The organism is Cryobacterium sp. TMT2-17-1 (genome assembly GCF_004402765.1).
Taxonomy (GTDB): domain Bacteria; phylum Actinomycetota; class Actinomycetes; order Actinomycetales; family Microbacteriaceae; genus Cryobacterium; species Cryobacterium sandaracinum.
The window spans coordinates 1-55570 of the sequence record NZ_SOGC01000044.1 but is presented as its reverse complement, the minus strand read 5'-3'; the positions used below and the strand labels follow the sequence as shown (position 1 = coordinate 55570).

The 55570-nt window shown below is 67.8% G+C and carries 57 protein-coding genes, 1 tRNA gene and 3 pseudogenes; 37 read left to right on the top strand and 24 right to left on the bottom strand.

From position 1 onward, the window contains the following. The first annotated feature begins 767 nt into the window (after positions 1 to 767). The 9 genes from E3O47_RS13180 to E3O47_RS13140 all read left to right on the top strand — a co-directional run bounded on the left by E3O47_RS13180 (position 768) and on the right by E3O47_RS13140 (position 7973). Positions 768 to 1925 (top strand): NAD(P) transhydrogenase subunit alpha, encoded by a 1158-nt coding sequence (locus tag E3O47_RS13180; RefSeq protein WP_104099785.1) that lies wholly within the window; start codon positions 768 to 770, stop codon positions 1923 to 1925. Continuing rightward, complete coding sequence (locus E3O47_RS13175; RefSeq protein ID WP_104099771.1) at positions 1925 to 2248, top strand: NAD(P) transhydrogenase subunit alpha; 324 nt, start codon at positions 1925 to 1927, stop codon at positions 2246 to 2248. Before E3O47_RS13180 ends, E3O47_RS13175 begins: the two co-directional genes overlap by 1 nt. After that, entirely contained in the window at positions 2245 to 3618 is a 1374-nt protein-coding gene (locus E3O47_RS13170; protein ID WP_104099770.1) for an NAD(P)(+) transhydrogenase (Re/Si-specific) subunit beta, read from the top strand. Before E3O47_RS13175 ends, E3O47_RS13170 begins: the two co-directional genes overlap by 4 nt. Positions 3619 to 3721: 103 nt before the next feature. Continuing rightward, complete coding sequence (locus tag E3O47_RS13165; RefSeq protein ID WP_104099769.1) at positions 3722 to 4333, top strand: hypothetical protein; 612 nt, start codon at positions 3722 to 3724, stop codon at positions 4331 to 4333. A 215-nt stretch (positions 4334 to 4548) separates the two neighbouring features. Next, positions 4549 to 5142 carry a copper resistance protein CopC gene (locus tag E3O47_RS13160; protein WP_134420808.1) on the top strand — a complete coding sequence of 198 codons (594 nt, stop codon included), beginning with the start codon at positions 4549 to 4551 and terminating at the stop codon, positions 5140 to 5142. 88 nt (positions 5143 to 5230) lie between these two features. Beyond that, positions 5231 to 5776 carry a copper chaperone PCu(A)C gene (locus E3O47_RS13155; protein ID WP_104099767.1) on the top strand — a complete coding sequence of 182 codons (546 nt, stop codon included), beginning with the start codon at positions 5231 to 5233 and terminating at the stop codon, positions 5774 to 5776. Then, on the top strand, positions 5773 to 7035 hold the full coding sequence (locus E3O47_RS13150; RefSeq protein ID WP_241986204.1) for a Dyp-type peroxidase: 1263 nt from the start codon (positions 5773 to 5775) through the stop codon (positions 7033 to 7035). Before E3O47_RS13155 ends, E3O47_RS13150 begins: the two co-directional genes overlap by 4 nt. Positions 7036 to 7122: 87 nt before the next feature. Continuing rightward, entirely contained in the window at positions 7123 to 7722 is a 600-nt protein-coding gene (locus E3O47_RS13145) for a DUF308 domain-containing protein (protein WP_104099766.1), read from the top strand. After that, positions 7719 to 7973, top strand: a complete 255-nt coding sequence (locus tag E3O47_RS13140) for a hypothetical protein (protein WP_104099765.1) — start codon at positions 7719 to 7721, stop codon at positions 7971 to 7973. Before E3O47_RS13145 ends, E3O47_RS13140 begins: the two co-directional genes overlap by 4 nt. A gap of 112 nt (positions 7974 to 8085) precedes the next feature. On the opposite strand, the gene purB is transcribed toward E3O47_RS13140, so the two are convergent. Both purB and E3O47_RS13130 read right to left on the bottom strand, forming a co-directional pair. Continuing rightward, positions 8086 to 9468: an adenylosuccinate lyase gene (gene purB, locus E3O47_RS13135; RefSeq protein ID WP_134420806.1), complete on the bottom strand. Its 1383-nt coding sequence runs from the start codon at positions 9466 to 9468 to the stop codon at positions 8086 to 8088. Beyond that, a complete protein-coding gene (locus E3O47_RS13130) occupies positions 9465 to 9992 on the bottom strand; it encodes a low molecular weight protein-tyrosine-phosphatase (RefSeq protein ID WP_104099783.1) in 528 nt (175 codons plus the stop codon). The genes purB and E3O47_RS13130 overlap by 4 nt, the downstream gene beginning before the upstream one ends. A 180-nt stretch (positions 9993 to 10172) precedes the next feature. On the opposite strand from E3O47_RS13130, the gene E3O47_RS13125 reads away from it, so the two are divergent. Together E3O47_RS13125 and E3O47_RS13120 are read left to right on the top strand one after the other, a co-directional pair. After that, positions 10173 to 10499: a hypothetical protein gene (locus E3O47_RS13125; protein WP_134342717.1), complete on the top strand. Its 327-nt coding sequence runs from the start codon at positions 10173 to 10175 to the stop codon at positions 10497 to 10499. Then, positions 10496 to 11998: a hypothetical protein gene (locus E3O47_RS13120; RefSeq protein ID WP_134420802.1), complete on the top strand. Its 1503-nt coding sequence runs from the start codon at positions 10496 to 10498 to the stop codon at positions 11996 to 11998. The genes E3O47_RS13125 and E3O47_RS13120 overlap by 4 nt, the downstream gene beginning before the upstream one ends. Before the next feature lie 18 nt (positions 11999 to 12016). Here the strand turns inward: E3O47_RS13120 and E3O47_RS13115 are convergent, their stop codons facing one another. Beyond that, a complete protein-coding gene (locus E3O47_RS13115; protein WP_104099761.1) occupies positions 12017 to 12409 on the bottom strand; it encodes a phage holin family protein in 393 nt (130 codons plus the stop codon). A 99-nt stretch (positions 12410 to 12508) separates the two neighbouring features. Between E3O47_RS13115 and E3O47_RS13110 the strand changes: the two genes are divergently transcribed. The 14 genes from E3O47_RS13110 to E3O47_RS13045 all read left to right on the top strand — a co-directional run bounded on the left by E3O47_RS13110 (position 12509) and on the right by E3O47_RS13045 (position 24996). Next, a complete protein-coding gene (locus E3O47_RS13110; RefSeq protein WP_134342716.1) occupies positions 12509 to 13612 on the top strand; it encodes a histidinol-phosphate transaminase in 1104 nt (367 codons plus the stop codon). A gap of 40 nt (positions 13613 to 13652) precedes the next feature. After that, complete coding sequence (locus E3O47_RS13105; protein WP_104099759.1) at positions 13653 to 14744, top strand: thiamine pyrophosphate-dependent dehydrogenase E1 component subunit alpha; 1092 nt, start codon at positions 13653 to 13655, stop codon at positions 14742 to 14744. Between the two features lie 119 nt (positions 14745 to 14863). Further along, complete coding sequence (locus E3O47_RS13100) at positions 14864 to 15823, top strand: alpha-ketoacid dehydrogenase subunit beta (RefSeq protein ID WP_233191201.1); 960 nt, start codon at positions 14864 to 14866, stop codon at positions 15821 to 15823. A gap of 51 nt (positions 15824 to 15874) precedes the next feature. Then, on the top strand, positions 15875 to 17251 hold the full coding sequence (locus E3O47_RS13095) for a dihydrolipoamide acetyltransferase family protein (protein WP_104099758.1): 1377 nt from the start codon (positions 15875 to 15877) through the stop codon (positions 17249 to 17251). 74 nt (positions 17252 to 17325) lie between these two features. Then, positions 17326 to 18345 carry a metal ABC transporter substrate-binding protein gene (locus tag E3O47_RS13090; protein WP_198418034.1) on the top strand — a complete coding sequence of 340 codons (1020 nt, stop codon included), beginning with the start codon at positions 17326 to 17328 and terminating at the stop codon, positions 18343 to 18345. 7 nt (positions 18346 to 18352) lie between these two features. Further along, a complete protein-coding gene (locus E3O47_RS13085) occupies positions 18353 to 19144 on the top strand; it encodes a metal ABC transporter ATP-binding protein (protein WP_104099757.1) in 792 nt (263 codons plus the stop codon). Position 19145: 1 nt separating this feature from the next. Further along, positions 19146 to 20120 (top strand): metal ABC transporter permease, encoded by a 975-nt coding sequence (locus tag E3O47_RS13080; protein WP_134420800.1) that lies wholly within the window; start codon positions 19146 to 19148, stop codon positions 20118 to 20120. Then, a complete protein-coding gene (locus E3O47_RS13075; RefSeq protein WP_134420820.1) occupies positions 20120 to 20926 on the top strand; it encodes a metal ABC transporter permease in 807 nt (268 codons plus the stop codon). The genes E3O47_RS13080 and E3O47_RS13075 overlap by 1 nt, the downstream gene beginning before the upstream one ends. Next, complete coding sequence (locus tag E3O47_RS13070; protein ID WP_134375333.1) at positions 20923 to 21318, top strand: transcriptional repressor; 396 nt, start codon at positions 20923 to 20925, stop codon at positions 21316 to 21318. The genes E3O47_RS13075 and E3O47_RS13070 overlap by 4 nt, the downstream gene beginning before the upstream one ends. Positions 21319 to 21599: 281 nt before the next feature. Further along, on the top strand, positions 21600 to 21836 hold the full coding sequence (gene rpmB, locus E3O47_RS13065; RefSeq protein ID WP_104099753.1) for a 50S ribosomal protein L28: 237 nt from the start codon (positions 21600 to 21602) through the stop codon (positions 21834 to 21836). Further along, positions 21836 to 22003, top strand: coding sequence for a 50S ribosomal protein L33 (rpmG, locus tag E3O47_RS13060; RefSeq protein ID WP_104099752.1), 168 nt, complete (start codon positions 21836 to 21838; stop codon positions 22001 to 22003). The genes rpmB and rpmG overlap by 1 nt, the downstream gene beginning before the upstream one ends. 2 nt (positions 22004 to 22005) lie before the next feature. Then, entirely contained in the window at positions 22006 to 22311 is a 306-nt protein-coding gene (rpsN, locus tag E3O47_RS13055; RefSeq protein ID WP_104099751.1) for a 30S ribosomal protein S14, read from the top strand. A gap of 272 nt (positions 22312 to 22583) precedes the next feature. After that, entirely contained in the window at positions 22584 to 22871 is a 288-nt protein-coding gene (locus E3O47_RS13050) for an HU family DNA-binding protein (protein ID WP_104099750.1), read from the top strand. Between the two features lie 118 nt (positions 22872 to 22989). After that, positions 22990 to 24996, top strand: coding sequence for a cytochrome c oxidase assembly protein (locus tag E3O47_RS13045; RefSeq protein WP_174721902.1), 2007 nt, complete (start codon positions 22990 to 22992; stop codon positions 24994 to 24996). Between the two features lie 33 nt (positions 24997 to 25029). On the opposite strand, the gene E3O47_RS13040 is transcribed toward E3O47_RS13045, so the two are convergent. Next, entirely contained in the window at positions 25030 to 26073 is a 1044-nt protein-coding gene (locus E3O47_RS13040; RefSeq protein ID WP_134416172.1) for a hypothetical protein, read from the bottom strand. Between the two features lie 111 nt (positions 26074 to 26184). Here E3O47_RS13040 and E3O47_RS13035 point away from each other — a divergent pair, with 111 nt between their 5' ends. Both E3O47_RS13035 and E3O47_RS13025 read left to right on the top strand, forming a co-directional pair. Continuing rightward, positions 26185 to 27498 carry an AAA family ATPase gene (locus E3O47_RS13035; protein WP_134342711.1) on the top strand — a complete coding sequence of 438 codons (1314 nt, stop codon included), beginning with the start codon at positions 26185 to 26187 and terminating at the stop codon, positions 27496 to 27498. A gap of 400 nt (positions 27499 to 27898) precedes the next feature. Beyond that, the gene (locus tag E3O47_RS13025; RefSeq protein WP_158250214.1) at positions 27899 to 29134 is read left to right on the top strand and encodes a serine hydrolase domain-containing protein; all 1236 of its coding nucleotides are present in this window, start codon (positions 27899 to 27901) and stop codon (positions 29132 to 29134) included. Between the two features lie 52 nt (positions 29135 to 29186). On the opposite strand, the gene E3O47_RS13020 is transcribed toward E3O47_RS13025, so the two are convergent. Further along, positions 29187 to 29768, bottom strand: a complete 582-nt coding sequence (locus E3O47_RS13020; RefSeq protein WP_134420798.1) for a hypothetical protein — start codon at positions 29766 to 29768, stop codon at positions 29187 to 29189. A 36-nt stretch (positions 29769 to 29804) separates the two neighbouring features. Further along, a complete protein-coding gene (locus E3O47_RS13015; protein ID WP_104099744.1) occupies positions 29805 to 30215 on the bottom strand; it encodes a DUF4383 domain-containing protein in 411 nt (136 codons plus the stop codon). A gap of 118 nt (positions 30216 to 30333) precedes the next feature. Here E3O47_RS13015 and E3O47_RS13010 point away from each other — a divergent pair, with 118 nt between their 5' ends. Continuing rightward, positions 30334 to 30855 (top strand): DinB family protein, encoded by a 522-nt coding sequence (locus E3O47_RS13010; protein WP_104099743.1) that lies wholly within the window; start codon positions 30334 to 30336, stop codon positions 30853 to 30855. Between the two features lie 129 nt (positions 30856 to 30984). On the opposite strand, the gene E3O47_RS13005 is transcribed toward E3O47_RS13010, so the two are convergent. The 9 genes and pseudogenes from E3O47_RS13005 to acsA all read right to left on the bottom strand — a co-directional run. Beyond that, positions 30985 to 31251: a GlsB/YeaQ/YmgE family stress response membrane protein gene (locus tag E3O47_RS13005; RefSeq protein WP_104099742.1), complete on the bottom strand. Its 267-nt coding sequence runs from the start codon at positions 31249 to 31251 to the stop codon at positions 30985 to 30987. A gap of 75 nt (positions 31252 to 31326) precedes the next feature. Beyond that, on the bottom strand, positions 31327 to 31767 hold the full coding sequence (locus tag E3O47_RS13000) for an Asp23/Gls24 family envelope stress response protein (RefSeq protein WP_134401307.1): 441 nt from the start codon (positions 31765 to 31767) through the stop codon (positions 31327 to 31329). A gap of 114 nt (positions 31768 to 31881) precedes the next feature. Continuing rightward, positions 31882 to 32775: a D-hexose-6-phosphate mutarotase gene (locus E3O47_RS12995; protein WP_104099740.1), complete on the bottom strand. Its 894-nt coding sequence runs from the start codon at positions 32773 to 32775 to the stop codon at positions 31882 to 31884. A gap of 196 nt (positions 32776 to 32971) precedes the next feature. Further along, positions 32972 to 33910: a sigma-70 family RNA polymerase sigma factor gene (locus tag E3O47_RS16220; protein ID WP_104194766.1), complete on the bottom strand. Its 939-nt coding sequence runs from the start codon at positions 33908 to 33910 to the stop codon at positions 32972 to 32974. A gap of 105 nt (positions 33911 to 34015) precedes the next feature. Next, positions 34016 to 34267: an acyl carrier protein gene (locus E3O47_RS12985; RefSeq protein WP_104099739.1), complete on the bottom strand. Its 252-nt coding sequence runs from the start codon at positions 34265 to 34267 to the stop codon at positions 34016 to 34018. Continuing rightward, a complete protein-coding gene (locus E3O47_RS12980) occupies positions 34264 to 35430 on the bottom strand; it encodes an E3 binding domain-containing protein (protein ID WP_134420796.1) in 1167 nt (388 codons plus the stop codon). Before E3O47_RS12980 ends, E3O47_RS12985 begins: the two co-directional genes overlap by 4 nt. Next, positions 35423 to 36220: a transketolase C-terminal domain-containing protein gene (locus E3O47_RS12975; protein WP_134420794.1), complete on the bottom strand. Its 798-nt coding sequence runs from the start codon at positions 36218 to 36220 to the stop codon at positions 35423 to 35425. Before E3O47_RS12975 ends, E3O47_RS12980 begins: the two co-directional genes overlap by 8 nt. 13 nt (positions 36221 to 36233) lie before the next feature. Next, on the bottom strand, positions 36234 to 36917 hold the full coding sequence (locus E3O47_RS12970; RefSeq protein ID WP_241986203.1) for a thiamine pyrophosphate-dependent enzyme: 684 nt from the start codon (positions 36915 to 36917) through the stop codon (positions 36234 to 36236). A 132-nt stretch (positions 36918 to 37049) separates the two neighbouring features. Further along, a pseudogene (gene acsA / locus E3O47_RS12965) lies at positions 37050 to 38612 on the bottom strand (acetate--CoA ligase); the annotation flags it as partial. Between the two features lie 46 nt (positions 38613 to 38658). On the opposite strand from acsA, the gene E3O47_RS12960 reads away from it, so the two are divergent. Further along, positions 38659 to 39207, top strand: coding sequence for a hypothetical protein (locus E3O47_RS12960; protein ID WP_104099736.1), 549 nt, complete (start codon positions 38659 to 38661; stop codon positions 39205 to 39207). A gap of 8 nt (positions 39208 to 39215) precedes the next feature. Here the strand turns inward: E3O47_RS12960 and E3O47_RS12955 are convergent. The 3 genes and pseudogenes from E3O47_RS12955 to alsS all read right to left on the bottom strand — a co-directional run. After that, positions 39216 to 39377 (bottom strand): annotated as a pseudogene (locus E3O47_RS12955) (PhnA domain-containing protein); the annotation flags it as partial. A 375-nt stretch (positions 39378 to 39752) separates the two neighbouring features. Beyond that, entirely contained in the window at positions 39753 to 40484 is a 732-nt protein-coding gene (gene budA, locus E3O47_RS12950) for an acetolactate decarboxylase (protein WP_104099735.1), read from the bottom strand. Continuing rightward, a complete protein-coding gene (alsS, locus tag E3O47_RS12945; protein WP_104099778.1) occupies positions 40481 to 42223 on the bottom strand; it encodes an acetolactate synthase AlsS in 1743 nt (580 codons plus the stop codon). Before alsS ends, budA begins: the two co-directional genes overlap by 4 nt. A 118-nt stretch (positions 42224 to 42341) precedes the next feature. On the opposite strand from alsS, the gene E3O47_RS12940 reads away from it, so the two are divergent. Then, positions 42342 to 43232 carry a LysR family transcriptional regulator gene (locus tag E3O47_RS12940; RefSeq protein ID WP_104099734.1) on the top strand — a complete coding sequence of 297 codons (891 nt, stop codon included), beginning with the start codon at positions 42342 to 42344 and terminating at the stop codon, positions 43230 to 43232. Positions 43233 to 43257: 25 nt separating this feature from the next. Here E3O47_RS12940 and E3O47_RS12935 read toward each other — a convergent pair whose 3' ends face one another. The 5 genes and pseudogenes from E3O47_RS12935 to E3O47_RS12915 form a co-directional block, all read right to left on the bottom strand. Continuing rightward, the gene (locus E3O47_RS12935; RefSeq protein WP_166785396.1) at positions 43258 to 44556 is read right to left on the bottom strand and encodes an ABC transporter permease; all 1299 of its coding nucleotides are present in this window, start codon (positions 44554 to 44556) and stop codon (positions 43258 to 43260) included. 8 nt (positions 44557 to 44564) lie between these two features. Next, positions 44565 to 45245 (bottom strand): annotated as a pseudogene (locus E3O47_RS12930) (ABC transporter ATP-binding protein). Beyond that, positions 45242 to 45925 (bottom strand): hypothetical protein, encoded by a 684-nt coding sequence (locus E3O47_RS12925; RefSeq protein WP_134420790.1) that lies wholly within the window; start codon positions 45923 to 45925, stop codon positions 45242 to 45244. The pseudogene E3O47_RS12930 and the gene E3O47_RS12925 overlap by 4 nt, the downstream one beginning before the upstream one ends. Positions 45926 to 46231: 306 nt before the next feature. Further along, a complete protein-coding gene (locus E3O47_RS12920; protein ID WP_134342701.1) occupies positions 46232 to 46996 on the bottom strand; it encodes a hypothetical protein in 765 nt (254 codons plus the stop codon). A gap of 89 nt (positions 46997 to 47085) precedes the next feature. Beyond that, positions 47086 to 47156, bottom strand: a tRNA-Gly gene (locus tag E3O47_RS12915). Between the two features lie 72 nt (positions 47157 to 47228). Between E3O47_RS12915 and dcd the strand changes: the two genes are divergently transcribed. Then, positions 47229 to 47840 carry a dCTP deaminase gene (dcd, locus tag E3O47_RS12910; protein WP_104099730.1) on the top strand — a complete coding sequence of 204 codons (612 nt, stop codon included), beginning with the start codon at positions 47229 to 47231 and terminating at the stop codon, positions 47838 to 47840. A 43-nt stretch (positions 47841 to 47883) separates the two neighbouring features. Then, on the top strand, positions 47884 to 48405 hold the full coding sequence (locus E3O47_RS12905; RefSeq protein WP_104169249.1) for a hypothetical protein: 522 nt from the start codon (positions 47884 to 47886) through the stop codon (positions 48403 to 48405). On the opposite strand, the gene E3O47_RS12900 is transcribed toward E3O47_RS12905, so the two are convergent. Further along, complete coding sequence (locus tag E3O47_RS12900; protein WP_134342699.1) at positions 48402 to 49730, bottom strand: MFS transporter; 1329 nt, start codon at positions 49728 to 49730, stop codon at positions 48402 to 48404. The two genes, E3O47_RS12905 and E3O47_RS12900, sit on opposite strands and share 4 nt — an antisense overlap. A 187-nt stretch (positions 49731 to 49917) precedes the next feature. On the opposite strand from E3O47_RS12900, the gene dnaK reads away from it, so the two are divergent. Genes dnaK through E3O47_RS12875 form a run of 5 tightly spaced genes read left to right on the top strand, consistent with a single transcriptional unit; the run spans position 49918 to position 55006 of the window. Continuing rightward, positions 49918 to 51786, top strand: a complete 1869-nt coding sequence (gene dnaK, locus E3O47_RS12895) for a molecular chaperone DnaK (protein WP_104099727.1) — start codon at positions 49918 to 49920, stop codon at positions 51784 to 51786. Continuing rightward, entirely contained in the window at positions 51786 to 52406 is a 621-nt protein-coding gene (locus E3O47_RS12890; protein ID WP_104099726.1) for a nucleotide exchange factor GrpE, read from the top strand. Before dnaK ends, E3O47_RS12890 begins: the two co-directional genes overlap by 1 nt. Next, complete coding sequence (locus E3O47_RS12885) at positions 52399 to 53406, top strand: DnaJ C-terminal domain-containing protein (RefSeq protein ID WP_104099725.1); 1008 nt, start codon at positions 52399 to 52401, stop codon at positions 53404 to 53406. The genes E3O47_RS12890 and E3O47_RS12885 overlap by 8 nt, the downstream gene beginning before the upstream one ends. A 2-nt stretch (positions 53407 to 53408) precedes the next feature. Then, entirely contained in the window at positions 53409 to 53843 is a 435-nt protein-coding gene (locus E3O47_RS12880) for a MerR family transcriptional regulator (protein WP_104099724.1), read from the top strand. Between the two features lie 26 nt (positions 53844 to 53869). Beyond that, entirely contained in the window at positions 53870 to 55006 is a 1137-nt protein-coding gene (locus E3O47_RS12875) for a methyltransferase (protein ID WP_104099723.1), read from the top strand. Positions 55007 to 55570: the final 564 nt, after the last annotated feature.

Below are 55570 nucleotides of genomic sequence, written 5' to 3'. Positions count from 1 at the left end.
ACGATGGATCGAGTTGTGTGTCCTTCCGGATCCTTCTTGGCGCGAGCTCTCCGACACAACAAGATGATTGAGTTGACAACCACCGTGCCCAGGCCAATGACATAGCCAGGGATCCACCAGGCGCTCGACCGGTCCTCCGATCCCGGTGAAGTTGACGCAGCCGCGATGAAGCTCGCGCCCAGCGAAACGAACATCAGAGTTCCACCGGCCGTTAGCACGCCAACTTGAATCCGGTCAGCAGTTAATGTCCATGAAGAAGATGCTTTGACATAGTTTCTGATCAGCTGCGATCTCACTTCGCTGAGGGCGCTTGGTCTGGACCAGAGAGCTTCTCAATCGCAGACGTGAGTCGTTCAATTCGACCTAGACCGACGTTCGGCATGAAGGCGCCACTGACTGAGACGCCTATCGCGACGGCGGCTGTGATTGAAGCCACGATGCTCGGAATTTCCTCAACTGCTGACATGCCATATGGGTATTGCCGGGTGATCTCACCCCTTGACCACCTGCAGGACAAGGTTGAGACACGGTCGAGGATAGTGACAGGAAGACGGGGATTGGCGCGGTGACAGGTGCACAGAATTCGCCGTGATTTCGGCAGTAGCCAATGACAACTGAGTCAGGAACCTACACACCCGCCGCAACGCGGTCATATTCTCCGGGCGGCACGCGAATCCCACTACGCTACGAACGGGGACGAAAGTGCCGTGCAAGCGTTCGGATCGGTCCGTTCTCGCTCGTGGCCGTTCGCCACGAAGGAGACGCGCGTGAGAGTCGGCATCGGACGAGAACGCCTGCAAGGTGAGCGCCGCGTCGCGGCGACCCCCGAGACAGTGACCCAGCTCACAACCCTTGGACTCGAGGTCCTGGTTGAGTCCGGTGCGGGCGCCCCTTCCGGTCACGGCGACGCCGCCTACACGGATGCCGGTGCCGCCGTTGTGCCGCACCTCACCCCGGGCGACCTCGATGTCTACTGCCACGTGCGCCCCCTCGCCCCGGAGTTCGCGGCTGCTCTCCGCCCCGGCACGATTACGGTCGGCCTGGCGTCGCCGGCCTCCGAGCTGGCCACCGTCGCCGCCCTGGCCGCGGCCGGCGCGACGGCCTTTGCCCTCGAGCTGGTTCCGCGCATCTCGCGCGCCCAGTCGATGGACGCGCTCACTAGCCAATCGCTGGTCTCCGGCTATCGCGTAGTGCTCGAGGCGGCCATCCGATTCCCCCGCTTCTTCCCGCTCTACATGACCGCGGCCGGTACGATTCCGCCGGCTCGAGTGCTCGTGCTCGGGGCCGGCGTGGCCGGACTGCAGGCAATCGCCACGGCCAAGCGCCTTGGTGCCCGGGTCTCGGCCTACGACGTGCGCCCGGCCTCGGCCGATGAGGTCACCTCCATGGGTGGCACCTTCGTCGACCTCGACCTGGACGCCGTCGAGGGTACGGGTGGCTACGCCCGGGAGCTGAGCGTAGACCGTGCCGTGCGCCAGCGCGAACTGCTTGCACCCTACGTGGCCGCAGCCGACGTCATGATCACCACGGCGGCCATCCCCGGTCGCGCGGCCCCGCTGCTCGTCACGCACGAGATGGTGGCCGCGATGCGTCCAGGCTCGGTCGTGATCGACCTGGCCGCCGAGACCGGCGGGAACGTCGAGGGTGTTCTCGCCGGTGTGGACACCCTGGTGCCCACCCAGGTCGGTGACGGCTCCGTCACGCTCGTGGGCATGAAGGACGCCCCCTCCACGATGCCGGCGGACGCCTCGCGGCTTTTCGCCAAGAACGTGGCCAACCTGCTCGCTTTGATGACCGTCGACGGCACGGTGACGCCCGACTTCACGGACGAGGTCGTCGCCGGGGCCTGCCTGACGCATGACGGCACCATCCGGCACGAACCCACGGCCGCCGCCGTGGCCGCCGCCGCGACAGGAGAACACTGATGGATCCAATCACCCTGCTGACCGTCGTCGTGCTGGCGGTTTTCGTCGGCTTCGAGGTCGTCTCGAAGGTCTCGAGCACCCTGCACACCCCACTGATGAGCGGGGCGAACGCCATCCACGGCATCATCCTGATCGGAGCCATCATCGTCGCCGGGCAGACCCTGGAGCCGTGGCTGCTCGCGGTCGCCCTGCTCGCCGTGGTGATGGCCACCGCGAATCTCGTCGGTGGCTTCGTCGTGACCGACCGGATGCTCAAAATGTTCGCCCCCCGCAAACCGGCCGGCGCCGGCCCGAAGACCGATCCGAAGGACGCGACGAAATGAGCCTGCTCAGCCCCGAGTGGACCAGCCTGCTCTACCTGATCGCCGCGGTCTGTTTCATCTTGGCCCTGCGCGGGCTCTCCTCGCCGAAGACCGCCCGCCGCGGCAACCTGATCGGGGCCGCCGGCGCGCTGCTGGCCGTGATCACCGTCTTCCTCTCCGCCCGGATCGAGAACATCCCGGCCATCCTCATCGCCATCGCGGTGGGGTCGGCGATCGCCGCCCCCATCTCGCGGCGCGTGGAGATGACGCAGATGCCCCAGCTCGTCGCGCTGTTCAACGGCGTCGGCGGCGGTGCCGCGGCACTGGTCGCCATGCTGGAGCTCGGCAGCACCGACAGCCCGTGGAGCAAGGTGGCCGTGGTCTTCACGATGCTCATCGGCGCCGTCTCGTTCTCCGGCTCCGCGGTCACCGTCGGCAAGCTGCAGGGTCTGATCAGCTCCAGGCCTCTCATCTTCCCGGGCCTCGCGATCGTGATGGGCGGCATCGTGCTGGCCGCCCTTGTGGCCGGAGGCTTTGTCGTCGCCACCGGTGCGGCCGGTTGGGCTATCGGTCTGCTCGTGCTGGGACTGCTCGTCGGGGCACTGCTCGTGCTCCCCGTCGGCGGGGCCGACGTGCCGATCGTGATTTCCCTGCTCAACGCCTTCACCGGACTGGCCGTCGCGGCCTCCGGCATCGTTCTCGGCAACCTGCTCCTTGTGGTGGCCGGCACCCTCGTGGGCGCCAGCGGCACGATCCTGACCCGGGCGATGGCATCCGCCATGGGTCGCGGCGTGAACGGAATCCTGTTCGGGGCGTTCAAGGGCGGTTCCACCGCCGGGTCGACCGCCCAGAGCGACCGGCCCGTGCGCAGCTCCAATGCGGAAGACGTCGCGGTGCTGCTCAACTACGCCCAGCGCGTGGTCATCGTGCCCGGCTACGGCCTCGCCGTGGCGCAGGGCCAGCACACCATCGCCGAACTCGCCACCACCCTCGAGGCGCGCGGCATCGAGGTCGTCTTCGCCATCCACCCGGTGGCCGGGCGCATGCCCGGGCACATGAACGTGCTTCTCGCCGAGGCGAATGTGCCCTATGAGGCGCTCAAGGAGATGGCCGAGGTCAACCCCGAGTTCAAGAACACGGATGTCGCCCTCGTCGTCGGCGCCAACGACGTGGTCAACCCGGCCGCGAAGACGTCGCCCGGCTCGCCGATCTACGGCATGCCGATCCTCGACGTCGGTGATGCCCGGCAGGTGGTGTTCCTCAAACGGTCGATGCGTCCCGGTTTCGCCGGCATCGAGAACGAGCTGCTCTACGACCCGAAGACGACGCTGCTGTTCGGCGACGCCAAGGACTCTCTGACGAAGGTGCTCGGCGCGGTCAACGCGCTCTGAGTTCGGTACCCGCCCGGCCCCGGCGCACAGGTCAGGGCGGTAGGGTTCAGTCAGGGATCCGACCCTGATCCCGATTGGGGCGGTTCCGGTGCGAGGGAGGGCCATGACGAGCAGGTGGGCGCGATTCGGTCGCGGATGGCTGACCGCATCCGTCGCCGTCTTCGTCGCCGCCCTCTCGCACATCGCCGGCGGCGGCAACGCTCCCGGCTGGCTCAGCGTGGGTCTGGCCCTCGCCTTCGCGGGGATAGCGTCCGTACTGTTGGCCGGCACAAGCTTGTCGCTATTGCGTCTCTCCCTCTCCGTCGGGGTCAGCCAGCTTCTGCTGCACGTTCTGTTCGGCCTCGGCGGGGCCTCGAGCACGACGATGACGAGCACCTCCCATCACGGAGCCGTCACCCTGGCGGACGCGACCCCCCACCTGATGCACGCGGTCGGCGCCCTGCCTGGTGGCTGGATGTGGGTGGCACACGCCTTGGCCGCCCTCGTCACCATCGCCGCCCTGTACCGCGGCGAGAAGACGTTCTGGGCGCTGCTCGAGGAGACGACGATCCGTCTCATCGCGGTCCTGATCGAACGCCTCGCTCCGGCGCAGATCGGAACGGATGCGGCGACGCTGCGCCCTGCTTTCCGCCGGGTCTTCGTTCCTGCCGATCTCGGCGTGCTGCTCTCCAGTGCGCTCCGCCGCGGTCCGCCCCCGCGCGCCCTGGCACCGTGAGGCTCTGACCTTCTCACTCGTGCGCTCTGATCCCGATGCGCTGCACCCTGCGCGCGACCCGCTGACCCGCTGACCCGCTGACACCTGGCCCGAGTGATTCCGTTCGACCTCGGTGAGGTCGACGGCGTCTGCGCACCCGGCCACCGGCACATCTGTGCCCGGTGAATCTGCCGTCGCACCGCCCCATCTCTTCCCTCCACGAATCGGAGATTTCAATGATTTCTGCCCAACCGCGACGCCCGGCAGCCGCCGTTTTCCTGACCCTGGCCGTGATCGCTCTGTCCATATTCAGCCCGGTGGCTCCGGCGGCCGACGCCCACGACCAGGTGGCGTTGACCGTGCCGGCCGACGGTGCGAACGTCGACCTCGCTCCCGCCGAGATCGCCATCACGTTCACGGACGACATCCTCGAGGTCGGCGCCATCGTCATGGTTGTCGATACCGAGGAGAAGAACTGGGCAGAGGGCGACATGCGGCTCGACGGGCCGCAGGCCACCCAGCCGGTGGCGGCCGACCTGCCCGACGGTGCCTACGACGTGCGCTGGCGGGTCGTGTCCGCCGACGGTCACCCGGTCTCTGGCGCCTTCGCCTTCACCGTGGGCACCGCGGCCCAGCCTCGATCACAGTCGACTGCGGGTGCAACCGCGGCGCCGGACCCGTCCGGCGACGCGACATCCGCCGCCTCGGAAGAGACCGCCGACGGAACGGGACTCTCGGTGGTCGCGGTGGGGCTCTTCGGTGCCTTCGGTGGACTGGCCGCCGTCGCCCTGTTCATTGCCTGGCGAGCCAGGCGCCGCGGCAACCCGTGAAGCACCTGAAGCACCTGAAGCACCTGAAGCACCTGACACGCCGCATCGTTTCCCGAGCACCCAACGCACCAGACCAGGAGAACCCCTCATGAAGCTCAACACCGTTCCCACCCGATTCGTCGTTGCCGCCGCCGCTCTGATGCTGGCCCTCTCGGGCTGCGCCGGCGCGACCGAGGCACCCGCGGCGACGACCGACAGCGCCACCTCGGCCGACACCCTGGCCATGACGGATGCCTGGGTCAAGGCGAGCGAGTCCGGCATGACTGGCGCCTTCGGCCTGCTCGAGAACTCCGGACCCGACGACATCACGGTCGTCTCAGCCGAGACATCCGCAGCCTCGATGATCGAACTTCACGAAACCGTGGCCAACGACGCCGGCGACATGGTCATGCAGGAGAATCCGGATGGCTTCGTGGTGCCGGCCGGCGGCTCCATCGAACTCATCCCTGGCGGCCGCCACATCATGCTGATGGGGCTCACCGGCCCGCTCGCCGCCGGCGATGCGGCCGCCTTCACCCTCGACCTCGCCGACGGGTCGAGCCTGGACTTCTCAGCCCCGGTGAAGGACTACACCGGGGCCAACGAAACATACGAGGGCGACACCGAAATGGACATGGATACCGACAGCCAGTGAGTTCCCTCACAGAGAATGAACGGAGTGGACCGCCCGAATCGTCCGTGCAGTCGGGCCGCCGGCTCAGCCGGCGCCACCTTCTTCTGGGTGGTGCCGCCGCCGGGATCGGTGCGGCCGGAGCCATGGGCATCGACCTCGTGGCCAAGGCCGGGATCGGCGGCTCTGCGGCTCCATCGGTACCGCTCTTTCGCGGCACCGACGCCGTTCCCTTCTTCGGGGTGCACCAGGCCGGGGTGGACACCGACCCGCAGGCCCGGGTCACGTTCGTGGCGCTCAACCTGCCCGCGCAGATCGACCGGGCCGCGCTGCGGCGGATGATGCGCATCCTGACCGACGATGCCGCCCGGCTCACCCAGGGCGAGGGCGCCCTGGCCGACTCGGAACCCGAGCTGGCCGTCGTGCCGGCCCGGCTGACGGTCACCTTCGGCTTCGGGCCCGGCCTCGTCGCCGTCGCCGGGGGAGAGGCTCCCGGCTGGCTGAGGCCCCTGCCCGCGTTCACGATCGACCGGCTCCAGCCGGAGTGGAACGACGGTGACCTGCTGCTGCAGATCGCCGCCGACGACCCGATGACGGTCGCCCATGCCACCCGGATGCTTCTGAAGGACCTGCGCTCCTTCGCGTCGGTGCGGTGGGTTCAGTCCGGCTTCCGCCGAGCAGCCGGTTCGGAGAAGCCCGGCACCACCATGCGCAACCTGTTCGGCCAGGTGGACGGCACCGCGAACCCGGCCGCCGGAACGGCCGACTTCAATGCCCTGGTCTGGGGCACGGCCTCCGGTCCCGGCTGGCTGGTGGGTGGAACCAGCCTCGTCCTGCGCCGGATCAGCATGAACCTCGACACGTGGGACGGGCTCGACCGCTCGGGCCGCGAGTCCGCGGTCGGACGCACTCTCGCCGTCGGGGCGCCGCTCACGGGCACGAAGGAGCGCGACGAGCCCGACTTCACGGCGACGAACGCGCTCGGGTTCCCGGTCATCCCCGAGTACTCCCACCTGCGTCGCGCCCGGTCGGAGGACCGGTCCCAGCGCATCCACCGCCGCGGCTACAATTATGACGACGTGCCTCAGGGTTCCGGCGTCTCCAACTCCGGACTGCTGTTCGCGTCTTTCCAGGCGGATGTCGACGCGCAGTTCGTGCCCATCCAGCAGCGCCTCGACACCCTCGACCTGCTCAACCAGTGGACCACCCCGATCGGTTCCGCGGTGTTCGCGATTCCGCCGGGATGCGCAACGGACGGCTACATCGGCGACACCCTGTTCTGACCGATCTGCGCACCGGGGCCCAGCGGGCGGCCAGGACCGCCCGCGTAGACTGTATTCGTCTCAACCCGCAATGAAAGAGGTCGTCGCGTGGCGAACGCCCAGGCTCCACACTCCACCACCGGCCGGTACTGGCCGGTGCCGGTGCTGCGGGCCGCCCTCACCCTTGTGCCGGCGGCCGCGATTACCTTCAACGCCGATCATTCGGCGGAATTCGGCCTTCTCGTGTTCGGCGTCTTCGCGCTTCTCAGCGGCCTCACGGTGGGTCTGCTCAGCCGGCGCACGCTGGCCGATCCGCGGGAGCGGTCCCTCTTTGTGGTGCAGGGCGCCGTTGGTGTCGCCGCCGGCCTCCTCGCGCTGCTCTTCCACGCGGGCGGGCTCGGTTTCTTCCTCCTCCTGGTCTCGGTCTGGGCGGCGGTGACCGGTTTTCTCGAGCTGTACAGCGGCATCCGTGCGCGTCGGCGCGACCCGGCCGACCGTGACTGGCTGCTGGTCGGCGCCGTCACCGCCCTGCTGGCCGTGATCTTCCTGCTGCTGCCGCCCAACGCAGTGGTGTCGGTCGGCCTGTTCGGCGCCTACCTCGTGATGCTCGGCGTCTACCTCGCCATCGCCGGGTTCTCCCTCAAGTGGTCCGGCACGGATGCCGCCCGCGCCCTCACGGCCTCACCCAACGATTCGGACACCCTGTGACCCAGAACACCCCGCGCACGCCCAGCCGTTCCGAGAAGCTCAAGCCGATCGAACTCGTCGGCTTCTCGGCCGTGATGGCCGTGTTCCTCGGCCTGGTCGTGCTGATGAGCACCCGGGACGTGGTGCTGGCGTTGATCGGCTTCGGCGGCACGTTCATCCTCGTGCTCGTCGTGATCGCGATGCTCGTGCTCGGCATGAAGCCGAACCCGGCCGAGAGGTCCGACCTCGACGAGCAGGACCGCGGCCTCTGAACGGAGGCGCCGTGCGTACTCCGACGCCACGAGCATTCTGACGCCGCGCGTGGGGTGCGCCGCTGCGCACGTGGCACGCCACCAGCGGAACGGCGCAGCACCCGCGCAGCCGCTAGGTCAGGTAGTCGAGAAGCGGGTCCGCGAGACCCACGTAGCTGCCCGGGGTCAGATCGAGCAGCCGCGCCTTGGCGGCGTCGCCGATCTCCAGTTCGGTGACGAAGGCCACCAGATCGTGCCGGTTGATCCGCTTGCCCCGGGTGAGTTCCTTGAGCAGGGCGTAGGGGTCCTCGATCGTAGAGCGCCCCGCCGACACCTCGGCGCGGATCACGGTCTGGATCGCCTCGCCGAGGATCTCCCAGTTGGCGTCGAGGTCGCGGGCGAGCATGGCGCGGTCGATGTCGATTTCGCCGAGGCCGCGCAGGATGTTGTCGAGGGCGAGCAGGGAGTGTCCGAAGCCCACGCCGATGTTGCGCTGCGTGGTGGAGTCGGTCAGGTCGCGCTGCAGCCGCGAGGTCACCAGTGTCGCCGCGAGCGAGTCGAGGATCGCGCTGGACAGCTCGAGGTTGGCCTCCGCGTTCTCGAAGCGGATGGGGTTGATCTTGTGCGGCATGGTCGATGAGCCGGTGGCCCCGACCTGCGGGATCTGGCGGAAGTAGCCGAGCGAGATGTAGGTCCAGACATCCGTCGCCAGGTTGTGCAGCACCCGGTTCGCATGGGAGACGCGCGAGTAGAGCTCGGCCTGCCAGTCGTGGGGCTCGATCTGGGTGGTCAGCGGGTTCCAGGTGAGCCCGAGGCCCTCGACGAAGCCGCGCGACACGGCCGGCCAGTCGACGGCGGGATCGGCCGCGACGTGGGCGGCGAAGGTGCCGGTGGCACCGCTGAATTTGCCCAGGTACTCGCTGTCCTCGACCTGCTGGGCCAGGCGCTCGAGCCGGTAGACGAAGACCGCGAGCTCCTTGCCCACCGTGGTGGGTGTCGCCGGCTGGCCGTGTGTGCGGGCCAGCATGGAGTCGGCGCGGTATTCGAGGGCGCGCAGGCGCAGGGCGCCGATGACGGCGCGGAATTTGGGCAGCCAGACCTCGCGCACAGCGTCGCTCACGGTCAGCGCGTAGGACAGGTTGTTTATGTCCTCGCTGGTGGCGGCGAAGTGGGTGAGCTCGCTGATGTGGTCGAGGCCCAGCGTGCTCAGGCGGCGGCGCACGAGGTACTCGACGGCTTTCACGTCGTGCCGGGTGGTGGCTTCCAGCACGGCCAACTCGTCGATCTCGGTCTGGCCGAAGTCGGTGACCAGAGCGCGCAGGCCGAGCTTCTGCTCCGCGTTCAGCGGTACGGAGCCGAACAGACTGCGGTCGGTGAGGGTGATCAGCCACTCCACCTCGACCTGCACCCGGGCCCGATTAAGGCCTGCCTCGGATAGGTACTCGCCCAGTTCGGTGACGGCGGCGCGGTAGCGGCCATCGAGTGGGCTGAGGACCTGGGGCGGTAACGGACTCATCGGACTCCCTGTCGGATTGCGGGTGCAAGTTGCGCGAAGAGCGCTTCATTTGCGCTTTCAATCATGCCAAGAACCGTGTCAAAGAAAGCATCGTCGGAATAGTAGGGGTCGGGAACGTCCAGCAGGGCAGCCTGGGCCGCATCGAAACTGAGCAGCAGGCGCACCTTGCTGCGGTCACGCTCGGTCGTGGCCCAGTTGCGCAGGATGCGTTCCTGCGCGCGGTCGAGCACCACGACGAGGTCGAGGTCGGCAAACCACTCGGGGTCGAACTGGCGGGCCCGATGATGCCTGCCGTCGTAGCCGCGGGTGGCCAGGGCGGCGATCGTGCGCTGATCCGCCTGCTCGCCGACATGCCAGTCGCCGGTGCCGGCGGAGCTGGTGGTGATCAAACGACCCAGGCCGGAGCGCGTGATCAGATCGCGAAGCATGACTTCGGCCATCGGCGAACGGCAGATGTTCCCGGTGCAGACGAAAATAATGCGGAACGGTGTCGACTCATCGGGTGTGATCGACACAATGTCCATCTCCCCATTGTGTTGCACCCGGCCCCCTCCCCAGCCGCCGTCGTGCGGCATGTTCCGTGAACTCTCGGATTCATAGCGACCACGTCTGCCGGGGGTGGCACGCTCACTGGCAGCGAATCCGCAGCGCGCAGAAGGGCGGAGATGGAGATTCCGGGCGGCACCAGCTCGACTTGCACGATCGTGACTCATTACGCGCTGGAGGCGCGCCTCGACGAACTTCGGCAGCGACGGATGCTGCTGCGCCTGCTGCGCGACGACGTCGACATGGCGGCGGGCCGGCTCACGGCCGGCGACCTGACCGGCTCGTGGCGCTCAGAGGCCCAGCGGAACTACGACCGTCAGCGCAGCGACCTCGCCGGCGAACTCCGCCGAGCCGCCGGGCTCCTCGACGCCGCCCTCACCGAGGTGGTGGCCGCGATCGATCAGGGCGGGGCTGCTCTGGCCGAGGCCCGGGCGCCGGTCCCGACCCTGGCACCCGGCCCGGCTCCAGCCCGGGCGGTGCGATGACGGGGGAGCAGCCTGGCGGCCCCGGCGACACCCTGATCGTGTCCGGCGGCGGGAGCACGCTCGTCGCCACCGACACGCTGCTGGCCGAGGCGGCGCGGCTGCGGCTGCTTCAGGGTGACGCCGAGGACTGGCTGGTGCGGGTGGCGCGCATCCAGGCACTGGATTCCGACCAGCCCCTCGGTCCGGTGATGAGCCTGCCCAACGCCGGGATGAACGTGTTCGCGGCCCGCTCCGCCCTGGAGCGAGTCGCGGAGCGCAGCCAGACCCTCGCCGACGCTCTCATCGCGGCGGCGGAGGGCTACGGCAGGGCCGAGCGCCTGCGGGACTGGGGAGCAAGCCTCTCCGGGGCCTGGCTGGGCTCCACCCTCGGGCTGCTGGCACCTCTTCTGGCCCTGGCGGCCGTGCCCGGCCTCACGGTCGGCGTGGTGGGGTTGGTGCTCGGCGGTCTGCTCACCGGCCGGCGTCCGGGAGACGCGCCCGCCGAGATCGGCGCCTGGGTCCACGCGCATCCGCGGGCCCTGACCAACCCGGTCCTGGTCGAGGCGGTGCGGGTGATCGTCTCCTCGGCCGACGACGCGGCCACCGGTCGTGCCGGGGTGCCGTTCCCGGTGTCACTGGCCCTCGGCGACGAGGGCCTCGGCCTGCTCGGTGTCACGACGACCGCGGCGGGCCTGGTCGGGCTCGCCCGCCCCCTCGGCCTGCTGCGCGAGACTCCCGTGTCGGTGGAGCGGCTCGACGGTGGGACCCGCCCCCTCGGCCCGCCGCCTGCGGGTGCCGCGCGGCCCGGCGCCGCTCTCCCCGGCCGACCCGTCGCTCCGCCGGCCGGCTTCGAGGACCTGGCTGCCCGCATCCCCTCGGTGTCGGAGGACGCCCCGCAGGTGCGCATCGAGCGTTATGGCGGTCCGGACGACGCATCCTGGGTGGTCTACATCGGCGGCACCGCGGCGTGGAGTCCGGTCGCCGGTGAACAACCGTGGGACCTCACCTCCAACCTCGTCGCCCTCGCCGACCAGGGCTCCGGCTCCTATCGGGCGGTCGTCGATGCCCTGCGGGAGGCCGGGGTGGCGCCGCGCGACCCGGTGGTTCCGGTGGGTCACTCGCAGGGCGGGTTGGTCGCGGCGCAGCTCGCGGCGTCCGGGCACTTCAACACCGTCGCGGTGGCGACCTTTGGGGGACTCACCGCCCAAGTGGCCCTGCCCGCAGACGTGGAGGCCGTCATGGTCGAGCACACCGACGACCTTGTCCCTGCCCTGGGGGGAACGGCCACCGGCGACGATGAGCGCCTGGTGGTGCGCCGCGAGGTGTTCGCTGAGACGGAGGTGCCGGTCGACCGGCCGCTGCCGGCTCACGCCCTCACCGCCTACCGGGAGACCGGGCGGCTCATGGACGGCTCCGAGGAACCACGATTACAGGAGTTCCGGGAGACCCTCGGGAAGATCCTCGGCAGGGAAGCTGGCGAGTCCTCCCGGTGGCGGGGCTTCCGCCTGGCCGACGGCTGACCCGACGGCTGGAGATCGCTACGAGCGGGGGGTGACCGGTCGGATCAGCACGCCGAGAATCCAGCTGATGATGCCCAGCACGAGTGCGCCGAGCACACCCCACCAGAAATCGTCCACCACGAGCCCGAAGCCGACCAGGCCCGAGAACCAGGCCACGATCATCAGCAGGAAACCATTCACGATCAAGGAAATCAGGCCGAGCGTGAGGATGTAGACCGGGAACGCGACAACCCGCACGAAGCCCCCGATCACACTGTTGACGAGGCCGAAGACCAGCGCGACCAACAGATAGGTGGCGATCAGGGCGGTCGTGCCCTCGGCGAACGGATCGACCCGCACCCCGCTGACGAGCAGGGTCGTGAGCCACAGGGCGACGGAGTTGAGGATCAGCTTGATCAGGAATCTGGCCATGACTCCACTATGGCATCGCCGGTGACTGGTCGCACGGATGGGCCAGCCCGGGGCCTAACCATGCGGCCACGTGAATATGCCGCGGCGTAGAATCGCCGAGTGAGCCCATCAGACCCGCCCTCGGTCCGCCTGCGCCCCGAGATTGTCGCCCTCCCGGCCTATCGGCAGGGTCAAGCTGCCGCAGCCAGTGCGTTCAAACTCTCGAGCAACGAGAACCCCTTCGATCCGCTGCCCGGCGTCATCGCCGCCGTGAACGCCGAGACCGCGTACAACCGGTACCCGGATGCCTCGGCGCTGGCCCTGCGCGAACGGCTGGCCACGCAGTTCGGCCTGAGCGTCGACGAGGTGCACATCGGTGCCGGCTCCGTGGCCCTCCTGGCCCAGCTCATCCTCGCCGCCGCGGGACCGGGTGACGAGGTGCTCTACTCGTGGCGCTCCTTCGAGGCCTACCCCGGTCTGGTCACCGTCGCCGGTGCCACGAGCGTGCAGGTTCCGAACCGGGCCGACCATCGCCACGACCTGCCCGAGATGGCCACCCGCATCACGGACCATACCCGCGTCGTCATCATCTGCAGCCCGAACAATCCGACCGGGACTGCCGTCACGGGCGACGAGTTCGAATCGTTCATGGCCGTCGTCCCGCCGGACCTCCTCGTCATCCTCGATGAGGCCTACTGCGAGTTCGTCACCGACCCCGAGGCGGTCACCGGCCTGCCACTGCTGTCCCGGTTCCCGAACCTGGTCGTGCTGCGCACTTTCTCCAAGGCCTACGGCCTGGCCGGCCTGCGCGTCGGCTACGCCCTCGGTCCCGTCGCCGTGCTCGATGCGGCGAGGTCCACCGCGATCCCGCTCTCGGTCACAGGTGTTGCCGGCGCGGCCGCGATCGCCTCTCTCGACGCCGCCGACCAGCTGCTGCGGCGGGTGCGTGCCCTGACCGAGCGGCGCGACCGGGTCTGGCGCCTGCTGAGCGAGCAGGGCTGGAACATTCCGGTGCCTCAGGGAAACTTCATCTGGCTGCCCACCGCCGAGGACACCGCCGACATCGCCGATGTCCTGTCGGCCGTCGGCCTGATCGTGCGCCCGTTCCCCGAGGGCATCCGAATTTCGATCGGTGAGGAAGAATCCGTGGAGAAGCTCCTGGGTATTTGCGCCGACATTGTTGACGATCTACCAACGGGGCACCCTGCCCGAGGGCTAGGTTAGTACGGTGTCAGCGACCCCGAGTGCCTCTCCCACGGTGCGAATGCTCTCCCCGGAGGGTGTCTTCGCCCCGAGCGATTCCGCGGCCGAGTTCCTGCCCTACCTCGATCGACTGACCGAGGCCGACCATCGGCGGTTCTACCGCGACATGGTGGTGGTGCGCCGGTTCGACACCGAGGCCGCGAACCTGCAGCGGCAGGGCCAGCTGGCCCTCTGGGTGCCCAGCCACGGCCAGGAGGCCGCCCAGGTCGGCTCCGCCTACGCAACCCGGCCGCAGGACCACGTGTTCCCGTCCTATCGCGAGCACGTCGTCGGCATGATCCGCGGACTCGACCCCGTCGATATCCTGCGGATGCTGCGCGGTGTCACCCTCGGCGGCTGGACCCCCGAGGACCACGGCAACTTCCACCTGTACACCCTTGTGCTGGCCTCGCAGACCCTGCACGCCACGGGCTACGCGATGGGCATGCAGCTCGACGGCGCGACCGCGACCGGCAATCCCGAGACCGACCAGGCCGTCATCGTGTACTACGGCGATGGAGCTTCGTCGCAGGGCGACGCCAACGAGGCGCTCGTCTTCGCCGCCAGCTACCAGACCCCGCAGGTCTTCTTCCTGCAGAACAACCACTGGGCCATCTCAGTGCCCGTGACCCGGCAGTCCCGCACTCCGCTCTACCTGCGTGCCGCCGGCTTCGGCATGCCCGGCACCCAGATCGACGGCAACGACGTGCTCGCCAGTTTCGCGGTGACGGCCAAGCACCTCGACGACGCCCGCGCCGGCCACGGCCCCGCCCTGATCGAGGCCCTGACCTACCGAGTCGGTGCCCACACCACGGCCGACGACCCCACCAAGTACCGCGACCCGGAACAGCTGGCCTACTGGGTGGCCCGCGACCCGATCGTGCGCTTCCGCAGCTACCTGCAGGGCCTGGGGGTCGAGCCGGAGTTCCTCGACGCCGTCGACGAGGAGGCCGACGACTACGCCGCGGATGTGCGCCGCCGGGCCCTCGACATCCACTCCCCGGAGAAGGCTGTCATCTTCGACAACGTCTACGCCGAACCCCACCCGCTGATCCAGGAACAGAAGGCCTGGCTCGACCACTACGAGGCATCCTTCGAAGGAGGCGACGCGTGAGCGACACGATCGTGACGAGCACCACCGGCCTCGCCACACCGACCACCGCGATGCCGACCCCGGGACACCCGGCCGCCGCCAAGCGGGCCATTCCCGGCACCGGAACGGCGAACCTGCCCATGACGAAGGCCCTCAACGCGGGCCTGCGCCAGGCCATGCGCGACAACCCCCGGGTGCTGATGATGGGCGAGGACATCGGCCCGCTGGGCGGGGTCTTCCGCGTCACCGAGGGTCTGATCGCCGAATTCGGCGACAAGCGCGTGCTCGACACCCCGCTGGCCGAGTCCGGCATCATCGGTACGGCCATCGGCCTGGCCCTGCGCGGCTACCGCCCGGTCTGCGAGATCCAGTTCGACGGGTTCGTCTTCCCCGGCTTTGACCAGATCACCAGCCAGCTGGCGCGGATGCGCAACCGGCACGAGGGTGAGGTCTCCATGCCCGTCGTGATCCGCATCCCCTACGGCGGCCACATCGGGTCGATCGAGCACCACCAGGAGAGCCCGGAGACGTACTTCGCGCACACGCCGGGCCTGCGCGTGGTCAGCCCGTCGAACCCGCACGACGCCTACTGGATGTTGCAGGAGGCCATCGCCTCCGACGACCCGGTCATCTTCTTCGAGCCCAAGAGCCGCTACTGGCCCAAGGGTGAGGTGAACCTTGCCGAGAGCGGCACGCCCCTGCACGCCAGCCGCGTGGTACGCAGCGGCACGGATGCGACGGTCGTCGGCCACGGCGCCATGGTCAGCGTCCTGCTGCAGGCGGCGGATCTCGCGGCGGCGGAGGGAACCAGCGTCGAGGTCATCGACCTGCGTTCAATCTCGCCGATCGACTACGGTCCCATCCTCGCATCGGTCGAGAAGACCGGGCATCTGGTCGTCGCCCAGGAGGCCCACGGCTTCGTCAGCGTCGGATCGGAGATCGCCGCGACCGTCATGGAGAAGGCCTTCTACCTGCTCGAGGCTCCCGTGCTGCGCGTCTCCGGTTTCGACACCCCGTTCCCGCCGGCCGCCGTCGAGACGCACTTCCTGCCCAGCCCGGATCGCGTGCTCGAGGCCGTCGACCGCGCCCTCTCCTACTGATATGAGTCGCACCAGGGCTTCTCGCCTCACCAATCGCAAGGAGCGTACTCGATGAGCGTGTCGAAATTCACACTGCCCGACGTCGGCGAGGGTCTCACCGAGGCTGAAATCGTGGAGTGGAAGGTGGCGCCCGGCGACACCGTGTCGATCAACCAGGTGCTGGTCGAGATCGAGACCGCGAAGTCGCTCGTCGAGCTGCCGTCGCCGTACGTCGGCGTGGTCGGGGAGATCCTGGTGAAACCCGGCACGACCGTCGACGTCGGAACGGTCATCATCACCATCGTGGCCGAGACCGTCGCCGTCGCGTCTGCGTCGAGCAGTGCGATCGCGAACGGCGCGGGCGAGCTGGCCAGCGCGGCAGCGGATGCCGGCTCCACCATCACGGACGAGCCGGCCGAGACGCCGGGCGCGGTCCTGGTCGGGCGCGGCGCCGCGGCGACCATGCCCACCCGGCGCAAGCGCCACGGGGTCACCCCCGTCGCCCACGAGTCGATCGCGCCGCCGCCCGTGCACCCCACGCGCCCGGCCACTTCGCAGCTCCCGCAGCTGCCGCGCGCGGCATCCGCGGGCCCCGTCGTCGCCAAGCCGCCGATCCGCAAGCTGGCCAAGGACCTCGGTGTGGACTTGTCCCTGGTCGAGGCGACCGGCCCGGTCGGCGACGTCACCCGCGAGGACGTGCTGCGGGAGGCCACCCAGGCCAGCGTGTTCCGCAACATCCAGACGCCGGAATGGCCCAGCGACCGTGAGGAGCGCGTCCCGGTCAAAGGCGTGCGCAAGGCCATCGCCCAGGCCATGGCCTCCAGCGCCTTCACCGCACCGCACGTGAGCCTCTTCGTCGACGTGGACGCCACCCGCACCATGGAGTTCGTCAAGCGGCTCAAGGCGTCCACCGACTTCGCGGGCGTGCGCGTGTCCCCGATGCTGATCATGGCCAAAGCCATGATCTGGGCCGTGCGGCGCAACCCCACGGTCAACTCGGTTTTCACCGACGAGGAAATCGTGATCAAGCACTACGTGAACCTGGGCATCGCCGCGGCCACCCCCCGTGGGCTCATCGTGCCCAATGTGAAGGAAGCGCAGGACATGAGCCTGCTTGAACTGGCCCGCGCCCTTGAGAAGCTCACGCTCACCGCGCGGGACGGCAAGACCTCGCCGGCGGAGATGTCGAACGGCACGATCACGATCACCAATATCGGTGTCTTCGGCATGGATACCGGCACGCCCATCCTCAACTCCGGCGAGGCCGGCATCGTGGCCCTCGGAACGATCAAGCCCAAACCGTGGGTCGTCGACGGCGAGGTGCGGGTGCGTCAGGTGACGACCATCGGCGCGAGCTTCGACCATCGCGTGGTCGATGGGGATGTCGCGAGCCGCTTCCTGGCGGATGTCGCGAGCATCATTGAGGAGCCCGCGCTGCTGCTCGAGTAAGGTCCCGGAGGAGATCCCGGCGGCGGCCCTTATTGGTGTTGACAATCATTATCATTAGACGTAACATCGACCCTGTGATCAACAATCGATTCGTCCTCACCGCCCTGGCCACCGTTGCCTCGCTGACCATGGTCGGCTGCACTCCGACCGGCGGTTCGGCGGATGGCGCCGCCGCCGGCGACCTCAAGGTGGTCGCGACGACCACCCAGGTGGCGGACCTCACCCGCAACGTCGTCGGCGACACCGCGGGCGTAGTAGTGACCCAGCTCATCCAGCCCAACCAGAGCGCGCACAGCTATGACCCGTCCGTGGCCGACTTGACAGCCCTCGGTGAGGCCGATGTGCTCGTGATCAATGGGGTTGGCCTCGAGGAGTGGCTCGACGACGCAATCAGCGCCAGCGGTTTCGACGGCGTGACGATCGACTCCGACGAGGGCATCGAGATCCAGGACATCGCAGCCGGCGAAGAGGACCACGCCGACGACAAGGCCGCGACGGATGACGCCGAGCACTCCCACCAGGGCGGCAACCCTCACATCTGGACCGACGTGTCCAATGCCGAGACCATGGCCGTCACCATCGCCACGGGCCTCAGTGATGCCCAGCCGGACCTGGCCCCGGACGTCGAGGCCAACGCGACCGCCTACACCGGCCGGCTGGCCGAGCTCGACGACTGGATCCGTACCAACATCGACGCCGTGCCCGCCGAGCAGCGCCTGCTCGTGAGCAACCACGACGCATTCGGCTACTTCACCGAGGCCTACGGCATCACCTACGTCGGCTCCATCATCCCGAGCTTCGACGACAACGCCGAGCCCAGCGCCGCCGCGATCGACGAACTCGTCGACGCCATCACGGCCACCGGGGTCAAGGCGGTCTTCTCCGAGGCCTCGATCAGCCCGAAGGCCGCCGACACCATCGCCGGCGAGGCCGGCGTCAGCGTGTACTCGGGGGAGGACGCGCTCTACAGCGACTCCCTCGGTGCGCGGCACAGTGACGGCGCCACCTACATCAGTTCGCAGCTGCACAACGTCGGCCTGATCCTCGAATCCTGGGGAGCCGAGCCCACCGCGGTGCCCGCAGACCTGCGATAGTTAGTCAGTGATCGAGAACCCTTCTCAAGTACGGCCGAGCGCGCCTGTCGCGCTCAAGGTGGCGGGCGCCTCCTTCTCCTACGGCCAGAGCCCTGCCCTGGCCGACATCGACTTCGAGGTGCACGCCGGCGAGGCCGTGGCGCTGATCGGGCCCAACGGGTCCGGCAAGTCCACGCTGCTCAAGGGCATCCTCGGCCTGATCCAGCGCGTGAGCGGTACCGTCGAGGTGCTGGGAGCGGCAGCTGCCCCGGCCGGATCCATCGGTTACGTGCCGCAGGCCGACGAGATCGACCAGCAGTTCCCGGTCACGCTCGAGCAGGTCGTCATGATGGGGCGCTACCGCTCGCTAGGCTGGCTGCGCCTGCCCGGTAAGCGCGACCGTCAGGCCGTGGCCCGTGCACTCGACGCGGTGGGCCTCGCGCATCGCGCGAAAACCCGCTTCGGGGAACTCTCCGGCGGCCAGCAGCAGCGCGGACTGCTCGCACGGGCCGTGGCCGCGGGGCCCCGCCTGCTGCTGCTCGACGAGCCGTTCAACGGCCTCGACCAGCAGAATCGGGACGCGCTCGTGGGCACCGTCAAGCGTTTGAAGGAGGAGGGGGTGGCCGTGGTCGTCTCCACCCACGACCTCCAGCTCGCCCGCGAGGTCTGCGAACAGGTGTTGCTGCTCAATGGCGCCCAGGTGGCGTTCGGGCCGCGCGAGTCGGTGCTGATCCTGGAGAACGTGCAGCGCACGTTCCGAGAGGTCGGCGTGGAGATCGACGAGCACACCGTGGTTGTGCCCGGGCACACCGGTCACTGAGATGGACTTCCTCAGCCCGCTGATCGACGCCTTTGCCCTGCCGTTCATGACCCGGGCCCTCTTCGTGCTGGGTGCGCTCAGCCTGGTAGCCGGCGTCGTCGGGGTGCTGGTCAATCTGCGGGGCCTCGAGTTCATCAGCGACGGTCTCACCCACGCGGTCTTCCCCGGCATCGCGATCGGCTTCGTCTGGGGTGGGCGCGAGGGGCTGTTCGCCGGCGCGATGGTCGCCGCCCTGTTCGCGGCGGTCACCCTCACCCTGATCGTGCGCCAGTCCGTGTCCTCGGATGCCGCGATCGCCATCGTCTTCACCGCCATGTTCAGCGTGGGCATCATCCTGGTCTCCCGCGAGACGAACTACGTCGGCCAGCTGGAGCAGCTTCTCTTCGGCCGCCTCCTCACGGTCAGCCCGAATGAGGTCGTGCAGACCGTCGCCATCTGCCTCGTGGCGCTGGTCCTGATCGGGCTCACGCTCAAGGAGGAGGTGTTCCGCGCCTTCGACCGGGTCGGCTTCGCCGCGGCCGGCTACCGCACGCTCGCGCTCGACCTCGTGCTCAACGTGGCCATCGCCCTCGTGGTCGTCGCGGCCTCCAGCGCCGTCGGCAACCTCCTCGTCCTGGCCGTGTTGATCGTGCCCGGCGCCGCGGCCCGGCTCATCACTGACCGGCTCTGGCTGCTGTTCCCGATCGCGGCCTGTTTCGCGGCCCTCGGTGCCTGGCTCGGGCTCGTGCTCGGTTTCCAGGCATCCGTGCAGGCCGGTCTCGACCTGCCCAGCGGCGCGACCGTGGTGCTGGTGCTGGTCGCCGGCTACGCCGTGGTGCTGCTGTTGCGCCTGTCCCTCGACGGCCTTCGGCGGCTGGGTTCGCCCCGTCTGCGGTCGCAGCACACCCCGCCGCCGCGCACCCCGCCGCCGCTGTCCCCGCAGCCGCACACCCCGCAGCCGCACACCCCGCCGCCGCACGAACAGCTGGTGACGTGATGGGCTACTTCGAGAAGGCACTCCTCGCGGCCGCCGTGATCGGCGCCCTCAGCGGGCTGATCGGATCCCTCGTCGTATTGCGCCGCCGCACTTTCTTCGCCCAGGCCCTCACCCACGCCACCTTCCCGGGCGCCGTGACCGCCACGATCGTCGGCGTGAGCATCCCACTCGGGGCGGCCCTGGCGAGCATCCTCATCGTCGGCATCATGACCCTGATCGGCCGGGTGAAGCGGCAGGGCACCCAGGTGGCGTCCGGCATCCTGCTCACCGCGGGCTTCGCGCTCGGCGTGCTTCTGCAGGCCCTCAACCCGTCGCTGCCGGTGCAGGTCGACTCCTATTTGGTCGGGTCAATCCTCACCGTCACGACCGGTGACGTCTGGCTGGCCGTCGGCGTGCTCGGGGTGGCCGTGGCCGTGATGGTGCTGCTGGGCAAGGAGATCCTGTTCTCTACCTTCGACCCGAGCGGATTCCGCGCCGCCGGATTCCGGGAATGGCCGATCGAGCTGCTCACCCTCGCCCTGACCACCGCCACCGTGGTCACCGCAATGCCGGCCGTCGGGGCGATCCTCGCGATCGCGCTGATCGCGGCCCCGGCCGCCACCGCGCGCCTGGTCACGCGCACCGCCACCCAGATCCTGGTTCTCGCTCCAGTGCTGGGCGCGGCCGCCGGCCTGGTCGGAGTGCTCCTGTCCCGGGCGATCGACGTGGCCGCCGGGCCGGCGATCGCCCTCACCGCGGCCGTCTTCTTCCTGGTGGCCCTGGGCGGTCGCCGGCTGGTCCGGGCGCGGTTACGGTTGAAAGCATGAAGCGAAACACCTGGCAGCGCGAGGCCGTGCGCACCGCACTCAGCGACGCCGAGGGATTCGTCAGCGCCCAGGGTCTGCACGCCAGCCTGCACGCCACCGGTTCGCCCATCGGCCTGGCCACGGTGTACCGGGCCCTGGCCGACCTGGCCGGCGAGGGCGAGGCCGACTCGCTGCAGTCGCCCGATGGTGAGGCGCTCTACCGCGCCTGCAGCACGACCGACCACCACCACCACCTGATCTGCCGCAACTGCGGACTCACCGTCGAGATCGAAGCGGACGCCGTGGAAAACTGGGCCAAGAACGTGGCCGCCGAGCACGGCTTCAGCCAGGCCGCCCACGTGGTCGACGTGTTCGGTCTCTGCGCGGCCTGCTCCGCCGCATCCGTGGACTAGGCCCACCGCCGCCCGCCGGACTCGTCCTCGCCCCGAACGAATTCGACGGAGATTCTGCCCCCACAACCCGGTTTTGCCGGTTTTAGGGCCTGAATCGGCAAAATCTCCGTCGAATTGGTTCAGTTTGCGCTGGGGGAGAGCACCGCGTAATGTTGCATGCTGCTGCGCATATCTGTGCGTGCACTGCTGGTTCGCTCGCTTCCGCTTCGCGGAAGTGTAGTCATGCCAGCCGACAAGAGATCTTGGGAAGGGCATTCGCCCTTCGGTATTGGAGGAGAACCATGGCAGCTACTTGCCAGGTGACCGGAGCCGTTCCCGGCTTCGGACACAACATTTCGCACTCGCACCGACGCACCAAGCGTCGCTTCGACCCGAACGTTCAGACCAAGAAGTACTACGTACCGTCGCTTCGCCGCAACGTCACGCTGACCCTGTCCGTCAAGGGCATCAAGGTGATCGACGCTCGTGGCATTGAATCGGTCGTCAAGGACCTTCTCGCTCGTGGGGAGAAAATCTAATGGCCAAGCAGCATGACGTCCGCCCGATCATCAAGCTCCGTTCGACGGCTGGCACCGGTTACACCTACGTGACCAAGAAGAACCGTCGCAACGACCCCGACCGTCTCGTACTCAAGAAGTACGACCCCGTAGTGCGCAAGCACGTTGACTTCCGTGAGGAGCGCTAAAAATGGCGAAGAAGAGCATGATTGCCAAGAACAACCAGCGCAAGGTTATCGTCGAGCGCTACGCCGCGAAGCGCCTTGAGCTCAAGAAGGCCCTCGTCAACCCGGCCGGCACCGATGAGTCCCGTGAAGCTGCTCGCCTCGGCCTGCAGAAGCTTCCCCGCAACGCGTCGCCGGTTCGCCTGCGCAACCGCGACGCGGTCGACGGTCGTCCCCGTGGACACCTCAGCAAGTTCGGAATCTCGCGCGTGCGTTTCCGCGACATGGCTCACCGCGGCGAACTGCCCGGCATCACCAAGTCCAGCTGGTAACAACGCACCAAGCCGCTTAGCCGGTCATTCGGAACCTTGGTTCTGAAGCGAGAGGATGTCGACTCCGGTCGGCATCCTCTTTTTTCGCCCACAGCGAAAATGAAGCCGTTACGGCAGCCAAACCGGCTGGAAACGCCGCAAATCCGCGGAATTCCGCGGTTGTCTGCTAGATTCATCCCGGTCCAACCGGCCAAACGGAGTCGCTCCTCGGAGCGTCGCCCGCAATACGTGAATCCCTGTTTTTACAGACAAAGGTCCGAGGAGGACACTCAATGGCTGACAAGTCGCTGAACAAGACCGAGCTCGTTGCCAAGGTTGCCGCAGACTCTGGCCAGAGCCAGGCTGCAGTTGACAGCGTTCTGAACGCTTTCTTTGCAACTCTCGCCGACACCGTCGCGAACGACGGCAAGGTCACGATCCCGGGCTGGCTCGGAGTCGAGCGCACCGCTACCGCAGCGCGCACCGGCCGCAACCCGCAGACCGGCGAAGAGATCGCCATCGCCGCGGGCCACCGCGTCAAGCTGACCGCTGGTAGCAAGCTCAAGGCTGCCGCCAAGTAGGTCGCGAACCAAGAAAGCAGGGCGTCGCCTTCGGTCGGCGCCCTGCTTTCGTCTGTGACGTCACACGTCAGCGTGCCTCGTGGAGCGTGCGTCCACCGGGCACGGTTAGGCTGAGTCAGTGCCTCGTCTCGTGCGTATCTCCGGTCCGGCAGTGCTTCTGCTGGTCGCGACGCTGGCGACGCTCGTCGCGCTAGCCTACGGTGGCGGCGCTTCGGCGCAACTGCTGGCCGATCCGGGACCAGTCGTGCGGTGGGGTCTCCCGCTGGCCAAGCTCCTCGTCAACCTCAGCGCCGCCGGCACCATCGGCGCCCTCGTGCTCACCCTTTTCGCCCTGAGCCCTCGGGAACCCGAATACAACGCGGCCCTCGATTTCGCCGCCGGGTCCGCCGCCGTCTTCACCGTGGCATCCGCCCTCACCGGTTTCTTCACCTTCCTGCAGGTGACGACCATTCCGCTCAGCTTCGATGACCGGTTCAGCGCCACCGCCGGGCAGTTCTTCAGCGACATCGAGATCGGCCAGGCCTGGCTGATCACCACCCTGATCGCGGCCTTCGTCACCGTCTTGTGTTTCGCGGTGCGTTCACTGACCGGGCTCGTCTTCGTCACGGTCCTCGCCGTGGGTGCCCTGGTGCCGATTGCACTACAGGGGCACGCGGCCGGCGCCGAGGGGCACGACGTGGCCATCACCGCCCTGGGTCTGCACCTGGTCTTCGCCGCGGTCTGGCTGGGCGGGCTGCTGACCATCATCGTGCTGCGCAAGCAGTTGGCCGGCGGCCGCCTCGATCCGGTCATCGCGCGCTACTCCTCGCTCGCCCTCGTTTCCTTCATCGTCGTCGCTGCGTCCGGCTACGTCGGCGCCGAACTGCGGTTGGGTGCCTGGGACCGGCTGCTCTCGCCCTATGGCATCCTCGTTCTGGTCAAGGTCTTCGCCCTCACCGTGCTCGGCGTGTTCGGCGTGCTGCAACGCCGGTACGTGATCGGGCGGATGTTGCGGAGCACCCCCGCAGACGCCCAGACCCCCGCACCCCGCCGGAACGTCTGGTTTTGGTGGCTCATCGTCACGGAACTGGCGTTCATGGGGCTCGCCTCCGGGGCTGCCGCCGCCCTCGCCAAGACCGCGACGCCGGTCGAGCAGATCACGGCGACCGAGATTCCCACCTCGACGCCCGCCCAGATCCTGACCGGCGAGCTCCTGCCACCGCCGCTCACTTTCAGCCGCTACTTCACCGAGTGGAACTTCGACCTGGCCTGGGTGCTGTTCTGCGCGTTCGGCATCTTCTTCTACGTGGCCGGGGTGCGCCGCCTGGCCCGCCGCGGCGATAAGTGGCCCGTCTTCCGCACCGTGCTCTGGGTGACCGGCATGCTGATCCTGTTCTACATCACCAACGGCGGCGCGAACCTCTACGCGAAGTACCTCTTCTCCTCCCACATGCTCATGCACATGGCCCTGACCATGCTCGTGCCCGTCTTTCTGGTGCCCGGGGCGCCGGTCACTCTCGCCGCCCGGGCCATCCGCAAGCGGCAGGATGGCAGCCGCGGCGCCCGCGAGTGGATCCTGTTGGCCGTGCACTCGGCGTACGCGGGGTTCCTGGCCAATCCGCTGGTCGCAGCCGTGCTCTTCGCCGGTTCACTCTGGGTGTTCTATTACTCCTCGCTATTCAGCTGGGCGACGACCGACCACATCGGCCACGAGTGGATGATCGTGCACTTCCTGATCACCGGCTACCTGTTCGTGCAGTCGCTGATCGGCATCGACCCGGTGCCCTACCGCCTGCCCTACGCCGGCCGCTTGCTTCTTCTTCTGGGCACGATGGCCTTCCACGCCTTCTTCGGTGTCACCATGATGACGGGCACCGGGCTGCTCCTCGCCGACTGGTACGGGGCCATGGGGCGCGATTGGGGGCTCAGCGGCATCGAGGACCAGCAGATGGGCGGTGGCATCGCCTGGAGCGTCGGCGAGATCCCAACGATCGCCCTGGCCATTGCGGTGGCCATCCAATGGAGCCGCAGCGACGAGAAGGAAACCCGCCGCAAGGACCGAAACGCCGCCCGCACGGGCGACGCCGAACTGCTCCAGTACAACGCAGGCCTGGCCCGCCTCGCCGCGCACGACCGCTCGGAGTAGCAAGAAAGCGTTCAGCAGGGCAGCCGCCGCCGGTCAGCGCAGCTGGAGAGCGAGCGACCCGTCCGGGTTCACGGTCACGCTGATCGCGACCGCAAAGGCCACGTCCTCATCCCGCACCTCGACATCGCCGTCGAAAAGCGACTGCACCTCCACCACAATGTGCGCCTGCCCCTCGGTGTCGGGCATCTCGAAGGTGGAGTCGCCGGCCACGAGGGTGACTGGGGGATACTGGGCGATCGACCAGATCGGGTCGTCTCGCACCCGGTCGTTGATCTCGATGCCGAATGGGCAGTTCGTGGGCTGCAACACCTGTTGCGTGGTGCAATCGTCGAGGAAACGGTCCAGCTCGGCCTGGACCTGACCGATGAATTGGGCGTTGGGCTGGGCGTCGACCGTGACATCCGTCACCCCGGACGCGACGACCGGCACCGTCTGCGAGGCCGCGTCGAGCAGGGTGGAGGTGTGCTCGAACGAGTAGAGGGCTGGTGCGAAGGCCAGGTAGGCCGCCTGGTTCGAGAACATTTCCGGCGCGCCATCGGCGGCGTGCGCACGCGTGTCGAGGGTCAGCCTGTTCACCGAGAACGTGGCCTGCTGCAGCACGTTCACTCGCAGCACGGCCAGCGGGCTGGTGGTGAAGCGCCAGCTGTCGAAAACGCCGAAGAACGTGCCGGCGCTCTCCACCTGGAAGGTCATCGCCGCGGGTGTGCCGTTCAGCCGGAACTCGTAGTCGACCGTGTGCCGTCCGTCGGCCGACTCGTCGTCAGCGGTCAGACGGATGTCGGTGAGCTCCCCCAGCACGGAGTTCCGCAGCAGGGTGTCCGGCAGGTCCTTCGGCAGCGCGGCCGCTTCGAGCTCCGCAGCCGTGGGTTTGACCCCGGGAAGCAGCAGCGCACTGGCGGTGTCTTTGCGGGCCAGGGCGTCGAGATACTGCCCCACGAAGCTGCCGGCGCTGTAGAGGTCGCGGTTGAGCGACCCGATCGTCGCGACCAGGCCTGCGCCAAGGAGGGCGGCAACGATGACCACGGCCACGATGGCGCGCCGCTCGTTACGCCGGCGCCTGCCGTCCCGGTTGCTCACCCCCACATCCTACGGGGCCGGTTCTCCGCCAACCCGTAGACCGGGGCCGACTCGTGCAGCCGGGCCGGATACAGTGGTATGTCCCGTCCGCACCCCATCGAAAGCGCCCCCGTGTCTGAGATTCCGCTGTCGCGCGAGCAGGCCGAAGTGTTCGAGGCCATCGAGGGAACCCGTCAGAACGTGTTCGTGACCGGGCGCGCCGGCACCGGCAAGTCGACGCTGCTCAATCACCTCGCCTGGAACACGAGCAAGCAGATCGTGATTGCCGCTCCCACCGGGGTGGCGGCCTTGAACGTGGGCGGCCAGACCATCCACTCCCTGTTCCGCCTGCCGATCGGCGTGATCGCCGACAACGCGATCGACCAGTCCGACCAGGTACGCAAACTGCTCAACACGATCGACACGGTCGTCATCGACGAGGTGTCGATGGTCAACGCCGACCTGATGGATGCGATCGACCGCAGCCTGCGTCAGGCGCGGCAACGGCCGAACGACACGTTCGGCGGCGCGCAGATCGTGCTCTTCGGCGACCCGTACCAGCTGGCCCCGGTGCCGGGGGATTCCGACGAGCGTGCCTACTTCGCGGACACCTACCGGTCGATGTGGTTCTTCGACGCGAAGGTCTGGCAGGTCGCCGACCTGCGCATCTTCGAGCTCACCGAGGTGCACCGGCAGCGCGACGCCGACTTCAAACACATGCTTAACGCGGTGCGGCACGGGCAGGTCACGGCCGAGATCGGCGGCGCGCTCAACGCCGCGGGCGCCCGCACCCCGCCGAGGGAGGGCGTGATCACGCTGGCCACCCGCAACGATTCCGTGAACCGGATCAACGCATCCGCTCTCAAACGCCTCCCCGGCAAGGCGCTGACCGCCAAGGCCGACGTCACCGGCGACTTCGGCGGGCGCACATTCCCCGCCGATGAGGTGCTCGAGCTGAAGGTCGGGGCGCAGGTCATGTTTCTGCGCAACGACTCCAACCAGGACGGCGGCCCGCGCTGGGTGAACGGCAGCATCGGCACCGTCACTCGGGTCGATTCGACGGTGTACGTGGACATCGACGGCGAAACGCACGAGGTCGAACCGGCGGTGTGGGAGAAGTTCAAGTACACCTACAACCCGACCACGAAGAAGCTGCGCAAAGACGTCGTCGCCGAGTTCACGCAGTTCCCGTTGCGGCTGGCGTGGGCGGTCACCATCCACAAATCGCAGGGCGCCACCTATGAACGCGCGGTCGTCGACCTCGGCGCGCGCGTGTTCAGCCCCGGCCAGACCTATGTGGCCCTCAGTCGGCTGACCAGCCTGGACGGCCTTTATCTGACCCGTCCGCTGCGCCCGAGCGACATGATCGTGGACGAGAACGTGCAGCGGTTCATGCGCGGCCCGCGCGCTACCGAGACCCCCTGCCCGGTCACCCCCGCCGACTAGCCCCGTGTTTACCGCCGCGGCTGCCCTTCTCGCGGCTGCCTCTCCCGCCGCTGCCTACGCACCAATTCGACGGAGATTTTGCCGAAAACGGTGCAGAACAGCCCAAAACTAGAGTCTCTAGCCCAAAATCTCCGTCGAATTCGTTAGGGACGAGGGCGGCAGTAGGGGCAAGAGCGAGAGCCGGGGGGCCGCCGGCAGCAATACGGTGCGGCCGGACGGCGGCGTGGGTACACTCCGTCGTGCAGGGGCGCTCCTGTGTGGGCCGCGACGCGACGGGGGTCAGGCGATGAAGCTCGGACAGGCACCGATCAGCCAAGCCGCAGCCGGCCTTGTACCAGCCGGCTCCGCACCTCGTCACGCGAGCCCCCACACACGCCACCACCGCGTGCCGGCTCTCGTCGTGAGTGCCGCCCTCGTGCTGACGGCGTGCACCGCGGCGACGGATGCGTCCCCGGAGGCCCGCGCGCAGGCGGCGGCCCCGTTCTCGTCCGAGGTCACGTCCCGGCTGGATGACGTGCTCGCCGAGGCGAAGACCCTGTCCGGTTCCTCGGGGGCCATTGCCGGTGTCTGGGCGCCGTGGGCCGGCACCTGGGTCGCGTCGCCCGGGTCCGTCTCGAGGACGACACCGGGTGCCCTCACCCCGGAGATGCGATTCCGGATCGGCACCAACACGACGGCGCTGACCTGCACGGTGCTGCTCCGGCTCGTCGAGGAGGGGCGGGTGCGCTTGGAGGATCCGGTGTCCGACTACGTGCCCCGGGTGGTGGGGCTGGACAAAATCACCCTCGGGCAGCTTTGCCGCAACACGTCCGGCCTGGCCGATCACGCCTCCCTGATGGCTCCGCAGATTATGGCCAACCCCAGTCGCAAATGGTCGACACGTGAAGTCATCGCGAGCGGCACGGGCGCACCTCGGGTGGCGCTGCCCGGCGGAACCTGGTCCGCGTCGGATACCGGGGTCGTGCTGCTCGGTCTCGCCCTGCAGCAGGCAACCCGACGCGACTGGCCGTGGCTCTACCGGCACTACGTGTTCGAACCGCTGGGCATGACGAACACCAGCCTGCCATCGCCGGGCGAGCTTGCGATCCCGGGGCCGAGTCCCCGCGGCTATGCCGCGGCCCTTGATCCGGTCGGCAGGGCCCGCTGTGGGAGCGTGCTCGATGTAACGCAGCTGTCGCCCTCGGTGGGCGGAGTGGCGGCGGGGGCGGTCTCGAACCTCGACGACCTGAAGATCTGGGCGCAGGCGCTGGCCGCGGGGACCCTCCTGTCGAAAACATCGACGGATGCGCAGTGGGCGCCGGTTCTGCCGGGTGCCGGAGCCCTCTCCTGGCATCAACACGGCCTCGGGGTCGAGCGGTTCGGCCCGCTGCTCGGTCAGTCCGGGGAGATCCCCGGTTTCATTTCGGCGGCGATGGCCGACCCGGTCAGCGGACTCACGGTAGTGGTCTCCTTCAATAATTCGACCTCCGGCCGCGGGTTCGCCGAGGCGGTCGCCCGCCGACTTGCCGCGGTCGCCGGCGCTGCGCCCGCGTCCGGAGAGGTGCCGGCACCCCAGCTGAACCTGCCCTGGACCGAAAACCAAGTCGCCGGCGAAATCCGGGCTGTCGCCGTCTGCGGATCGCAGCAGCCGGACTAGAAGGGCTGCCGGGTCCAGCGAGACCCGGGAATTATCTTTGGCCCGCAGCCGGTCAGTGGTGGGAGTGCGGTGCGCCGGGCAGAACGGCGGGGCCCGAGTGACCGTGGGACCCGTGCGGGACCGCCTGAGTGCCGGCATCCGTCGCGGCCAGGGCCGGAGTGGTCAGGCCGGAAACCAGCAGGCCGCCGAGCGTCAGCGCGGCCAGGAAACGCCAGCCCTGCGGTGCGGGTCCGGTCGTTCCGGTCACCCCGGCAGGAGTGTCGGATACCGCCGTCCGGCATCTGGCACGCCGCCGAGTGAGGGCAAGGGAGACGGCCACGAACACGCCGAACGAGGTGGCGATGGTCATCGGGAAGACCGGCAGCACTGTGGCGTCGGCCGGCACCGCCGAGGTGCTGCGGAGCGCCACCATTGCAGCCCAAATGACGCCCGGGAGAAGGGCGGCGACGAGGGCCTGGTTCGGCCAAAGATGCCTTCCTCGCACGAGCGTCGCCACACCCCAGCAGAGCTCGGCGACGCCGAGCCCGACGAAGGTGACGGCGAGCAGGGCTGGAGCGCCGGCGCCCACGGCCAGGTGAATAATCCCTGCCCCGAGGGCGGCGAAAGCGATCCAGAGGCGCGTGATCTGCGTCATGGGATTCCTGTCCGCGGTGTGGGTGGCGCGCGTGGGCTAGACGGTGACCGTGCGCGGTACCGTCTTGTCGGCTGCGAGACCGGCTCCAAGCAGCACGATGGCGCTGGTCAGATGCAGGAAGTGGTCGGCCGTGTTGAGGGCGAGGATGTTGAGCGCGGTGTCGGCGATGAAGAAACCGACAATTCCGAGGAGCAGGTACACCGCACCGACCGTGGTGTTGACGGCCTTTGCGGCGGGGGCCGTGGCCAGGCCGGCGATCAACAGTGCTGCGCCGATCAGGAGGTGGGCCGTGTTGTGGAGAGGGTTGACCGCGAAGATGCCGAGAAGCAGGCCGCCATCGGTGGCGAAGAAGTCGACGCCGCCGGTCACGAAGAAACCGAGCACGCCGACCAGAACGTAGACGGCACCGAAAACAGTGGCAATGATGCGGTTGGGGGATGTACGCATGAGAAGACCTCCAGTAGATGTCACGGTGCATCCGTGCTCGACCATTGTTCGGAATCAACGACGGTTCGGTTTGGCCGGACACCGGTGCGTAGCCGTGACCACCGGATAGGATCACCGGATGGGAATCAGCGCGGATACAAAAGATTGGACCTGGGTGCTGGAGCGCCCCTGCCCGGAGTGCGGTTTCTCCGCCGCCGACGTCGATTTCGCGCACATTCCGCGGCTGGTGCGCGAGAACGCGGCCCGCTGGCAGCCGGTGCTGCAGCGAACGGATGTCGCGTCGCGCCCCGACGAGCAGACCTGGTCTGCCCTGGAATACGCGGCCCATGTTCGCGACGTGTTCCGCATCTTCGACGAGCGTCTCACCCTCATGCTCGCCGAGGACGACCCGGCTTTCCCGAACTGGGACCAGGACGCCACCGCGGTGATGGAGCGCTATAACGAGCAGGAGCCGGCGGTCGTGGCCCGCGAACTCGCCGAAGCCGCGGCATCCGTCGCCGGCTCTTTCGCCGCCGTTTCGCCCGCAGACCACGGCCGAACCGGTCGCCGCAGCGACGGTGCCCGGTTCACCGTCACCACGATGGGGCAATATTTTGTGCACGATCCGGTGCACCACCTGCACGACGTCGCCGGCGGCTGACGCCACCGGCACGCAGAATGCCGGCAATCGGACGCCAGCAGGCACGAATCAACAAAAAATAAGCGCGAACGAACCGGAGCACCCCCTAATAGTGCGCCCGTTCGTTCGCGCTTGTCGCGCTGCCGTGACTTAGGCCCGGCGGCGACGCCCCGTGAGTGCGCCGTAGATCACGAGAACGATGACGGAGCCGGCGATGGCGAGAAGCCAGGTCGAGATGTCGAAGAAGTTCTCCAGACCCGTGCCGAAGATGACCGAGCCGAGGAAACCACCGAGGAACGCGCCGAGCACGCCGAGGATGAGGGTGATGACCCAGCCGCCGCCCTGGTTGCCCGGCAGGATTGCCTTGGCGATTGCGCCGGCGATGAGTCCGAGAATAAGGAATCCGATGAAGCCCATAATTTGTCCTTGCGTCTCTCTGTTGTTTGCGAACTGATGAAGGTCAGTTCTGGTGAAGTGGGGAAAAGAGCCGGACTAGTCCGGGGTGTCTGCCTCGTCGACGTCCGCGACCGTGTCATCTGACGCCTGGTGCACGTCCTTGACGGTCACATCGACCGAGGTGACCTGCATGCCGACGATTGTCTCGATCGCCGTCTCGACCGCGTTGCGCACTGCGCCCGCGACCTTTTGCAGTTCGTGCGGGTACTCGACGACGATGGAGATCGCGATGGATGCCGCGGCGCCCTCGGTGGTGACGCTCACCCCGGGGGAGAGGTCGGCGACGCTGAGGGCTTCCCGGATGGCGCCGAGAGCCCGGGCCGCGCTTCCGCCGAGCGCGTGAACGCCCGGCACCTCGCGTGCGGCGATGCCGGCTACCTTCGCGACGACGCCATCGGCGATGACAGTCGTCCCTGGTCCGGTTGGGGGGACGGCTGGTCGTGCGGAGGTCGTCTGTTCAACGATGGCAAGCTCCAATCTGTCGCGGCGCGTGGCACGAGCCGGGCGACACTAGTATGACGTGGGTCGACGGGAATTCGTCACGCTAGCGCCGAAAGAAAGTTTTTGCGGGGCAGTCCCGAAGGTCGGTTCTCAGGCCGAAACCGCGAACTCGACGGTCGTCGTGTGGCTCTGGCCGGCGTCCAGACGTACCTGGTCCCGGCGTACGTTCGCGGTTTCCACGCAGACCATGCCGGGCCACTCGTCGTCGCCGAAGTCGCTCATCCGGGCGGCCTTGTCGGCCCAGGGGTTCCAGACCACGGTGCTGTCGGATCCGTCGGATTCGATCGTGACGGTGCGGCCGTCCGGGTCGGCGACGGTGGCGCTGCCGCGGCTGCCCAGATAGAGGCGGTCCGTCTCGGTGCCGAAGCCCAGGGGGTTGTTCTCCGCGGGCTCGGTCAGAGCGGTCAGCTGGTTCAGGAACGCGGTGCCCTGCAGCCCCGAGACCGTCGTGCCGCGCACATTGCTCACTCGCAGATAGGTGTGCAGCGCTTCTTCGTAGCTGAGCGCATCCGTCTCCCGGTTGGTCACTCGGAGGGCGAGGGTCAGGCGGGCGCCGACGGTGACCGTGTAGCGGGCCTCGAAACGGTGGGGCCAAGCCGAGGTGCGTGTGGCGGGAGTGTCGGTGAGGCTGAAGGTGAGCACGACGTCGTCGTCGGATTCGTGGGCGTCCACGAGCTCCCACTCGATCAGGCGGGCGAAACCGTGCGACGGCGCGGCCGGATCGAGCGCGTTCGCACCGAACCAGGGGAAGCAGATCGGCACGCCGCCGCGGATCGCGGCGGTGGCCTCGAACCGGCTCAGGTCGCTCAGGAAAAGCACCGGCCGGCCGCCGGCCGGGGTGAAGTCGGTGACGTGCGCGCCGTGCAGGTAGATCTCGGCGGAGCCGGCGCGACCGACCACTCTCACCACGGTGAGGCCACCGCGGCCCTCTCCGATTCGAACGGATGCGGGAAGAGACCTGGGTGCAGCGCTTACGGAGGACATGAGCCCATTTTCGCGCTTCCCGCGACCGAGCGCCTAATGCCGATCGACGCCTCGCTGTGCAGCGTCAGTGAAATCGCCTTCGACCGGAACCACTGGGCGCCATGGATGAGCAGGGGGAGTGACCACAGCGGCTGACGTGACTTCTCGAGTCGCGTCGGCCGCTGCGTCAGCCGGTCAGGTCCCCGCCCAGAGGCGGTCAATCGCGCAGGTACTGTTCCAGGCACGGCACCTTCAGCAGGGCCAGTGCGCGCTTCTCGATCTGGCGCACCCGTTCCCGGGTCACGCCCTGAACGACGGCGATCTGGTCCAGCGTCTGGGGCGCGCCCCCGTCGAGACCGAACCGGGACATCAGGATCGACCGCTCCCGCGGCGGCAGGGCACTCATGTAGAAAACGATGTCCGAAGCCCGCATGGTGAGCACGGCATGCTCCTCGGGCTGGGGGAGGTCGTCGTCGATGATCAGCTCGGAGATGTCGCCGAGACCATCGCCCACCGGCGACTGCAGGGACATCGGCTCGTTGTCATAGCGCAGCAGGCGCATCACATCGGCCGGCAGGATCTGCGAGGCCTCGGAGAGCTCCGCCACGGTGGGTTCGCGGTCGAGGGTGCTGGTGAGGTCTCGGCGGATGCGCTTGATCTTGTTGAGCTTCTCCGCGGTGTGCACGGGGATGCGGATCATGCGGGATTTGTCGGCCATGCCGCGGTGGATGGCTTGGCGGATCCACCAGGTGGCGTAGGTGGAGAATTTGTAGCCGGTCATGAAGTCGTATTTTTCGACGGCGCGGACGAGGCCGATGTTGCCGTCCTGCACGAGGTCCATGATGGGCATTCCGCGTCCGGAGTAGTGCTTGGCGATGCTGACCACCAGGCGCAGATTCGCTTCGATGAAGTGGTTCTTCGCGCGGCGGCCGTCATGGGCAAGCCAGGCCAGCTCGCGGAGGAGAGAGGGTTCAATTTCGCCCTGCTCGCTGCGTTGCTCGGCGAACAGGCCGACTTCGATGCGTCTGGCCAGGTCGACCTCGTCCTCGGCGGTGAGGAGCGAAACGCTGCCAATTTTTCTCAGGTAGTCGCCGAACGCGTCCGTCGCTGCACGGTTATACGTGGCAACGGATGATGCATGTGCGGTAATGGTCATGGGTTCCTCCAGTTCGGGCTGGAACATCAGTACATATCCTGGGCGGGACTGCGTCGAGGGCCTTGACTCGGCCGGGAAGAAACCGAATAATGCTCGAGAACTGAATCAACCGTGCAGGGCGACATAGGTGATCAGGACTCGCACCGTTGTGACAACCGCGTAGTCGCGCTCGGGGATGTCAACGCCTGTCGCCTCGTGGATCGTCTTTATCAGCCGCAAGAAGTCCAGCGAGTCGAGTTCCAGATCCTGGCGCAATCGCGCGCCCTCGTCGAGATCGTCGGTGTCGACATCCGGCGCCACCTGGCGGATGGCCGCATACACTGCCGCTCGGGCCTCCTGTTCGGTCTGTTCGGTCATAGCTCCTCCGGGTTCTGCAACAGTTCGTCGATCCGGGCGAGGAATCGCCCGCCGCGCGCCCGGCTCACCAGGTCCCGCAGCTGTTTCATCAGCACCTCCAGCGGCAGGGTGTCCGCGTCGTGCGGCGCGGGGGCAACCAGGCCACCCCGGCGCACTGCCACGGCTACGCTCAGGTGCACTGCGGCGCTCGGTTGGAAGGAACCCTCGGTGAAGAAGCCGTTGACCTCGGGGACGTCCCTGGCGGCCAGCGCGGAGGCCTTCAGGAGCAGGGCGGCCGGCACGAGCCGCTCAGCGATCGGGCGGGCGGAGTTGTACTGCTCCATCCAGGCCAGTGCCGCCCGCAAATCCCGGGTGGTGCTCAGGTAGTAGTGCGGGATGGTCTTCTTCGAGCGCGCCATCAGCGACCCGATGGCGCGGAGCAGGCCCGCGGCCCGCTCGGCGGCATCCGTTGGAGCGGCGGTTGGCCCGGCGGTTGGTGCGATCACTGGTGCGGCGGCCGGTTCTGCGACGGGTGGCGCGGTGGTGACGTTGCGCACGTCGGCCTCGGTGACGGCGCCCCCGGCGCCGGTGCCCGGCACGACTGCCAGGTCCACGCCGAGACTCTTGGCGACGCGCCGCACGAGCGGGGAGGACCGCACCCGGCGGACCGTCAGCGGGGTTACTGCCGGGGCAGACGGTTGTTCGGCAGGCGGCCGGTGCCGGGCAGGCGGTTGTTCGGCGGTCGACAGCGCGGCTGCGGCCTGCTCCACGTCGGCCCGGGTGAGGGCGCCGTGCTTCCCGGTTCCGTGCAACGCGTCGGTGTCGATGCCGAGCCGGTGTGCAAGCTGGCGCATAGGGGGAGACACGAAGCCCGGCACCGGGACCGCCCGGGCGAGCGCCGGGGCCGGCGCGGACGTGGTCGGCACCGTGGGCTCGACCTCGGCCGCCGGGGTCTGGGTGATCCGGGCGAGTGGTGCGCCGACCGGAACGGTCGTGCCGACCTCGACGAGCAGCTCGGCGACCACGCCCTCCTCGAACGACTCCACGTCGATGTCCGCCTTCTCGGTGTCGACGACGGCGACCATGTCGCCGCGATGCACGCAGTCGCCCGGCTTGACCAGCCACTCCACCACCCTGCCCTGCTCCATGTCCGCGCCGAGCGCCGGCATCCGGAACTCACCCACGGGTGCCCACCGCCTCCCGGGCGGCGGCGATGACGCGTGCGGTCGACGGCGGGGCGGCCTGCTCCAGGTGCCGGGCGTAGGGCAGCGGCACCTCGGCGCTGCAGACCCGGCCGACCGGAGAATCCAGGTCGAAGAAGGCTGTTTCGGTGATGCGTGCGCTGATCTCGGACGAGATGCTGCCGCTGCGCCAACCTTCGTCGATCACGACCGCGGTGTCGATGTCGACCGCGCCGGCGTCATCGTCGAGCTCGCCGGCAGTGTTGTAGAGCGAACCAGGCTCGAAGATCAGCACCGGGTCAGGGTCGTGCAGAGCGCTCCACAGCATCCCGCGGGCGTCGGCCAGGGACGACGGGGTGAGGATACGCAGGCCCGGGATGTGTGCGTACCAGCCCTCGAGGCCGTGCGAGTGTTGGGCGGCCAGCTGGCGCCCGGCGCCGGTGGTCATGCGGATCACCACGGGCACACTGAACTGCCCGCCCGACATGTAGGACAGGGTCGCCGCGTTGTTCATGATCTGGCCGAGGGCGAGCAGACTGGGGTTGACGGTCATGATCTCGACGATCGGGCGCATCCCGCCCAGGGCCGCGCCGATCCCGGCCTCCACGAACCCGGTTTCCGAAAGCGGGGTGTCCCGGATGCGTTCGGGCCTGAATTCCTCGAGCAGACCCAGGCTCACCGCGAAGCAGCCGCCGTAGGCCCCGACGTCTTCCCCCATTATGAACACCCGGTCATCGCGCGCCATCGCCTCCCGGATGGCCGCCCGCATGGCCTCGCGATAGGTGGTTTTCATCTCGGCATCCGTTTCATGATCGTTCCTGCTCGGTGACGTCTCTCTCGGTATACACGTGGCGGGTGAGGTTTTCGACCGGTTCCGCGGTGCCTGCCTCGGCGAAGTCGACGGCGGCCTGCACCTCGGTGTCCACGGATGCCTGCAGGTCGGCCCACATGCGCTCGGGGAGCTCGCCGGCGGCCTCCAGCGCGGCGCGCAGCAGGTCGATCGGGTCGCGCTCCAGCCACTGGGCCACCTCGGCCTTCTCGCGGTAGCGCTCAGGGTCGATCATCGAGTGCGCCCGGAAGCGGTACGTGCGGAGCTCGAGGAAGTGCGGTCCGGCGCCGGCTCTCACGGCGGCGACGGCGCGCCGAGTGGCTTCCTCGACGGCGCCCTCGCCGAAGAAGCAGGCGGTGACGCGGGAACGGCCCGCCATCTTGTCGGCCAGAGCCAGACCGATGGCGAGAGGAAGACCGCCGGCGACGATGGCGTTGCCCCCGAAGAACCGGGTGGCCGCGTCGAAAAGGTGCATGGACCCGCTGCGGCCCCGGCAGCATCCCTGTTCGAATCCGTACATCTCGGCCAGAATTACGCCGGCGGCGACCCCTCGCAGCAGCGCGTGGCCGTGTTCGCGGTTGGTCGCCACGACGGCGTCCTCCGGTTCGAGCGTCACCAGAACGCCGGCTGCCACCGCCTCTTCGCCGATGCAGACGTGCATGAACCCGCGGATCTATGCGGCGCTGTACAGCTCGGCGCACTTCTCCTCGAACCGCCGCACCCGCAGCATCTGGTGCAGCAGGCCGCGGGCGAAGCCGATAATGTCCAGCTGCAGGGCCTCGCTGGGCTCTCACCCTGTCTTTAGTTCCACGAAGGCCTTGACCACCTCGCCGCCAACCGGATCCGGGATGCCGATCACGCCGGCCTCCGCCACCGCCTCGTGCTCCATCAGCGAGCTCTCCATCTCGAAGGGCCCGATCAGGTGCCCGGACGACTTGATGACGTCGTCTCCGCGGCCGACAAACCAGTAGTACCCGTCGGAATCCCGCCGGGCGAGGTCGCCGGTGAGGTACTCGACGCCGACGAAAGTTTGTCGGTAACGTTCCTCCTCACCCAGATACCCGCGGAACATCGACGGCCAGCCGGGCCGCAGTGCCAGCTCGCCCAGGGCATCCAGTTCGGTCACCAGCACGACCAGCGCTGCCTCGACGCCGGGCAAAGGCCGCCCCATCGAGCCGGGGCGGATGGGCGTGGCCGCGTAGTTCGCGATCATGATCCCGCCGGTCTCGGTCTGCCACCAGTTGTCGTGCACAAGTTGCCCGAACGTCTCCTGGCCCCACACCACGACCTCCGGGTTGAGCGGCTCACCCACGCTGGCCACGAACCTCAGCGTGGACAGGTCGTGGCCGGCGGCCCGGTCTGAGCCGGCTTTCAGAAGCATTCGCAGGGCGGTCGGCGCCGTGTACCAGACGGTCACGCGCTGCTCGGTGAGCACCCGGAACCACCGGTCCGCGTCCAGCTCCTCCTCCTCGTCGACGATGGCGGTCACGCCGTGCACCAGCGGAGCGATGATGCCGTGGGAGGTGCCCGTGACCCAGTCGGGGTCGGCGATACACCAGTAGACATCACCGGGGTGCAGGTCGAGGGCGAACCGGCCGGTCGCGTCGTGCGCGGTCACGGCGTCGTGCACGTGGATGGCACCCTTCGGGGTGCTGGTGGTGCCGCTCGTGAAGTGCAGCAGAGCCATGTCCTAGCTCTGGGTGGCGGCGATCTCGATGTGGGGCGGGGTCTCCCGCAGCAGGGCCGCCAGATCGAGCGTGCCCGGGTCCGGATGGCCGTCGGCGTCGACCAGCAACACGTGTCGCGGGTCCGGCAGCTGGACCCGGATCGGCGCCACCTTCTTGCGGTACAGCGCCCGCGTTGTGACCAGGGCCCGGCCGCCGCCGAGCTGGAGCCGTCGGCGTACCGGCTCCGGCCCGAAGGCGGAGAACAGCGGGCAGAAGACGCTGGCATTCTTGAACGTGCCGAGCACCGCGACGTAGAGCGCGGGAACGCGGCCGAGGAGGGAGAAGACCCGGTCGCCCCGCCCGATGCCTAGGCCCCGCAGCACGCTGGCGAAGCGGCCGGTCTGCTCGGCGAGCTCTGCATAGCTCAGGGAGTGGGTCGTGCCGTCACCGCGCACGAAGCACAGGGCCTCGTGAGCGGCCCTGGCACCGGCGGCATGCCGGTCAACCGCCTCGTAGGCGATGTTGAGCCCCCGATCGCCGGGCAGCCCCGAAAGAGCGTGGCGGGCCTCGTCCCAGGTGAAGGCAGCGCAGGTCTCGTCATAGTTGACGAGGTTGGGCGGCACCGTGAGGGCGCGAACATTCTTGGGGATGGTGGGCCAGCGTGTCGAGGCTTCGGTTCCTGCCGTCATGCAGCCCATGAGACCCCCGTGGGCGCGTGGGGCGTAGGGTATCGCCATGGCCTCCTTTGAGCGGATTGTCGACGAGGGCGTTCTCATCGGGCTCTCCGCGGCGCGCATGGCCGTGAAGAACCACATCATCGTGGGGGCGCTGCGTGAGCACCGCGACTTCGCCGATGCCGATTACACCGCGGCCGTCCGCTCCGAATTGGTCCGGCTGGCGACGCAGAACGAGGAAGATGCCGAGCGTGTCGGCCGGCAGCGGAAAGTCCTGGGCCGGCAGCGGAGCGCATTCGAGATCACCGACGATGACAGGCTCCACGTGCGCCAGCTGGCCTTGCGACGGAGTGTGCACCTGAAGCTCGCCGGTGCCCTACGGGCCGTGGCCGCCGACGACGAGCAGGTCGCCGACCTGCTTAAGCGGGCCCGCACGGACGCCAGCGAGGAAATCGGCGCCGCGCTCGCCGCCCGGCTGGTCGAACAGGTTGTCGACCGCCGGGAGCCCGACTACGCGCAGCGGCGGGCGGAACGGGTGCGGGTTCTGGTGAACACCGATCTGGCGGCGCTGATGTCGAACCGTCGGGCAGGGCTGGATTCCGGACGCTGACGGTCCCCTTAGCGGGCGGTTCGGGGCTGGACCTTCTTCACCACGCTGGACTTCAGCCGCATTGAGCCGAATCCGTCCAGCTTGCAGTCGATGTCGTGGTCGCCCACGCCATCCAGCAGACGGATACCCCGCACCTTCGCGCTCACCGTGATGGCGGTCGCGCTGCCCTCATGCGTGGGTTAGGCCTGGCCGAGCCGACACATGTGGCCAACTCAGGACATCCGTCAGCCAAGTCCATCGGCCGCCACGGACCAGTGCGGAACCGGGGCGGATGTTCGGCCCGGCCGGACGGATCTCCTGAATTGGCCACAACGCGCGCCGGATAAGCGGCAGCGCGTGCGCGCTTCGCACCTCCATCAGCCTCGGCGGCCACAAACCAGTGCTCCCCGGCCGGGTTTAACCCACAGAAGCAGCAGGAGAGCCAAAATCTCCGTCGAATTGACTGGACGCCGGGCAGGGAGTCACCTGTGATGAGCAGCATTCACTCGGTGCGCTGAGCTGTGATCTTTCGAGAGCGACACAACCAACCGATTCGGATCGCTCGGCTACCGGTGCATTTCGGTCTTCTGGATCTGCCACTCGAGGTCGTCGGGGGACAGGTTGGCGTTCTTGAAGGCATCCGTCAGCGGCAGCTGCAAGCGCAGGTCGGTGCCGAGGCACAGGGCAGCGGTGCCGGAGCGCAGCTTGAAGTCGAGCACGTGGCCGCCGGCCGTGCGGTCGTCGGTCAGGAAATGCGTGTGGCAGCCGGGCACGCCGATCCCCTGCTCGTAGAGCGGGGTGCGGAAGCCAGCCACGACGCCCGAGACGTCGTGCAACTCAATGATCGCGTCCTCGTCGGTTGCCTCCACCATGGGGCGGTAGGGCTTCTCCTGCTTGACGACCGTGCGCATCCGGATCCACTCGAAGTCGCCGTCGATGCGCAGGGCGTACATGTAGTTCTGCGACGCCGTCAGCTTGTCGATGAACGTTGACGCCTCCGCGCGCACGATGTTCTTCGGCAATTGGCTCTCGATATGAGGCACGAAATTCGTGACGACGGCGTAGGGCGTGTGCGCGCCCAGGTCGGCCTTCGACACCCCGCCGTCGGCCCGCAGCTGGTAGCAGATGCCGTCGATGATCAGCATTTCACCGTCCAGTCCGTTGAACGTGCCGAGTCCGAAACTGCCGCGGCCGAGCAGGTCGCGCACGGTCATCTCGTCTTCGTAGACGCCGTCGAGTAGCGCGCTCATCAGGCTCGTCTGGAAAATTTCGTGTCGGGTGACAGTGAATTTGCTCATTGCAGCACATCGCTTTCCAGATCGGCCATCAGGTCATCTCTATTGTTGCGGTAGTCGACGTGCACGTCGATGATGCTCGGGCCGGGTTCGGCAAGGGCCTGCGCCAGGATGCCGGCGAAGTCGTCGAGGTGCGTTACCCGGTGGCCGTGGGCGCCGAATGATTCGGCATAGGCGACGGCGTCGTAATCGCCCAGCTGCACGCCGGAGGTGCGCCCGTATTTGCCCATCTGCTGGAACGCCACCATGTCGTAGGTGCCGTCGTTGAAAATGATGTGGGTGAACGTCGAGCCGAGCCGCACGGCCGTCTCCAGCTCCATGGCGGAGTAGAGAAAACCGCCGTCGCCCGACACGGACACGACTGGTGTGCCCGGGCGCACCAGGGTCGCGGCGATCGCCCAGGGCAGGGCCACGCCCAGGGTCTGCTGGCCGTTCGAGAACAGCAGGGTGCGCGGGTGGTAGGTGCGGAAGTGCCGGGCCATGTAGATGTAGTGGGAGCCCACGTCGCAGAGCACCGTCGTGTCATCCGGGAGCAGTTCGCGCATCATCAGGGTGAGGTCGGCCGGGTGCACGCCCTCGGACTCGTCCCGGCGACCGGTGGGCTGGTCGGCGTGCGCGAGGCGGGCGCGCTGCTCGGCTACCTCGGCCGCGGCGGCGACCGGCATCGACAGCCCGTTGATCTGGCGGGCGAGGGCGTCGAGGGTCTCGGCGACGTCGCCGCGCAGTTCGAGCGTGGGGCGGTAGTAGTCGTCGAGGTCGGCGGAGAGTTCGTCCAGGTGGATGATCACGCGCAGGTGGTCTTTGTTCCACTTCGACGGTTCGTACTCGACGAAGTCGTAGCCGACGGTCAGGATCACGTCGGCCTTGTGCAGAAGGATGTCCCCGGGCTGGTTGCGGAACAGGCCCACGCGTCCGAGGTAATGCTCTTCGAGCTCGTGCGAGATGACTCCCGCGGCCTGGAACGTCTCAACGACGGGCAGTCCGGCGACGCCCAGCAGGCGGTGCAGCGCCGCGACGGCCTGGTCCGAGCCGGACCGCGCGCCGGCAAGGATGACCGGGAACTGCGCATCCTTCAGCAGGGCGGCAGCGCGCTGCACGCTCTTGGAGGGTGCGGCGCCCAGCTGCGGCACCCAGTGCGGATGCGTCATCGACACGGTCGTCGAGTCCGTGAGCACGTCGTAGGGGAGAACAACCGCTGCGGCGCCCTTGGGCTCCTGGGTTGCCTCGCGGAACGCGTTCGCGATTGCTTCCGGCACGTTGTCGGCGACACTCACCTCGCCGGCGGACTTGGTCACGGCGGACAGCATGCCCACGGCATCCATTGTCTGGTGGGTACGCTTCAACCGGTCTGCGCGCGGAACCGCGCCGCAGAGGGCGACCACCGGGTCGCCTTCGGTCGTCGCCGTCAGCAGGCCCGTCGCGAGGTTGGAGGTGCCTGGGCCGCTCGTCACCAGGACGACGCCCGGCTGGCCGCTCAGACGCCCGACGGCCGCGGCCATGAAGGCCGCATTCTGCTCGTGACGCACCACGATCACCTCGGGTCCGTCGTCGATGAGAGCGTCATAGACCGGGTCGATCTTGGCGCCGGGAACGCCGAAGACCCACTGCACGCCGTATGCCTTCAGGCATTCCACCACGCGTTCGGCGGAGCGGGTGGACGGAGCGGGGGTGCCGGCGTCAGAGCGCACGAGCGTGGTCTCGGTTGTGTCGTCGTCGCTCTGGAGCGGTGAAGTAGTGGTCATTGTGATGCCTCCCGGATCGCCGTTCTGAATCGGCCTCCCCTCCATCGTCGCTGCACATTCAATAACAAGCAACGCCGAGTAGCGATGCAAACGATCTGAAAATGAGATGCTTAGGCCCATGGAATTGAGACAGCTCGAATTCTTCAGCGCCGTCGCCGGTGAGTTGAGCTTCACGCGCGCCGGGGACCGGCTCACCATCGCCCAGTCAGCCGTCTCGGCCGGCATTCGATCGCTCGAAAGCGAATTGGGCGTCGAACTGTTCGATCGCAGCCGCCGCCAGATCAGGCTCACTACGACTGGCGAACTGCTGCTTCCGAAGGTGCGCGACGCCCTCGACGCCGTGAACGAGGTGCGCGACGCCGCCCAGGACACCACCCGCGCCATCACCGGGTCCATCGTGATCGGGCTGATGACCTCGGTCACGCTCGTCAATGTGCCTCGGCTGCTCGGTCTCTTCCGCGCCGGCCATCCGGGCGTCGGCGTGCGGCTGCGCGCGGCCCGGCGGGGGTCGGCCGGGCTGGTCGACGAGCTCGTCTCGGGCGAACTCGACCTGGCCTTCCTCGCCCTCAGCGGCCCGGCGCCGACGGCGCTCTCAGCCGTGCCGATCGCTTCGTCGCCGATGGTGCTGGTGGTGCCGAAAGGCCACCGGCTCGCCTCCGCGTCGGCCGTGGGCCTGGGCGACCTCGTGCCGGAGGAGTTCATCGATCTGCCGCCCGGCTACGCCAGCCGTCAGATCGTGGACGATGCCTTCACCGCTGCCGGCCTCGAGCGGCGGGTGATGATCGAGGTCTCCGATATCGGAACGGCCGCCGAATACGTGACCAACGGCCTCGGAGTGGCCCTGTTGCCCGAATTCACCGCCCACGACGCGCTCGACGTGCACCGGCTTCCCGTGGCGAATCTGCCCGATTTCACGGTGTACCTGGCGGCCTCGCGCAAGCGGCGCGCGTCGGCTGCCGTGCGCGCGTTCGTGGAGCTCGCGCTCGTCGCCGACGAGGCGCGCGGCTGATGCGAGGCGGGGCCGACAGGGTGCGTCAGTTGCCCCCGCGCAGGGCGACGATCGGCTCGATATTCGACGCCTTCAGGGCGGGGTAGACCCCGGTGGCAAGGCCGACGACGGCCCCGAGCAGCGCCGACCCGGCTGCGAGCCAGGGGTCGACGACCGGCGCCCACTGCTGAATAGGCGACATGATCACCACCGCGAAGACCCCGAGTGCGGCTCCGATCAGGCCGCCGAGTAGGCCGATGACCACGGATTCGACCATGAACTGGCTCGAGATGTTGCGCTTGGTGGCGCCCAAGGCCCGGCGCAGCCCGATCTCGCCCACCCTTTCCATCACCGACAGCAGAGTGACGTTCGCGATCCCCAGTCCGCCCGCGACGAGTGCGAGCACGCCGAGAATCAGGGAGATGACGTTCACGTCGGCCTGCACGTTCTCGCGCAGGGCGGACCTAGCCGACGGGGCCTGTACCTCGAAGTTCTGCGCAGCGTTGGGGTCCAGGGCGAGCGGAGCCTGTTCCGCGACCACTTTGCCGGCGCCGAGAGCGATCCGGATCTGCAGTTCATCCGGGCCGGTCAGGCCGAAGTCGGCGCGCGCGGTGCCCATCGGCACGACCACCGCGTCGAGCAGGTCGGAGCGTCGCTCCATCCCATCGATGATGCCGATCACGGTATATGAGGAGTCGCCGATGAAGATGGAGGGCTGGCTGTCGACGCGGTTGATGCCCAGGCGATCAGCCGCGCGCGAACCGAGCACCGCCACCCGATCGGCCCTGGCATCGTGGCCGGTGTCGAAGTACCGGCCGGTCACGATGTTGCCGCGAACCGCGTCGAGCAGTCCGGGGAAGGTGGCCATCAGCGATGGGCCCAGGGTTGCCGGTTCCGACGGGTCGTTTACCGGCACCGCGGTAATGGTCACGGCATCGAGGGGCACCTCGCTGACGAGGCCGGCCAGCTCCACCCCGGCCAGGCGGCTGACCCGGTCCGGGGCATCCCAAGGCAGTCGCCCGGTCGCGCGCTCCGAGCCGTTCATCCCGTCGGTGCTCCCCGGCTCGATCACGACCTGGGTGGCCGCGACCGCGTCGAATTGGCGGGCGATCTGGCCGGCTGCCGTCTGGGCGAATCCGATTGTCACCACCAGGGAGGCGATTCTGATCGTGGTCCCGAGCGTGGTCATGATCAGGCGGGTGGGGCGCGCCCCGATGCCATAGCCCGCCTCGACGATGAGGTCCTGCACCGAGAACCGGTCGGCGCGGGTGATGGCCGGCGCGGCCCCGCGGTCACCGTCGCTTACCGGGGCCGGAGCGCTGGTCGCTCGACGGCGGTTCGGCATCCGCAATTTCATGTTGTTTCGCTCACGCGGCCGTCGGTGATGCTGATGGTGCGCCCGGCGCGATCCGCCACGGCCCGGTCGTGGGTGATGACGATGAGCGTGAGGCCGCCGGCGTTCAGCTCCTCTAACAGGTCCATGACCTCCCTGGAGGTGGAGGCGTCGAGGTTGCCGGTCGGCTCGTCGGCCAACAGCAGCTGGGGCGAGGCCACCACGGCCCGCGCGACCGCGACCCGCTGGCGCTCGCCGCCGAAGAGAGTGCCGGGCAGGAAGTCGATCCGGTGGTCCAGGTGCACCCGGTGCAGGGCGGCGCGGGCCCGTCATTCGCGGTCGGCGCGCGGAACTTTGCTGTAGATCGTGGCCAGCAGCACATTGTCGCACACCGAGCGGTGCGGCATGAGGTGGAAGGCCTGGAACACGAAGCCGATCTTGCCGCCCCGCAGCGCCGCGCGTTCCGCCTCGTCGGCCAGACCCGTGAGCGCTCCGTCGAGGTAGTACTCGCCGACGCTCGGTCGGTCGAGCAGGCCGAGGATGTTGAGCATGGTCGACTTGCCCGACCCGCTCGGCCCGACGATCGAGAGGTAGTCCTGCTTCTCTACCCGCAGGTTGATTGATGTGAGCGCCTGGACCTCGGGCGGGCCGGGGAAGGAGCGGGTGACGTCGATGAGCTCCACGACGGCCGGTCGGCTCATCGCCCGGCCACGACGAGGTCCCCTTCCTCGAGGGAACCGTCGACCGCCTGCACCTCGACGTAACCGTCAGCCGCGAGCCCGGCGCTCACCTCGACCAGCACGGTCTTTTTTCCGTATCCGGTCGACACCTCGACCCGGGATTCCCCGCCCGGGCCGGCGGTAAGCGCGGCCAACGGCACAGCGAGCACCTCCCCGTCGGTGGAGCTGACCGGGATGGTGACCCGCAGGTTGCTGCCCTGGATGCTCTGGAGCTGCCCGGGTGTGAGGTCGTCGAGCGTGAGCAGGATGGTGAAGCGTCCGCTCGCCGCATCCGTTCCCTCTTTAGCCTCGGCCACGGCGACGGATGTCACGGTGGCGCCGTGCTCGGAATCGTCCTGCATCGAGAGCACGGCGGCGTTGCCGACCTTCATGAGTTTGGCATCGCTCGCCGAGGCGGAGGCGTTGATCTGGATCGTGGCACCGGAGACGCGCATCACGGAGCCCGTGATCGAGGTGCCGCGGGATACGGTGACCTCGTCGACCCGGCGGGGGAGACCCGGCAGGTACAGGATTTCGCATGCCGGCAGATAGGTCATGGTGGCCTCGTTCGCCGTGGCGAGCGCGTCACGCGCGCTCGTCGCCTGCTGTTCGGCGGACCGCAGGGCGGATGTCTCGGCCGTGGTGTCGCGAGCCGCGAGCACCGAATCGAGCCGGGTTTTTGCGAGGGTGAGGGCGTCCGCGGCATCCGCGATCGCAGCGGGTTCGTCGCGCGTTTTCGCCGCGGCGAGGGCGCGCTCGCTGCCGGCAACGCCGGCCCGAACGAATTCGACCGAGTTTTTGCCCGAAACGGCCCGGAAACCCGAAAAAATGGTCCCATATACGAGAATCTCCGTCGAATTGGTGCGGCGACGGACCCGGCGCTCCGCCGCTGAGAAACAAAGTCCACGGGGGCTGTCGGATCGGAGCTATCGGGAGTCATGCAACCCAACGGGTTGGGACTCACTCAGCTAGCGGTCGAGCCCTGCCATGCGTTCCAGTGCGGCTCGCATGATCATCTGGGCCGGATCGCCGATCACGTGATTGTTCAGGTACAGGCTCTCCGCCCATGACAGGACTTCCGCTTTGGTGAGCCCCACGGCCGACCAGTCCACCCCTGCTTCCGCGCGCGCTGTCGGTTCCCCGGTCTTCGGGTTCAGCCACACCCGTGCGATCGGGATATCCGGATCTTCGTGCTCCGGATTCCAGAGGAGCGCGATCGGGTGGTCAGATCCGTCGAGGTGATCGTCGGCGATGTGGCCGGACCCGAGCCAGGGGAGCATCAGCTGCTCGCCCTCCAACTCCACGTCGATGATTTCGAGCGGGACCGGCCCGTAATCGCGGGAGTACACCGGCAGCCCCACATGGTGCCATTCGGCGGCCTCATCCGAGTCTTCCAGCAGATCCGGGAGGCGCGGTGCAACGTGCAGCACGAAGCCGGTCGCCCAGTCGACGAGGGCCTGGGTGTCGGCGGCCGGCCACGGACTGTCATCGCTCGAAGACCCGTCCGCGTTGTGGAAGTGGTACTCGACTCCTTCTTCCAGGATGTCCAGGTGGAACTCTCCGTCGTCGAAGCCGAGGAAGATGCCGGCGACCTGCTCCTCGTCGTCCCAGTCCGCGTCGAATTCCGGGTGCCGGAAACGCGGGGGCAGCGGGGGGATGTCCAGGGGCAGCACGCCGAGGTCGAGCACCACCCGCAGCACGGTGTTCGGCATACGCAGTGTCGGGTCGGTCATAGTCTCGACGATACCGGAGGCCGCCGACGTGGGGCAGCACAGAGCCGCATCACCGAGCCGCATCACAGGACCGGGAAATATGACAAGTGAGCGGATGACGGGAATCGAACCCGCGCTATCAGCTTGGGAAGCTGAAGTTCTACCATTGAACTACATCCGCATGTCCGTCGCGCAGGCAAGCCCGGAACGGAACCGTGCCAGCATATCAAGTCCGCGCCGTTAGGCTGGAACCGTGCTGCTCTCGGATCGCGAAATCAAGGCTGAAATCAACGCGGAACGAATCCGTCTGGAGCCGTACCAGGCCGACATGATCCAGCCGTCGAGTATCGACGTGCGACTCGACGGCTTCTTCCGCCTCTTCGACAACCACAAGTACCCCTATATCGATCCGGCCGAAGACCAGCCCGATCTGACCCGGTTGATCGAGACCGCCGCGGGAGAACCGTTCATCCTGCACCCCGGTGAGTTCGTGCTCGGGTCCACCTACGAGAAGGTCACCCTGCCCGACGACGTCGCCGCGCGGCTGGAGGGCAAGAGCTCGCTCGGCCGGCTCGGCCTGCTCACCCACTCGACCGCCGGCTTCATCGATCCCGGTTTCACCGGCCACGTGACGCTCGAGTTGAGCAACGTCGCCACCCTGCCGATCAAGCTGTGGCCCGGCATGAAGATCGGTCAGCTCTGCTTCTTCCGGCTGAGTTCGCCCGCCGAACGTCCCTACGGCTCAAGCGAATACAGCTCCCGCTACCAGGGCCAGCGCGGGCCGACCGCGTCGCGGTCGTTCCAGAACTTCCACTGCACGGATGTGCGGGAGGCCTCGATGGGATCGACCACCGGAGCCGAGTAGCCCGGTTCACACGCATGCAACACGCGCCCGGTAAAATCGGCCCATGACCACATCCGTGCCCAGCTTTGCCGAGGCGCTCGTCGCGCCGGGACCGACACCCGACTACCCGGGGCGGATGCGCCGCTTCGGCCAGCTGGTCGGCGCCTGGGCCGCCACCGGGTCCCGCCTCGACGAGACGACCGGCGAATGGACCGGGCGCGAATTCACCTGGATCGTCGACTTCGTGCTCGACGGGCGTGCGGTGCAAGACGTCGAGGTCGTCGTGAGCGACTCGCACCCGACCGGCTTCGAGACCGTCGCCACGGCCGTGCGAGTCTATGATTCCTACGCCGGCGTGTGGCGGGTCAGCTATTTCGCCCCGGCATCCGGCGAGTACTGCCACCTCGTGGCGACCCCCCACCGCAACGGCCTGCGCCAGGACGGCACGGGCACCGACGGCCGCCCGATCCGCTGGAACTTCGTCTCGATCACACCTGACGCCTACGCCTGGGAGGGCTGGGTCTCCAACGACGAGGGTTCCACCTGGGTGCTGGTCGAGCACAACGAGGCCACCCGCATCCGTTAGCCAATCTGGTCCTGGCGGGCCTTCACCGGAAGCAGGAGAAGCAGCCCCACGAGCAAAACCAACATAAGTCCGAGGATGCCCCAATAGGTTTCGCCGAAGATCGTCACCGTCAGGGCGAACATGGTCGGCGCCAGAAAGCTCACCGCGCGGCCCGTCGTGGCGTAGAGCCCGAAGACCTCACCCTCCCGGCCGGCCGGGATCAGGCGTGCCAGGAAGGTGCGGCTGGCCGACTGGGCCGGCCCGACGAAGAGCGTCAAGGCGAGGCCGGCGGTCCAGAACACGATCTGACCGCCGTCGTGCAGCAGGAATACGATGCTGCCGAACACGATCAGGCCGATCAGAGCGGTCACGATGATCGGCTTTGCGCCGACCCGGTCGTCAAGCGCGCCGGCGATGATGGTGGCCACGCCCGCCACGACATTGGCGGCGATAGCGAAGATGATCACCTCGCCGGGTGAGAATCCGAAGACGGATGCCGCGAGCACCCCGCCGAAGGTGAAAACCCCGGCCAGGCCGTCGCGGAAGATCGCGCTCGCGATCAGGAAGTACACCGTCTGGCGGCTGGTCTTCCAGAGCCGAATGATGTCCTGCCCGAGCACGACGTAGGAACGGAGGAAGCTCACCCGGGGCCGGCGCACCGCAACGGGAGAACGGTATTCGGGAACCGAGAACAGCACCGGCAGGGCGAACAGGCCGAACCAGGCGGCCGCGATGAGCATCGTGACCCGCACCGAGAGGCCGTTCTCGCTGGTCACCCCGAACAGACCCACGTCGGGGCTGATGAAACCGAAGTACACGATGAGCAGCAGCACGATGCCGCCGATGTAGCCCATGCCCCAACCGAAACCGCTGACCCTGCCGATGGTGCGCGCGGTCGAGACCTGGGACAACATGGCGTTGTAGTTGACGCTGGCGAACTCGAAGAAGACGTTGCCGGCGGCCACCAGAACGAGGCCGAGCAGCAGGAAGCTCGGTGACGCCTCCACGAAGAACATCGCCGCGGTGAGGCCCACCACGATGAACGTGTTGACGCCGAGCCACAGCTTGCGCCGCCCGGAGGTGTCCGAGCGCTGTCCGGTGATCGGGGCCAGCACCGCTACCAGCAAGCCGGCGATGGCGAGGGCCCAACCGAGCTGGGCGGAAATGACGTCTTTGTCGCCGAACGAGCTGCCCGTGATGTAGACGGTGAAGACGAAGGTGGTGACCACCGCATTAAACGCGGCAGAGCCCCAGTCCCAGAAGCTCCAGGCCACTACGCGGCGTCTGCTCGTTTTGTCTGGCAGCTCCCGGGCATCCGTGCTGCCCTGCTCCGCGATCCCGGTCATGCGCTGAGGCTAGTGGATGTGGGTGGCCGGAGACCATCGATTGCACGAAATCTCAAAGTTGAGTCGTTCACGCTCAACTCTCAGGTGCGTGGCTTGACTTTCGATTTGGGACACTGGCACACTTGAGCCAGCACCACTCAACTCTGTGAAATCGAGCTGAGAACATACTTTAAAGGAGAACGCACACATGGCCCGTGCAGTAGGCATCGACCTCGGAACCACCAACTCTGTGGTGGCCGTCCTCGAAGGTGGAGAACCCACCGTCATCGCAAACGCCGAAGGCTTCCGGACCACGCCGTCCGTCGTCGCCTTCACCAAAGACGGCGAGGTGCTGGTCGGCGAGACCGCCAAGCGCCAGGCCGTCACCAACGTCGACCGCACCATCGCGTCGGTCAAGCGCCACATGGGCACCGACTGGAATGTCGCCATCGACGACAAGAAGTTCACCCCGCAGGAAGTTTCGGCCCGCATCCTGGCCAAGCTCAAGCGCGATGCCGAGGCGTACCTGGGCGACAAGGTGACGGATGCCGTCATCACCGTTCCCGCGTACTTCAATGATGCCGAGCGGCAGGCCACCAAGGAGGCCGGCGAGATCTCCGGCCTTAACGTGCTGCGTATTATCAACGAGCCGACCGCGGCCGCACTCGCCTACGGCCTCGACCGTGGCAAAGAAGACGAGCTCATCCTGGTCTTCGACCTCGGCGGCGGAACCTTCGACGTCTCCCTCCTCGAGGTAGGCAAGGACGACGACTTCTCCACCATTCAGGTGCGGTCGACTGCCGGTGACAACCGCCTCGGCGGCGACGACTGGGATCAGCGCATCGTCGATCACCTGATCAAGAAGTTCAAGGAAACCACCGGCGTCGACGTCTCCAAGGACAAGATCGCCAAGCAGCGCCTCAAGGAAGCCGCCGAGCAGGCCAAGAAGGAACTCTCGAGCAGCATGTCGACGAGCATCCAGCTGCCGTACCTCTCCCTGACCGAGAATGGCCCGGCCAACCTCGACGAGACGCTCACCCGCGCCCAGTTCGAGAAGATGACCGAAGACCTGCTCGACCGCACGAAGAAGCCGTTTCAGGACGTCATCCGTGAAGCCGGGGTCAAGGTGGAAGATATCGCCCACGTCGTTCTCGTCGGTGGCTCCACCCGCATGCCCGCCGTGTACGAGCTCGTCAAGGCCGAGACCGGTGGCAAGGACCCGAACAAGGGCGTCAACCCGGACGAGGTCGTCGCCGTTGGCGCCGCACTGCAGGCCGGCGTGCTGAAGGGTGAGCGCAAAGATGTCCTGCTCATCGACGTCACCCCGCTGAGCCTCGGCATCGAGACCAAGGGCGGCATCATGACGCGCCTGATCGAGCGCAACACGGCCATCCCGACCAAGCGCAGCGAGACCTTCACCACAGCCGACGACAACCAGCCGTCCGTCGCGATCCAGGTCTTCCAAGGCGAGCGCGAGTTCACCCGCGACAACAAGAACCTCGGTACGTTCGAGCTGACCGGCATCGCGCCGGCCCCGCGCGGCATCCCGCAGGTTGAGGTTACCTTCGATCTCGACGCCAACGGCATCGTGCACGTGTCTGCCAAAGACAAGGGCACCGGCAAGGAACAGTCGATGACCATCACGGGCGGATCTTCGCTCGCGAAGGAAGACATCGAGCGCATGGTGCGCGAGGGCGAAGAGCACGCCGCCGAGGACAAGCGCCGTCGCGAGGCAGCCGAGACCCGCAACACGGCGGAGCAGCTCGCTTACTCGATCGAGAAGCTGATCAAGGAGAACGACGAGAAGCTGCCCGAGGACGTGAAGTCCGAGGTTCAGGCCGACGTCGACGCCCTCAAGGCCGCTCTCGTCGGCGACGACGATGCGGCCGTGAAGACGGCCTTCGACAAGCTCAACGAGAGCCAGGGCAAGCTCGGCGAGGCCATCTACAAGACCAGCCAGGCGGATGCCGCGGCCGGTGCCCCAACCGACTCCGAGCCGACCGCCGACGCGGCCGGCTCCGACGAAGACGTGGTTGACGCCGAGGTCGTCGACGACGAAGACGAGGCCAAGAAGTAATGGCAGACGACAACAAGCGTCCTGGCGACGAGCCGTTTGACGAGGGGGCATCCACTGAGGGTGCCCCCGGGACCGACGCCGAGGCGGAAGCCGAAGGTGTGAGTGTCGAGGACATCGACGAGGCGTCCGCCGAGGGTATCGAAGAGGACGAGCTGACGGTCCAAGACATCCTGGACGCCGCCACGCGGGAAGTCGACGAGCCCACGAGCGAGCACCTCGCCGACCTCAAGCGGGTCACCGCGGAGTACGCCAACTACCGTCGCCGCACCGAGGCCAACCGCGAGGTCGAGCGTGAGCGCGTCACCGTGGATGTCGTAAAGGGCCTGATTCCCGTGCTCGACGATCTCGACCGCGCTGAGAAGCACGGCGACCTGGTCGAAGACTCGGCGTTCAGCACGATCGCCGCGAAACTGCGGGGGAGCGTCGAGCGCCTGGGCGTGAAGTCCTTCGGCACGGTCGGCGAACCGTTCGATCCGACCATCCACGAGGCGATCTTCCAGCTGCCCACCGCGGGCATCGAGTCGGAGACCGTCGGTGACGTGATCGAGACCGGCTACTTCCTCGGCTCGTCGCTCCTGCGCGTGGCCAAGGTCGTCGTGCAGGTACCGAGCGATGGCTAGCCAGGACTGGTTCGATAAGGACTTTTACAAGGTCCTGGGTGTGTCAAAGGACGTCACCCCGGCCGAGCTGAAGAAGGCCTATCGCAAGCTCGCCCGCACGTATCACCCGGACTCCAATCCGGGCAACCCTGCGGCCGAGGCGACGTTCAAGGAGATCAGCGAGGCACACTCGGTGATCGGTGACCCTGCCCAACGCAAGGAATACGATGCTGTGCGCGCGATGGGCGGTGGGGCCCGCTTCACCGCCCCGCGCCCCGGTGGCGGGCAGGCCGGAGGCTTCGATGATGTCTTCGGAGGCATGTTCGGTGGGGGCGCGCGGCAACAACAGCCCGGCTACTCCTATGAGCAGGGCGGTTTCGACGACCTCCTCGGCGGCATGTTCGGCCGCGGTCAGGGTGGCGGCGGTTTCGGCACCTCGAGCGGCGGGTTCCGCGGCTACGGCGGGCCGACTCGCGGCCGCGACGTGATCGCGTCGACAACGGTCGACTTCATCACGGCCACGCACGGTGACCAGATCACCCTGCAAACGCAGGATGGCCGCGCCATCAAGGTGAAGATCCCGGCCGGGGTGGCCGACGGGCAGAAGATCAAGCTCCGCGGCCAGGGGCAGCACAGCCCTGACGGCGGCGAGTCCGGCGACATCGTACTCACGGTGAACGTGCGCAAGCACCCGGTCTTCGAACGCGATGGGCTGAACCTGCGGGTCTCCGTTCCGGTCACGTTCGTCGAGGCCGCGCTCGGCGCCACTATCGAGGTGCCGACGTTGGGCGGAGCGCCGGTCAAACTGCGCATCGCCCCGGGCACCCCGAGCGGGCGCGTGCTGCGCGTCAAGGGGCGTGGCGTCGTGACGCCCAAGGGCACCGGGGACCTGCTGGCGGAGGTTCAGGTTGCCGTTCCGTCTCATCTGTCGAAGGACGCCGAAGAGAAACTCGCGGCCTTCGCGGAAGCACTGCCGAAGGAGAATCCGCGCGACGAACTCCTCGCGAAGGCGAGAGACTGACGGTGGACGAGAACACCCGGGTTTTCGTAATCTCGATGGCCGCCGAGCTTGCGGGCATGCACCCGCAAACGCTGCGCCAATACGATCGCCTGGGGCTGGTGAGTCCCGACCGCACCCCCGGTCGGTCTCGCCGGTACTCGATGCGGGATGTGGCCAAGCTCCGCGAGATCGCGGAGCTCGGTGCCGAGGGTGTGAGCCTGGAAGGGATCCGTCGCATCATTGACCTCGAGGACCACGTGCGCACGCTCGAATCGCGGCTGCGCGAATTGGAGTCTGCGCTGGCCGATGAACTGCTCAACCGTCCGGGCCGCCGCGTCTTCGCGGCCGGCTCGGCCGGTGAGGTCATCTCGATGCGGGCCGGTACGCGCACGCGCCGGTCCAACCAGATCGTGATCTGGCGCCCCCTGGGTTCCCGCCCGATCGGCGACGAGAAGTAGCCGCACCTGCGGGCTAGCCTGAGGCAATGCCTGATTTTTCCTTTGACCGCCTGAGGCGTTTCCCCGACGTGGAAGCGGACAATCTCTTCGCCGTGGATGCGAGCGACCGCCTGATCCTCGACGAGGCGGCCGGCGTGCTGGCCGAGGCAGGATCCGGCGAGGTCGTGGTGATCGAGGACCGCTATGGCGCTCTCACCCTGGGCGCGGCCGCACTGGCCGGGGCCCGGGGAATCCGGGTGCACCAGGATGTCCTCTCTGGGGAGTTGGCCCTCACCCTGAATGCGGCCGACGCCGGACTCGCCGATTCCTACCGCTCCCTCATCCTGGGCGAAGAACTGCTGACGAACGCGCGGGTGGTACTGATCCAGCTGCCGCGCAGTCTGACGGCGCTCGATGAGTTCGCCGACGCCATCCGTCGTTTCGCGGCACCGGATGTGGTGGTGATCGCCGGCGGACGCATCAAGCACATGACGCCGACCATGAACGCGGTGCTCCGCCGGCACTTCGGCGAGCTGCAGGTCTCGTCGGCCCGGCAAAAGTCGCGGGTACTCAGGGCAGCGGCTCCGACTGCCTCCGCAACTCAGCCGACGGTGTCCACCTGGCCGAATTCTGTGGAGCACGCCGACCTGGGACTCACGATCTGCGCCCACGGGGCTGCGTTTGCCGGCGCGACCGTCGATATCGGAACGCGCTACCTGCTTGAGTTCCTTGATCGGATGAAAACGGATGCTCGGAGCGCCATCGACCTCGGCTGCGGCACCGGGGTGCTCGCCGCCACCCTCGCCCGACGCCGTCCCGCCCTGCGGGTGACCGCCACCGACCAGTCGGCCGCGGCCGTCGCCTCCGCGCGGGCCACCATGGTGGCCAATGCGCTCGCCGACCGGGTCACGGTCGTGCGGGATGACGCGCTCCAGAGCCAACCGGATGCCTCGGCCGAACTGATTGTGCTGAACCCGCCCTTTCACATCGGCTCGTCGGTCCATGCCGGCATAGCCCTGAAACTGTTCGAGGATGCCGGACGAGTGTTGCAGCCCGGTGGTGAACTGTGGAGTGTGTGGAACACCCACCTCGGTTATCGCCCCGCGCTGACGCGATTGGTCGGGCCGACACACCAGGTCGGTCGGAACGCCAAGTTCACCGTCACGGTCTCGACCGGACGCTGAGACGCGCCGGACCGCCGTGAGGCCCGCACCTGGGGGCTTCCGCCAGGGCGCCGGAGCCGACACGCCCGGGATGCGGGAGGGAGTTGCGCACCCCCAAAATTCACCGTAATGTCTCTCTAGTCACCCCACAGGTGCGGAAAGCCGCAGAGCTTCCCGGCCTCAAGTGGGACGAAGATTTAGTTTCTTCTCGAATATCCTCCCGACTAGGGAGTGTTCGGGTTTAAACCAAAATAATATCTCTCTTCGGCTGGTCGTCAGGTCGCGTATGTAGATGATTTCGAGTCGCTCTGGCGCACTCGGAATCGGCTGCTTTCCGTGATTTGACAGAGATTAGTCGGGTGGGTACGTTTTACAGGTTGCCTCGAAGCGACAGCCCCTGTGGGGTTTGAAGTCGAGTGCGTCCGATCCTTGAGAACTCAACAGCGTGCACAATGTCAAATGCCAAAAACCTCGGTCGTAGGGCTCCTTTCTAGGGGGTACCGCGGAAGAGATTCCTTTGGAAAACATTTAAACAACAAAGCAAGTCAGTAATGATTTGTTCTGTCAGTTTCAAACTTGCAGATT

Bases quoted from the DNA above. Each gene is read 5' to 3' on its own strand.
- E3O47_RS13175 (WP_104099771.1), top strand. From the start codon at position 1,925: ATGGATCCAATCACCCTGCTGACCGTCGTCGTGCTGGCGGTTTTCGTC.
- E3O47_RS13170 (WP_104099770.1), top strand. From the start codon at position 2,245: ATGAGCCTGCTCAGCCCCGAGTGGACCAGCCTGCTCTACCTGATCGCC.
- E3O47_RS13165 (WP_104099769.1), top strand. From the start codon at position 3,722: ATGACGAGCAGGTGGGCGCGATTCGGTCGCGGATGGCTGACCGCATCC.
- E3O47_RS13160 (WP_134420808.1), top strand. From the start codon at position 4,549: ATGATTTCTGCCCAACCGCGACGCCCGGCAGCCGCCGTTTTCCTGACC.
- E3O47_RS13155 (WP_104099767.1), top strand. From the start codon at position 5,231: ATGAAGCTCAACACCGTTCCCACCCGATTCGTCGTTGCCGCCGCCGCT.
- purB (WP_134420806.1), bottom strand. From the start codon at position 9,468: ATGAGTCCGTTACCGCCCCAGGTCCTCAGCCCACTCGATGGCCGCTAC.
- E3O47_RS13130 (WP_104099783.1), bottom strand. From the start codon at position 9,992: ATGGACATTGTGTCGATCACACCCGATGAGTCGACACCGTTCCGCATT.
- E3O47_RS13120 (WP_134420802.1), top strand. From the start codon at position 10,496: ATGACGGGGGAGCAGCCTGGCGGCCCCGGCGACACCCTGATCGTGTCC.
- E3O47_RS13115 (WP_104099761.1), bottom strand. From the start codon at position 12,409: ATGGCCAGATTCCTGATCAAGCTGATCCTCAACTCCGTCGCCCTGTGG.
- E3O47_RS13105 (WP_104099759.1), top strand. From the start codon at position 13,653: ATGCTCTCCCCGGAGGGTGTCTTCGCCCCGAGCGATTCCGCGGCCGAG.
- E3O47_RS13100 (WP_233191201.1), top strand. From the start codon at position 14,864: ATGACGAAGGCCCTCAACGCGGGCCTGCGCCAGGCCATGCGCGACAAC.
- E3O47_RS13095 (WP_104099758.1), top strand. From the start codon at position 15,875: ATGAGCGTGTCGAAATTCACACTGCCCGACGTCGGCGAGGGTCTCACC.
- E3O47_RS13080 (WP_134420800.1), top strand. From the start codon at position 19,146: ATGGACTTCCTCAGCCCGCTGATCGACGCCTTTGCCCTGCCGTTCATG.
- E3O47_RS13075 (WP_134420820.1), top strand. From the start codon at position 20,120: ATGGGCTACTTCGAGAAGGCACTCCTCGCGGCCGCCGTGATCGGCGCC.
- E3O47_RS13070 (WP_134375333.1), top strand. From the start codon at position 20,923: ATGAAGCGAAACACCTGGCAGCGCGAGGCCGTGCGCACCGCACTCAGC.
- rpmB (WP_104099753.1), top strand. From the start codon at position 21,600: ATGGCAGCTACTTGCCAGGTGACCGGAGCCGTTCCCGGCTTCGGACAC.
- rpmG (WP_104099752.1), top strand. From the start codon at position 21,836: ATGGCCAAGCAGCATGACGTCCGCCCGATCATCAAGCTCCGTTCGACG.
- rpsN (WP_104099751.1), top strand. From the start codon at position 22,006: ATGGCGAAGAAGAGCATGATTGCCAAGAACAACCAGCGCAAGGTTATC.
- E3O47_RS13050 (WP_104099750.1), top strand. From the start codon at position 22,584: ATGGCTGACAAGTCGCTGAACAAGACCGAGCTCGTTGCCAAGGTTGCC.
- E3O47_RS13020 (WP_134420798.1), bottom strand. From the start codon at position 29,768: ATGACGCAGATCACGCGCCTCTGGATCGCTTTCGCCGCCCTCGGGGCA.
- E3O47_RS13015 (WP_104099744.1), bottom strand. From the start codon at position 30,215: ATGCGTACATCCCCCAACCGCATCATTGCCACTGTTTTCGGTGCCGTC.
- E3O47_RS13010 (WP_104099743.1), top strand. From the start codon at position 30,334: ATGGGAATCAGCGCGGATACAAAAGATTGGACCTGGGTGCTGGAGCGC.
- E3O47_RS13005 (WP_104099742.1), bottom strand. From the start codon at position 31,251: ATGGGCTTCATCGGATTCCTTATTCTCGGACTCATCGCCGGCGCAATC.
- E3O47_RS12995 (WP_104099740.1), bottom strand. From the start codon at position 32,775: ATGTCCTCCGTAAGCGCTGCACCCAGGTCTCTTCCCGCATCCGTTCGA.
- E3O47_RS16220 (WP_104194766.1), bottom strand. From the start codon at position 33,910: ATGACCATTACCGCACATGCATCATCCGTTGCCACGTATAACCGTGCA.
- E3O47_RS12985 (WP_104099739.1), bottom strand. From the start codon at position 34,267: ATGACCGAACAGACCGAACAGGAGGCCCGAGCGGCAGTGTATGCGGCC.
- E3O47_RS12975 (WP_134420794.1), bottom strand. From the start codon at position 36,220: ATGAAAACCACCTATCGCGAGGCCATGCGGGCGGCCATCCGGGAGGCG.
- E3O47_RS12970 (WP_241986203.1), bottom strand. From the start codon at position 36,917: ATGCACGTCTGCATCGGCGAAGAGGCGGTGGCAGCCGGCGTTCTGGTG.
- E3O47_RS12960 (WP_104099736.1), top strand. From the start codon at position 38,659: ATGGCCTCCTTTGAGCGGATTGTCGACGAGGGCGTTCTCATCGGGCTC.
- budA (WP_104099735.1), bottom strand. From the start codon at position 40,484: ATGAGCAAATTCACTGTCACCCGACACGAAATTTTCCAGACGAGCCTG.
- alsS (WP_104099778.1), bottom strand. From the start codon at position 42,223: ATGACCACTACTTCACCGCTCCAGAGCGACGACGACACAACCGAGACC.
- E3O47_RS12940 (WP_104099734.1), top strand. From the start codon at position 42,342: ATGGAATTGAGACAGCTCGAATTCTTCAGCGCCGTCGCCGGTGAGTTG.
- E3O47_RS12935 (WP_166785396.1), bottom strand. From the start codon at position 44,556: ATGCCGAACCGCCGTCGAGCGACCAGCGCTCCGGCCCCGGTAAGCGAC.
- E3O47_RS12920 (WP_134342701.1), bottom strand. From the start codon at position 46,996: ATGACCGACCCGACACTGCGTATGCCGAACACCGTGCTGCGGGTGGTG.
- E3O47_RS12905 (WP_104169249.1), top strand. From the start codon at position 47,884: ATGACCACATCCGTGCCCAGCTTTGCCGAGGCGCTCGTCGCGCCGGGA.
- E3O47_RS12900 (WP_134342699.1), bottom strand. From the start codon at position 49,730: ATGACCGGGATCGCGGAGCAGGGCAGCACGGATGCCCGGGAGCTGCCA.
- dnaK (WP_104099727.1), top strand. From the start codon at position 49,918: ATGGCCCGTGCAGTAGGCATCGACCTCGGAACCACCAACTCTGTGGTG.
- E3O47_RS12890 (WP_104099726.1), top strand. From the start codon at position 51,786: ATGGCAGACGACAACAAGCGTCCTGGCGACGAGCCGTTTGACGAGGGG.
- E3O47_RS12885 (WP_104099725.1), top strand. From the start codon at position 52,399: ATGGCTAGCCAGGACTGGTTCGATAAGGACTTTTACAAGGTCCTGGGT.
- E3O47_RS12875 (WP_104099723.1), top strand. From the start codon at position 53,870: ATGCCTGATTTTTCCTTTGACCGCCTGAGGCGTTTCCCCGACGTGGAA.